This window comes from Ezakiella massiliensis, assembly GCF_059862345.1.
On sequence record NZ_JCBCEO010000004.1, the window covers coordinates 57,672 to 114,432 of the forward strand.

57 protein-coding genes, 1 tRNA gene, 1 other RNA gene and 1 CRISPR repeat array (2 of these 60 only partly in view) are annotated in these 56,761 nt (G+C 38.0%); of the genes, 14 read left to right on the forward strand and 45 right to left on the reverse strand.

The features are described 5' to 3' along the window. The 3 genes in view from clpX to tig are tightly spaced (each overlapping or abutting the next) and all read right to left on the reverse strand, a layout consistent with a single transcriptional unit that may run on beyond the window. Positions 1-201, reverse strand: partial view of an ATP-dependent Clp protease ATP-binding subunit ClpX gene (gene clpX, locus AC6FXG_RS06220; protein ID WP_500571986.1) — the 5' portion only. Its footprint begins 1,023 nt before the window's first position; only the first 201 of its 1,224 coding nucleotides appear in the window; its start codon is at positions 199-201; its stop codon lies off the left edge, out of view. After that, positions 191-787 (reverse strand): ATP-dependent Clp endopeptidase proteolytic subunit ClpP, encoded by a 597-nt coding sequence (gene clpP / locus AC6FXG_RS06225; protein WP_075574676.1) that lies wholly within the window; start codon positions 785-787, stop codon positions 191-193. The genes clpX and clpP overlap by 11 nt, the downstream gene beginning before the upstream one ends. After that, positions 788-2,335, reverse strand: a complete 1,548-nt coding sequence (tig, locus tag AC6FXG_RS06230) for a trigger factor (RefSeq protein WP_500571987.1) — start codon at positions 2,333-2,335, stop codon at positions 788-790. Between the two features lie 124 nt (positions 2,336-2,459). Here tig and AC6FXG_RS06235 point away from each other — a divergent pair, with 124 nt between their 5' ends. Beyond that, positions 2,460-3,527, forward strand: a complete 1,068-nt coding sequence (locus AC6FXG_RS06235; RefSeq protein ID WP_500571988.1) for a cysteine desulfurase family protein — start codon at positions 2,460-2,462, stop codon at positions 3,525-3,527. Continuing rightward, positions 3,524-4,609 carry a tRNA 2-thiouridine(34) synthase MnmA gene (gene mnmA, locus AC6FXG_RS06240; RefSeq protein WP_500571989.1) on the forward strand — a complete coding sequence of 362 codons (1,086 nt, stop codon included), beginning with the start codon at positions 3,524-3,526 and terminating at the stop codon, positions 4,607-4,609. Before AC6FXG_RS06235 ends, mnmA begins: the two co-directional genes overlap by 4 nt. Before the next feature lie 578 nt (positions 4,610-5,187). On the opposite strand, the gene AC6FXG_RS06245 is transcribed toward mnmA, so the two are convergent. Beyond that, positions 5,188-5,508 (reverse strand): heavy metal-binding domain-containing protein, encoded by a 321-nt coding sequence (locus AC6FXG_RS06245; protein WP_500571990.1) that lies wholly within the window; start codon positions 5,506-5,508, stop codon positions 5,188-5,190. A gap of 149 nt (positions 5,509-5,657) precedes the next feature. On the opposite strand from AC6FXG_RS06245, the gene AC6FXG_RS06250 reads away from it, so the two are divergent. Next, entirely contained in the window at positions 5,658-5,993 is a 336-nt protein-coding gene (locus tag AC6FXG_RS06250; protein WP_075574671.1) for a hypothetical protein, read from the forward strand. A gap of 11 nt (positions 5,994-6,004) precedes the next feature. Then, positions 6,005-7,183: a cation:proton antiporter gene (locus tag AC6FXG_RS06255; protein ID WP_500571991.1), complete on the forward strand. Its 1,179-nt coding sequence runs from the start codon at positions 6,005-6,007 to the stop codon at positions 7,181-7,183. Positions 7,184-7,313: 130 nt separating this feature from the next. Here the strand turns inward: AC6FXG_RS06255 and AC6FXG_RS06260 are convergent, their stop codons facing one another. Both AC6FXG_RS06260 and AC6FXG_RS06265 read right to left on the reverse strand, forming a co-directional pair. Continuing rightward, entirely contained in the window at positions 7,314-7,757 is a 444-nt protein-coding gene (locus AC6FXG_RS06260; RefSeq protein ID WP_500571992.1) for a GNAT family N-acetyltransferase, read from the reverse strand. A 54-nt stretch (positions 7,758-7,811) separates the two neighbouring features. Then, positions 7,812-9,113 carry a DUF2254 domain-containing protein gene (locus tag AC6FXG_RS06265; protein WP_500571993.1) on the reverse strand — a complete coding sequence of 434 codons (1,302 nt, stop codon included), beginning with the start codon at positions 9,111-9,113 and terminating at the stop codon, positions 7,812-7,814. A 178-nt stretch (positions 9,114-9,291) separates the two neighbouring features. On the opposite strand from AC6FXG_RS06265, the gene AC6FXG_RS06270 reads away from it, so the two are divergent. Then, entirely contained in the window at positions 9,292-10,014 is a 723-nt protein-coding gene (locus AC6FXG_RS06270) for a zinc-ribbon domain-containing protein (protein WP_500571994.1), read from the forward strand. A 136-nt stretch (positions 10,015-10,150) separates the two neighbouring features. On the opposite strand, the gene AC6FXG_RS06275 is transcribed toward AC6FXG_RS06270, so the two are convergent. Continuing rightward, entirely contained in the window at positions 10,151-10,354 is a 204-nt protein-coding gene (locus tag AC6FXG_RS06275; protein WP_500571995.1) for a DUF4177 domain-containing protein, read from the reverse strand. A gap of 191 nt (positions 10,355-10,545) precedes the next feature. Here AC6FXG_RS06275 and AC6FXG_RS06280 point away from each other — a divergent pair, with 191 nt between their 5' ends. Continuing rightward, complete coding sequence (locus AC6FXG_RS06280; protein ID WP_500571996.1) at positions 10,546-11,031, forward strand: hypothetical protein; 486 nt, start codon at positions 10,546-10,548, stop codon at positions 11,029-11,031. Positions 11,032-11,135: 104 nt separating this feature from the next. On the opposite strand, the gene AC6FXG_RS06285 is transcribed toward AC6FXG_RS06280, so the two are convergent. From AC6FXG_RS06285 to AC6FXG_RS06315, 7 genes are all read right to left on the reverse strand, one after another. Then, a complete protein-coding gene (locus AC6FXG_RS06285; protein WP_500571997.1) occupies positions 11,136-11,759 on the reverse strand; it encodes a JAB domain-containing protein in 624 nt (207 codons plus the stop codon). Positions 11,760-11,844: 85 nt separating this feature from the next. Next, a CRISPR array of direct repeats spans positions 11,845-13,664; the repeat unit is 36 nt; unit sequence GTTTTAGTCCTATATGAAATTACATAACTCTCAAAC. Positions 13,665-13,704: 40 nt separating this feature from the next. Continuing rightward, positions 13,705-14,373: a type II-A CRISPR-associated protein Csn2 gene (csn2, locus tag AC6FXG_RS06290; RefSeq protein ID WP_500571998.1), complete on the reverse strand. Its 669-nt coding sequence runs from the start codon at positions 14,371-14,373 to the stop codon at positions 13,705-13,707. Continuing rightward, positions 14,370-14,690: a CRISPR-associated endonuclease Cas2 gene (cas2, locus tag AC6FXG_RS06295; protein ID WP_500571999.1), complete on the reverse strand. Its 321-nt coding sequence runs from the start codon at positions 14,688-14,690 to the stop codon at positions 14,370-14,372. Before cas2 ends, csn2 begins: the two co-directional genes overlap by 4 nt. Continuing rightward, on the reverse strand, positions 14,680-15,558 hold the full coding sequence (gene cas1, locus AC6FXG_RS06300; protein WP_500572000.1) for a type II CRISPR-associated endonuclease Cas1: 879 nt from the start codon (positions 15,556-15,558) through the stop codon (positions 14,680-14,682). The genes cas2 and cas1 overlap by 11 nt, the downstream gene beginning before the upstream one ends. After that, the gene (cas9, locus tag AC6FXG_RS06305; protein WP_500572001.1) at positions 15,555-19,682 is read right to left on the reverse strand and encodes a type II CRISPR RNA-guided endonuclease Cas9; all 4,128 of its coding nucleotides are present in this window, start codon (positions 19,680-19,682) and stop codon (positions 15,555-15,557) included. Before cas9 ends, cas1 begins: the two co-directional genes overlap by 4 nt. A gap of 237 nt (positions 19,683-19,919) precedes the next feature. After that, positions 19,920-21,266 carry a DUF4357 domain-containing protein gene (locus tag AC6FXG_RS06310; protein ID WP_500572002.1) on the reverse strand — a complete coding sequence of 449 codons (1,347 nt, stop codon included), beginning with the start codon at positions 21,264-21,266 and terminating at the stop codon, positions 19,920-19,922. Between the two features lie 165 nt (positions 21,267-21,431). Then, positions 21,432-21,704: a type II toxin-antitoxin system RelB/DinJ family antitoxin gene (locus AC6FXG_RS06315; RefSeq protein ID WP_500572003.1), complete on the reverse strand. Its 273-nt coding sequence runs from the start codon at positions 21,702-21,704 to the stop codon at positions 21,432-21,434. Between the two features lie 199 nt (positions 21,705-21,903). Between AC6FXG_RS06315 and AC6FXG_RS06320 the strand changes: the two genes are divergently transcribed. Both AC6FXG_RS06320 and AC6FXG_RS06325 read left to right on the forward strand, forming a co-directional pair. Then, positions 21,904-23,166 carry a PDDEXK-like family protein gene (locus tag AC6FXG_RS06320; RefSeq protein WP_500572004.1) on the forward strand — a complete coding sequence of 421 codons (1,263 nt, stop codon included), beginning with the start codon at positions 21,904-21,906 and terminating at the stop codon, positions 23,164-23,166. Positions 23,167-23,235: 69 nt separating this feature from the next. Beyond that, complete coding sequence (locus AC6FXG_RS06325; protein ID WP_500572005.1) at positions 23,236-23,481, forward strand: 7(1) septoil knot domain-containing protein; 246 nt, start codon at positions 23,236-23,238, stop codon at positions 23,479-23,481. 37 nt (positions 23,482-23,518) lie between these two features. Here the strand turns inward: AC6FXG_RS06325 and AC6FXG_RS06330 are convergent, their stop codons facing one another. The 3 genes from AC6FXG_RS06330 to AC6FXG_RS06340 are packed head-to-tail and all read right to left on the reverse strand — an operon-like array spanning position 23,519 to position 25,592. Then, positions 23,519-24,010 (reverse strand): methyltransferase family protein, encoded by a 492-nt coding sequence (locus AC6FXG_RS06330; RefSeq protein WP_500572006.1) that lies wholly within the window; start codon positions 24,008-24,010, stop codon positions 23,519-23,521. Between the two features lie 14 nt (positions 24,011-24,024). Next, positions 24,025-24,960, reverse strand: a complete 936-nt coding sequence (locus AC6FXG_RS06335) for an alpha/beta hydrolase (RefSeq protein ID WP_500572007.1) — start codon at positions 24,958-24,960, stop codon at positions 24,025-24,027. A gap of 23 nt (positions 24,961-24,983) precedes the next feature. Continuing rightward, positions 24,984-25,592: a class I SAM-dependent methyltransferase gene (locus AC6FXG_RS06340; protein WP_500572008.1), complete on the reverse strand. Its 609-nt coding sequence runs from the start codon at positions 25,590-25,592 to the stop codon at positions 24,984-24,986. Between the two features lie 120 nt (positions 25,593-25,712). Between AC6FXG_RS06340 and AC6FXG_RS06345 the strand changes: the two genes are divergently transcribed. From AC6FXG_RS06345 to AC6FXG_RS06355, 3 genes are read left to right on the forward strand one after another with little or no spacing between them, the layout of a single operon-like run. Beyond that, positions 25,713-26,372: a uracil-DNA glycosylase gene (locus tag AC6FXG_RS06345; protein WP_500572009.1), complete on the forward strand. Its 660-nt coding sequence runs from the start codon at positions 25,713-25,715 to the stop codon at positions 26,370-26,372. A 3-nt stretch (positions 26,373-26,375) separates the two neighbouring features. Then, positions 26,376-27,146, forward strand: coding sequence for an alpha/beta hydrolase family protein (locus AC6FXG_RS06350; protein WP_075574654.1), 771 nt, complete (start codon positions 26,376-26,378; stop codon positions 27,144-27,146). Beyond that, complete coding sequence (locus AC6FXG_RS06355) at positions 27,136-28,044, forward strand: YitT family protein (RefSeq protein WP_500572010.1); 909 nt, start codon at positions 27,136-27,138, stop codon at positions 28,042-28,044. Before AC6FXG_RS06350 ends, AC6FXG_RS06355 begins: the two co-directional genes overlap by 11 nt. Positions 28,045-28,435: 391 nt before the next feature. Here the strand turns inward: AC6FXG_RS06355 and arsS are convergent, their stop codons facing one another. The 11 genes from arsS to AC6FXG_RS06410 form a co-directional block, all read right to left on the reverse strand. After that, positions 28,436-29,395 carry an arsenosugar biosynthesis radical SAM (seleno)protein ArsS gene (arsS, locus tag AC6FXG_RS06360; protein WP_500572011.1) on the reverse strand — a complete coding sequence of 320 codons (960 nt, stop codon included), beginning with the start codon at positions 29,393-29,395 and terminating at the stop codon, positions 28,436-28,438. Then, complete coding sequence (locus tag AC6FXG_RS06365) at positions 29,395-29,733, reverse strand: arsenosugar biosynthesis-associated peroxidase-like protein (protein WP_075574652.1); 339 nt, start codon at positions 29,731-29,733, stop codon at positions 29,395-29,397. The genes arsS and AC6FXG_RS06365 overlap by 1 nt, the downstream gene beginning before the upstream one ends. Before the next feature lie 48 nt (positions 29,734-29,781). Beyond that, positions 29,782-30,219 (reverse strand): C-GCAxxG-C-C family protein, encoded by a 438-nt coding sequence (locus AC6FXG_RS06370; RefSeq protein WP_500572012.1) that lies wholly within the window; start codon positions 30,217-30,219, stop codon positions 29,782-29,784. A gap of 24 nt (positions 30,220-30,243) precedes the next feature. Further along, positions 30,244-31,200 carry a heterodisulfide reductase-related iron-sulfur binding cluster gene (locus AC6FXG_RS06375; protein WP_500572013.1) on the reverse strand — a complete coding sequence of 319 codons (957 nt, stop codon included), beginning with the start codon at positions 31,198-31,200 and terminating at the stop codon, positions 30,244-30,246. Further along, positions 31,187-31,849 (reverse strand): TIGR04283 family arsenosugar biosynthesis glycosyltransferase, encoded by a 663-nt coding sequence (locus tag AC6FXG_RS06380; RefSeq protein ID WP_500572014.1) that lies wholly within the window; start codon positions 31,847-31,849, stop codon positions 31,187-31,189. The genes AC6FXG_RS06375 and AC6FXG_RS06380 overlap by 14 nt, the downstream gene beginning before the upstream one ends. Next, a complete protein-coding gene (locus AC6FXG_RS06385) occupies positions 31,824-32,528 on the reverse strand; it encodes a TVP38/TMEM64 family protein (protein ID WP_500572015.1) in 705 nt (234 codons plus the stop codon). Before AC6FXG_RS06385 ends, AC6FXG_RS06380 begins: the two co-directional genes overlap by 26 nt. Next, on the reverse strand, positions 32,482-33,225 hold the full coding sequence (locus AC6FXG_RS06390; RefSeq protein WP_500572016.1) for a TVP38/TMEM64 family protein: 744 nt from the start codon (positions 33,223-33,225) through the stop codon (positions 32,482-32,484). Before AC6FXG_RS06390 ends, AC6FXG_RS06385 begins: the two co-directional genes overlap by 47 nt. Before the next feature lie 9 nt (positions 33,226-33,234). Then, positions 33,235-34,683 (reverse strand): TIGR04282 family arsenosugar biosynthesis glycosyltransferase, encoded by a 1,449-nt coding sequence (locus tag AC6FXG_RS06395; protein WP_500572017.1) that lies wholly within the window; start codon positions 34,681-34,683, stop codon positions 33,235-33,237. A gap of 85 nt (positions 34,684-34,768) precedes the next feature. Continuing rightward, entirely contained in the window at positions 34,769-35,485 is a 717-nt protein-coding gene (locus AC6FXG_RS06400; protein ID WP_500572018.1) for a rhodanese-like domain-containing protein, read from the reverse strand. 446 nt (positions 35,486-35,931) lie between these two features. After that, an RNA gene (gene ffs / locus AC6FXG_RS06405) (signal recognition particle sRNA large type) lies at positions 35,932-36,201 on the reverse strand. Continuing rightward, a tRNA-Ser gene (locus AC6FXG_RS06410) sits at positions 36,202-36,290 on the reverse strand. It abuts the RNA gene before it with no gap. 217 nt (positions 36,291-36,507) lie between these two features. Between AC6FXG_RS06410 and AC6FXG_RS06415 the strand changes: the two genes are divergently transcribed. After that, positions 36,508-37,992 carry an ATP-binding cassette domain-containing protein gene (locus AC6FXG_RS06415; RefSeq protein WP_500572019.1) on the forward strand — a complete coding sequence of 495 codons (1,485 nt, stop codon included), beginning with the start codon at positions 36,508-36,510 and terminating at the stop codon, positions 37,990-37,992. A 46-nt stretch (positions 37,993-38,038) separates the two neighbouring features. Here AC6FXG_RS06415 and AC6FXG_RS06420 read toward each other — a convergent pair whose 3' ends face one another. From AC6FXG_RS06420 to AC6FXG_RS06500, 17 genes are all read right to left on the reverse strand, one after another. Further along, positions 38,039-39,109 (reverse strand): MBL fold metallo-hydrolase, encoded by a 1,071-nt coding sequence (locus AC6FXG_RS06420; protein WP_500572020.1) that lies wholly within the window; start codon positions 39,107-39,109, stop codon positions 38,039-38,041. A gap of 3 nt (positions 39,110-39,112) precedes the next feature. Next, a complete protein-coding gene (locus tag AC6FXG_RS06425) occupies positions 39,113-40,771 on the reverse strand; it encodes an ABC transporter permease (protein WP_500572021.1) in 1,659 nt (552 codons plus the stop codon). A gap of 15 nt (positions 40,772-40,786) precedes the next feature. Further along, the gene (locus tag AC6FXG_RS06430; RefSeq protein ID WP_500572022.1) at positions 40,787-41,785 is read right to left on the reverse strand and encodes an ABC transporter substrate-binding protein; all 999 of its coding nucleotides are present in this window, start codon (positions 41,783-41,785) and stop codon (positions 40,787-40,789) included. A gap of 10 nt (positions 41,786-41,795) precedes the next feature. Continuing rightward, entirely contained in the window at positions 41,796-42,755 is a 960-nt protein-coding gene (locus AC6FXG_RS06435; RefSeq protein ID WP_500572023.1) for an ABC transporter ATP-binding protein, read from the reverse strand. A gap of 143 nt (positions 42,756-42,898) precedes the next feature. Continuing rightward, a complete protein-coding gene (locus AC6FXG_RS06440; RefSeq protein WP_500572024.1) occupies positions 42,899-43,129 on the reverse strand; it encodes a hypothetical protein in 231 nt (76 codons plus the stop codon). 151 nt (positions 43,130-43,280) lie between these two features. Continuing rightward, a complete protein-coding gene (locus AC6FXG_RS06445) occupies positions 43,281-43,685 on the reverse strand; it encodes a GNAT family N-acetyltransferase (RefSeq protein WP_500572025.1) in 405 nt (134 codons plus the stop codon). Between the two features lie 28 nt (positions 43,686-43,713). Then, the gene (locus AC6FXG_RS06450; RefSeq protein ID WP_500572026.1) at positions 43,714-44,208 is read right to left on the reverse strand and encodes a hypothetical protein; all 495 of its coding nucleotides are present in this window, start codon (positions 44,206-44,208) and stop codon (positions 43,714-43,716) included. Positions 44,209-44,627: 419 nt separating this feature from the next. Further along, positions 44,628-44,855 (reverse strand): helix-turn-helix domain-containing protein, encoded by a 228-nt coding sequence (locus tag AC6FXG_RS06455; RefSeq protein WP_500572027.1) that lies wholly within the window; start codon positions 44,853-44,855, stop codon positions 44,628-44,630. Positions 44,856-45,011: 156 nt separating this feature from the next. Beyond that, positions 45,012-45,278, reverse strand: a complete 267-nt coding sequence (locus AC6FXG_RS06460) for a glycine zipper domain-containing protein (protein ID WP_500572028.1) — start codon at positions 45,276-45,278, stop codon at positions 45,012-45,014. A 29-nt stretch (positions 45,279-45,307) separates the two neighbouring features. Then, complete coding sequence (locus AC6FXG_RS06465) at positions 45,308-46,498, reverse strand: amidohydrolase (protein ID WP_500572029.1); 1,191 nt, start codon at positions 46,496-46,498, stop codon at positions 45,308-45,310. 243 nt (positions 46,499-46,741) lie between these two features. Beyond that, positions 46,742-47,743: a uroporphyrinogen decarboxylase family protein gene (locus AC6FXG_RS06470; protein WP_500572030.1), complete on the reverse strand. Its 1,002-nt coding sequence runs from the start codon at positions 47,741-47,743 to the stop codon at positions 46,742-46,744. Further along, positions 47,733-48,362, reverse strand: a complete 630-nt coding sequence (locus AC6FXG_RS06475) for a cobalamin B12-binding domain-containing protein (RefSeq protein WP_500572031.1) — start codon at positions 48,360-48,362, stop codon at positions 47,733-47,735. The genes AC6FXG_RS06470 and AC6FXG_RS06475 overlap by 11 nt, the downstream gene beginning before the upstream one ends. Further along, positions 48,355-48,951 carry a hypothetical protein gene (locus tag AC6FXG_RS06480; protein ID WP_500572032.1) on the reverse strand — a complete coding sequence of 199 codons (597 nt, stop codon included), beginning with the start codon at positions 48,949-48,951 and terminating at the stop codon, positions 48,355-48,357. The genes AC6FXG_RS06475 and AC6FXG_RS06480 overlap by 8 nt, the downstream gene beginning before the upstream one ends. Before the next feature lie 83 nt (positions 48,952-49,034). Beyond that, positions 49,035-50,069, reverse strand: coding sequence for a rod shape-determining protein (locus AC6FXG_RS06485; RefSeq protein ID WP_075574638.1), 1,035 nt, complete (start codon positions 50,067-50,069; stop codon positions 49,035-49,037). 1 nt (position 50,070) lies between these two features. Then, on the reverse strand, positions 50,071-51,324 hold the full coding sequence (murA, locus tag AC6FXG_RS06490) for a UDP-N-acetylglucosamine 1-carboxyvinyltransferase (RefSeq protein WP_075574637.1): 1,254 nt from the start codon (positions 51,322-51,324) through the stop codon (positions 50,071-50,073). 126 nt (positions 51,325-51,450) lie between these two features. Then, on the reverse strand, positions 51,451-52,875 hold the full coding sequence (locus AC6FXG_RS06495; RefSeq protein ID WP_500572033.1) for an aspartate ammonia-lyase: 1,425 nt from the start codon (positions 52,873-52,875) through the stop codon (positions 51,451-51,453). Between the two features lie 150 nt (positions 52,876-53,025). Continuing rightward, positions 53,026-54,411, reverse strand: coding sequence for an alanine/glycine:cation symporter family protein (locus AC6FXG_RS06500; protein ID WP_500572034.1), 1,386 nt, complete (start codon positions 54,409-54,411; stop codon positions 53,026-53,028). A gap of 383 nt (positions 54,412-54,794) precedes the next feature. Between AC6FXG_RS06500 and AC6FXG_RS06505 the strand changes: the two genes are divergently transcribed. Continuing rightward, positions 54,795-56,114, forward strand: a complete 1,320-nt coding sequence (locus AC6FXG_RS06505; protein ID WP_500572035.1) for a C1 family peptidase — start codon at positions 54,795-54,797, stop codon at positions 56,112-56,114. Positions 56,115-56,123: 9 nt separating this feature from the next. Then, positions 56,124-56,761, forward strand: partial view of a C1 family peptidase gene (locus tag AC6FXG_RS06510; RefSeq protein WP_500572036.1) — the 5' end (the start) only. It continues 697 nt past the right edge of the window; 638 of the gene's 1,335 nt are visible here — the first part of the coding sequence; its start codon is at positions 56,124-56,126; its stop codon lies beyond the right edge, outside the window.

The window sequence follows — 56,761 nt, forward strand, 5'->3', positions numbered from 1 at the left end:
ATCCAACCGCTCTTTGATTTGCTTTGGTGTCAGTAATATTGGATCGTTTTTTATTCCCTTATAGAAATTTCTTTCGCTATTGATCATATCTTGGCAGTATCTGATGCAGTCATCACAAATAGATCCGTCAATGCCATTTATGAAAAAATTTACTTCATCAGGGGTCCTGCCGCAAAATGAGCAGTGTTCTTTATTTGCCACCTTTTACCTCTGGATATAAAACCTTGTCTATAAGTCCGTATTCTTTAGCTTCTTCAGCAGTCATATACTTGTCTCTGTCAGTGTCGCGTTGGATGGTTTCCATATCTTGACCTGTGCATTCAACCAAGATATTGTTAATTCTTTCCCTGGTTTCGAGAATTTTTTCTGCTTGAATTCTGATATCTTCAGCTTGACCTTGGCTGCCACCGAGTGGTTGGTGGATCATCACGTCTGCATTTGGCAGGGCATATCTCTTTCCCTTGGTGCCAGCGGTGAGTAAAAGTGCTCCCATACTTGCAGCCATGCCCATGCAAATTGTGCTTACATCTGGCTTGATATGGCGCATGGTATCCAAAATCGCCATTCCACTTGTAACCTGTCCGCCAGGTGAATTTATATATAATTGAATGTCTTTGCTTGGATCTTCTGCTTCCAAAAACAAGAGCTGAGCAACTACTAGGTCAGCCATTACATCGTTGACCTCACCTGTTACGAATACAATTCTTTCCTTCAAAAGTCTGGAAAAAATATCGTAAGACCTTTCGCCCCTGCCCGTGTTTTCTATAACCATAGGAACTAGAGCCATCTATTTATCGTCTCCTTCTTCTTTAGCTTCAGCTTTTTTGCTTTCCTTTTTAGCTTTAGCTTTTTTATCTTCGTCTTTTTTATCTTCTTTTTTTGCTGGAGCTTTCTTTGCTTTTTTATCTTCAGCTTCTTCTTTGTCTTTTTTAGCTACCTTCTTAGCTGGAGCCTTTTTAGCTTCTTTCTTTTCATCCTTATCTTCGGATTTTTTTGTAGCTTTCTTAGGAGCTTTCTTTTCTTTCTTCTCTTCTTTTTCTTCTTCAACTTTGACCCTGTCAACAATTGTCATCAAGTGTTCAACAACTTTTTTGTTGGTAATTCCTTGGTCCATAAAGGTAATGTCGTGTGACTTGGCCATTTCATAGAACTTATCTGCTTCCATGCCAAAGCCTGAAGCTGCTTCCTTGATAGCTGTTTCACGATCTTCATCTGTAACTTCGTAGCCCAATTTCTTTGCATAAGCAGCCAGAGTCATGTTAGCCCTTGCGCGTCTTTCTGCAACTTCTTTTAATTGGTTGAAGATGTCTTCTTCTTTTTGTCCTGTATATTGGAGGAACATATTGAAGTCAAGACCTTGTTGTTGGAGCCTGTACTTATATTCGTCAAGTTCCTTGTGTTGTTGGTCCTGAATTATAGCTTCTGGCACAACAAAGTCAGCCTTTTCTACCAAGGCGTCTACTGCTGCATTTTCTTCTCTAATTGCAATTGCTTCCTTGAGTTGTTCTTCCAAATTCTTTCTAATATCAGCCTTGAATTCATCAAGTGTGTCGAATTCTGAAATTTCGCTTGCAAAGTCATCGTTTAGTTCAGGTAATTCAAATTCTGAAATGCCCTTTAGCTTGGTCTTAAATGTAGCTTCTTTGCCTGCGAGTTCACTTGCGTGATAGTTTTCAGGGAAAGTAACTACGACGTCAAATTCTTCGTCGATCTTCTTGCCAACGATTTGGTCTTCAAAGCCAGGAATAAATTGGCCACTGCCCAAAACGAGTTCTGTATCTTCGCCTTCGCCACCTGGGAAAGCTTCGTCGCCCAAGAAACCCTTGAAGTCGATTATAACTTGGTCGCCTTTTTTGGCTGCCCTGTCGTCAACGATGATTTCTCTTTGGTTTTTGTTTCTTTCGTCTTCTAGGTAAGCGTCAACAGTTTCGTCTGTAACTTCTTCTTCGATTAGTGGAATTTCAAGCTTTTTGAATTCTTCAAATTCGATTTCAGGCATGACTTCTGTTTCAACTTTCATTACAACAGCCTTGCCGTCTTCTAATTTTTCAATGTCAATGTCTGGATAACCAATTGCATTGATGTCTAATTCTTTAACAACAGATTCATAATTTTCGTTAATTGCCATGTTGATAGCTTCTTCAGCAAAAATTCCCTTGCCATAATAGTTTTCGATCATGTGCTTAGGTGCTTTGCCCTTTCTAAAGCCGTCAACTTTAAAGTGTCCTCTATCTTTTAAGTATGCTTTTTGTTCGTATTGTTTAAATTCATCCCATGGTAGTTGCCATTCAAAAACTACCTTATTATCTTTCTTTTCAATAACTTTTACACTCATAGCTATCTCCTTTCAATATTATAAGTAGTATATCACAAAATATATGAGTTTTTCAACCTATTATAATAGCTACCCAAATCTTACAAGTCTTAACGTTTTTTGCATTTTATGTTATAATTAACCTATGATTTATTTTGATTATGCAGCTACATCTCTCTTTAGAGAAGAAATTTTTGAATATATTTTTAAACACTTGGGCGATTTTGATGGCAACACCGAATCCACCCACGCCTATGGGCGGTCGTCTAGAAAAATTTTAGAGGAGGCTCGTGCAGATATAGCAAGGTCTTTAAATGCGGATCCGACTTATATTTATTTTAACTCTGGTGCCAGCGAAGGCAACAATACGATTTTAAAATCCTTTTATGATAGTGAAATTTTGACCACAAATATCGAGCACTCGTCAATTATAAATAATATTAGCGAAAAAACTTCCCTTGTAAAAGTCGACCAGTCGGGCATCTTTAACTTGGAAGATATTGTTGAAAAAATTTCTGATAATACAAAATTAATTTCAGTCCAATATGTAAACAACGAGTTGGGAACCATCCAGCCAGTCGATGAATTGGGGGCTTGGCTAGCCGAAAACCGCCCTGACATTTGGCTTCACGTGGATGCAGTCCAAGCTTACGGCCATATTGATATTGATGTGGAAAAGATCAAGTGCACTTCCCTGTCAATCTCTGCCCACAAACTGGGAGCCAGCAAAAATTTTGGTATTTTATTTGCCAATAGAGATTTTGCTCCACTCATTAAAGCCGGCGACCAAGAGCAGGGCCTGCGTGGTGGCACGGGCAATACCATAGGGGCTTACTCCTGTGCCAGGGCTTATGAGTATATGGTAAAGGACAGGGCCTATATAAAATCCCTCAAAGAATATTTCTTAAAGAAAATATCAAAATCAAATATAAATTACCAGGTAAATGGAGATTTAAATTCGCAGACAGATCACATTTTAAATATATACTTCAAAGACTTTGAGACGGATTTTTTACTAACTTATTTGGATATGCATGGCATTTGCGTATCATCCGGCTCTGCCTGCAAATCAGGCAGCCACCTGCCATCGCACGTGATTACAAATACCTACAGTGAAGATCGGGCCGAACACTCCATCAGATTTAGCTTCGGCTACAAAAATACCTTTGAAGACATAGACAAACTTATGAAAGTACTGGGTGATATAAAATGAAAAAAGTTATAGTGGGCCTATCGGGAGGCGTTGACTCAGCGGTAGCCGCCCTACTTTTAAAAGAACAAGGCTATGATGTTAGCGGAATATTTATGAAAAACTGGGAGGACGACGACGAAAATTGCACGGCCGAAATCGATTACAAGGACGCCGTAAAAGTTGCAGAAAAAATTGACATCCCATATTATTCTGTAAATTTTGAAAAAGAATACAAGGACAGAGTCTTCTCGTATTTTCTTGACGAATATGCCAAGGGCCGCACTCCAAATCCAGACATCATGTGCAACAAGGAAATAAAATTCAAGGCCTTTTTAGACTACGCCTTAAAGCTCGGCGCAGACTATGTGGCAACCGGCCACTACGCACGGATTGGCAGGGACGAAAAGGGTAACGCCCTCCTTTTACGTGGCGTGGATACAAATAAGGACCAATCGTATTTTTTATCTGCACTTTCAAATGACCAGATCAAAGATGTCCTCTTTCCAGTGGGCGAGCTGACCAAAAAAGAAGTGCGCTCCATTGCCCACGAATACGATTTGCCAAACGCCGACCGCAAGGACTCAACTGGCATTTGCTTTATAGGCGAAAGAAATTTCGACGAATTCTTATCGCAATTTCTAAAAGCAAATCCAGGAAATATCGTAACGACTGAAGGCAAAGTTATGGGACAGCACTCAGGACTTATGTTTCACACCATAGGCCAAAGAAAGGGCCTGGGCATTGGTGGACCTGGCGAGCCATGGTTTGTCTGCGGCAAAAATATTAAGACCAATGAACTTATAATTTGCCAAGGCGAAGATAATCCACTTTTATTTTCCAATCGACTAATCGCATCTGGTTTTTCAAGCCCAGTCAAAGATTTTGATAAGGTCGACCGAGACTGCGTGGCAAAATTTCGTTACCGTCAAAAGGACAACCCCTGCCATGTGCATTTCCTCGATAATGATAAAATCGAAATCACCTACGACCATGTAAAGAGCGTAACCCCCGGCCAACAAGCCGTCCTCTACGACGGAGATGTATGTATAGGCAGCGCCGTCATTGACGAAGTCTACAGGGACGATTTGAGATTACAATTATAAAAAAATAGTAATTTAAAAAAATAAGTGGCCACACGGTCACTTTTTTTGTGCATTGTTTTGTTATATAAAGGAAAAATTCGGTCCACATTCTCCTCAGACTCTTGTCCTCAATCGTTCTTCCCTTCGGTCCAACGATTGAACAAGAGGTTGCGTGAGTCACTGCATACCAATCGACGGCGTCCTCGCGGACTTGTCTCTTGGGCAGGGCTGAAAGTGGACCCTACACGCTTCGCTGAATTTTTCCTTATTGGAGAAAGAAGTTTGCAGTCACTTAATTTATTGCACGATTTGTGAGGGAATTTCGATGAGGGCCGTAAAATTCACCAATCGAACATCGTTACACTCGTTCTCTTGGGAATTTCTGACACGAGACCTGCTAGCCAATCGACAGCGTCCTTGCGGACTTGTCTCTTGGGCTAGGGCTTCGAAGTGAAATAAATTTTTTAGGACGCAGGTGTACTCAAGTGTACATCGAGGACTAAAATTTTTTTCACGAGAATATCGCAAAATTAACCACAAATCTCACGCGAAATTTTACATAAAAAAAGGCGAGCCGTCGCTCGCCTCATCTTTAAATATTATCTTAATCTTACTGCGGTTCCGGAAACTGTGACCATGAGCATAGACCCGTTTGCACCCAAGACTTCGTAGTCCATCTTGCAACCGATAACTGCATCGGCTCCCATATTTTTTGCCCTAACTTTTAATTCAGTTATAGCTTCTTCTCTTGCCTTTAAAAGTTCATCTTCATAACCTGCAGACCTGCCGCCAAAAAAATCTCTTAAGCCCGCGCCGATATCTCTTATAAAATCAACACCGCTAACAACCTCTCCAAAAACAATGTCCAAGTATTCGGCAACTTCCCTGCCTTCAATATTATTTGTAGTTGTAATAATCATAATTTTCACCTCTTGATACATATATACCACAATTTTTTATTTTTAAATATTTTACAAAAATATAATCTGGCCAAAACAAATTCCCCTGGCCAAAAAACTTGCAAAAATCAAACAATAGGAGTATATTATTATCCAGGAGGAAATGAACAGTGAAAGCATTATTTATAGTTATTAATCACGAAGAACACTTTAACGAACTTTTAAAAGAATTTGCCTCGGCAGGCGTAACTGGAGGAACCATCCTTGAAAGCGAAGGACTTGCAGCCTCTCAAGCTGAACAAGCACCTGAGCTTGGCATGAATTATTTTAGGCTCTTTTTAAACCAAGGCAGGCCATACAACAAGACCATCTTTTTGATTGCAGAAGGACAACATCTTGAAGACGCCAAGAACTGTGTTAGAAAAGTTGTTGGAAACCTAGGCAAGGAAAATGTCGGCATCATGTTTACCGTGGATGTAGACTCCTTTGAAGGCTTGACTAAGTAGGTGGCAAATAGATGGAACCAATACTTTATTTATCAATCCTGCTCTTGTCAGGATTAATTGTCGCCCGTCTTTTGGGCAAATTAAAATTCCCAGATGTAACTGGTTACTTAATCGCAGGCATACTCATAGGTCCATCTGTTATCGGACTCATTCCTGCAGATGGCGTCAAACAAATGGAAATCGTCAGCCAAGTCGCCCTTAGCTTCATTGCCTTTTCAGTCGGCAGCGAAATGAATCTAAAACAAATCAAAAAAATCGGATCAAAAATTATCTTGGTCACTTTTTGTGAAGCCTTGGGCGGCATGCTGGTTGTAACTCTAGCCATGCTCTTGATCTTTAAAACTGATGTTGCCTTTGCCATTACCCTCGGTAGTATCGCTTCTGCAACAGCGCCTGCAGCTACACTTATGGTCATCAGACAATACCAAGCCAAAGGCGATTTGGTAGATGTTTTGATCCCGGTTGTAGCCCTTGACGACGCAGTTTGCATCATGGCCTTTGGCGTTGCATCATCAATCGCAACAGCTATGCTATCAGGTGGCGCCCTTAGCATGAATACCATGCTCTTAAAACCACTAATGGAAATTGCCCTTGCAATTATAATCGGCCTTGCAGGTGGTATCGTCTATATACTCCTCAGCAAAAAAGTTAGAAACAATGAAGAAAATCTAACCTTTACTCTCGCCATGATATTTGGTATTACAGCAGCGGCCTTTGCCCTAAATCTATCATCACTTTTGACACTTATGACCATGGGCATCATAATTTCAAACTTTGGCAGGGTCAACAGAAAATATCTGGAACTTATAAACACAGTTACCCCACCAATCTTTGTTGCCTTTTTCGTTTTGAGCGGCGCCGATCTTAATCTCGCCGACCTCAAGACAGTTGGCGTACTCGGAATCGCCTATGTAATTGCAAGACTTATCGGTAAGATTTCAGGTGCATATTTTTCCACAAAGGCCACAGGCTTCCCAGGCCACGTATCCAAATACCTTGGTCTCACCCTTGCTCCACAAGCAGGTGTTGCAATCGGTCTTAGCCTGATCGCCTCACAAATAATTCCAGACCCACACGGTGCACAAATCCGCACAGTAGTTTTGGGTGCAACAATTATTTACGAGCTCACAGGACCCCTCGTTGCAAAATACGCCCTCAAAAAATCCGGCTGCATTGCAAGCGACAAATAAAATTCATTTTGTAAGTCAATTTGCAAAAGTACTTGCAATATCAAACGCAAAAAGAATTTCAAAAATATTTGCAAATATAAAATACAAAAGCAAAAGCGTGAGAAAAAAATCTCACGCTTATTTTTTGCCGTCAATTTAATTTATAAATATAATCTTCCTCGCCAATTTTTTCAAAGCCCACAAGGGTAAAAACCCTCTGGCTCTGCTTGTTAAAAGGATAAATAGAGGCCCGCACCTCACCCATGTCCTTGGCCTTGGCAAGGTCCAAAATATTTTTAATAACCCGCCTGCCTATACCCTGGTTCTGGTTTTCTTTTGAGATTACAATTGCAATCTCCCCGTCATCTTTTAGCGACACATCACCCACAAGCACCGACTTGTATTCGATATAATAGACCTCACCGTGGCTGGACAAATAATCATACATTTTATTTAATCGGTCAAGGTCATAGACAAAATCAATGTCGTCCACCTGCTTGCAGACGTCCTTGTCCTGGTACCATCTTATTGCCACGTCATTATTTTTATAATATGGAATCAGCCTTATATCCTCATCCACAATCCGTATTTCCATAGGCCCTCCTCAAAAATAAAAGGCTTCACAAAACTGAAGCCTTCAAAATATAAATTAATCCAAATTATCAGTCAGCTGGTAAAAATTTTCCTTCAAAGATTTCAAGTGATTTTTATCCATATCGCTTGCCATTGAGTCCATAAAAATCTCATAGGCTTCATCGTAAAACTTCTTGACCTCTTGGGCTGAATTTTGACTTGAATGCATAAAGATCAGATTGAGGCCATTTAAAATATTCCTAGCAACGCTGGGGTCCTCCTTGCCGTAATGAATTAGCTGGTAAAAATTAAAGTAAAGCTCATCGTGAACGGTGAATTCCTTGTAGATAATCTTTGACGAATCGTCCACCATCTTGACCTTGTAATTGGACTTGTGGGAAAAAAGAACCGACAAAAGCATAGAAATTTTTCTAATACATATAATAGCAGTATTGGGATCGTTGATCCCAGGACTAATAGCCCTCAGAGCAATTTCAACCAGGTTTTTGACCTCGTGCCTGTAATCGTCGGTGTCATTTGGCGACTCACTATAGATAAAGCAAGATGAAATCTTCTCTGCAAGATCGTCCGCCTTGTCATACTCGGCCTCTCTGATATCAATATTTAAATTGGCCACATTCATACCGCGGACCAGATAATCTCCCACCTTGTAGTTGATTATCAGCGATAGCTGGCCTTCCTTTAAAATCTTGGCAAGCTTGTCATCATCAATTGCATACAAGTAGCCAGAGTCCTTGGCGTAAATTCTCGTAATGTCCTGGTCATATTCCTCCAGAGAAAAATCTGTTGAAACAGTCTCATCCAAAGACGCATCATCCTTAACGCACTTCAAAGCCCGGTCATAAATATCTTCTATAACATCCCTGGCCTTGATCGATTTTAAAACCGTCTTTACAAACAAAATAAAATAAATCATCGACGCCATGGCGTACAAAATCCCAATGCTGCCTGATATAACCTTGACCTTGTCCGGCACATTTTGAATCATCAAAAGAGAAAAAATCGAATAGAAAAATCCTCCAATGAATATTCCAAAGAGGCTGAGCACATAGGGCTTGTCGATAAACTTTTGCATGGCCCTGGGCGTAAATGAATTGGCGTACTGATTTAAAATACTCAAGATCGTCGTCAAAGTAAAGGTCGTAACCGTCAAAAATACACCAGCCAAAGTCGTTAGAAATGTCGTCGACACATCCTTGGATAGCATTAGCTGGTCGGGCACAAACTCCCTAAACTCAAAACCCCGGTAGTCGATAAAATACGACACAATCAAAAGTAAAAACGATATAAAAGTAAAAATAGTAATATTTAGCATATTCCTATTCTTTGCAATCTTCATCTTAATCTTTGTAAGCATAACAAATCCCTCTTTAAAATATTTTCTATAAAACAATTATACCGCAAAAAATAAAATTTGGCAAAACAAAGACAAGTAAAAAATATCCAATTATTGTTAATATCTTTTGCATTATTTACATTGATTTTATACATAAATATGCTATAATTGTATTAACATATTAAATAGGAGGTATCTTATGTATTGTAAAAATTGTGGAAACCAATTACAGGAAGGACAAAATTTCTGCGTAAAATGTGGCTGTCGTGTAGAAAGCCAAGCATATAATCAAAGCTACAACCAAAGCTATAATCAAGGATATAATCAAACAACATACCAAAGACAAAGAGGGCAAGGCAACTTTTTAAAAGCAAGAAATTATGCTTTTGCTTATAGGGTGTTCTCCGTCCTATTAATTATTGCCAGCCTATATTTCATACAGCTTGGCAGGATGAGCTTTAACATAAACAAACAAGCTGAATCCATTCGTCAAATAAAAGGAGCCGCTTCTATATTAGCTCCTGAATTAAATCTAATTGATGATGAACTTATAGAAAGTGCAGCCGGCCTAATCGATAAATCCCTAGGCATAGGTGCCCAAGAAATTGCAGACATATTGATAGATTCCAAAGAATATAGATATGCAGGATTTCTTGCCTATCTCTTTTCTGCCCTATTAATTTCCCTATCAATCTACTCAATATCTAGCCTGGGCAATCCAAAAAATATGAAAAAAGTCCTCACCTTAAACGCCTTTTTATTTATTATCGCAGGCGTAGCCACCTTACTAGGTATAGGAAGCAGACCAATTTGGGGAATAATGGGCTATATACTAATTTCCGTCGCAGTAGCCACTATCCTATCATTTTTCTTGAACAGAGGAATTAATAAGGAATTGACTTATAATAATTATTATTATTAAACTACAAAAGAAAAAAGCTGTTAGAAAAAATCTAACAGCTTTTTTTGTTTGCCATTGTTTTTCCAAAGCTTTGCAAACTCCAATAAAAAGCCCCTCGCAATGAGTGGTTAAAATTAAGATTATATTTTTAAGTAAATTATTTTTCGACTTTAAAAATAATTGTGTAATGAACTAATGAACCCACGCCAGACTTTTCATTTCCAACTGGGAGAACTTGCACCAATTCCCAACCTTCTTCAGCTTTCTTTGCAACAATTTCCTTGCATTCTTCAAAAGTGTCTGTCTTGCCTGCTTTGAGTCCACCCTTTACTGGGACATCCACAAATTCATATCTTGCCATAATAACCTCCTAAGTCAAAATCAAATTGTTTTACCTAACATATTAATTATACTCCTATGAAATTCTTTTTCAAGCTAAAGCCATAATTTTTTTACAAACTCGCAACCGTCTTTAACTTTTATATTAGTCGCCAAGCTTATTTGAAAAATTAAAGGCAGATGCTATAATATCTTTAAGGAGAGATAGAGATTATGAAAAATTTGAAGAAAAAGTTAAGTGAAAATGCAAATCTCGTAAGGTCACTGACCTTTATATTTTTAAACCACTACACCTTTTATTACCTAGACTACTTGTTTGAATTAACCTTTAATCCCTATAACAGAGAGATAACAAAGCATTATGATGGCTATGAAGGCATAGTAGAATATGTTTTTTTGGTCCAATTCCTCCTCTACCTACCAGGTATCTTGGATATGTTTCTCTCAATGTTCTTATACCACAGGACTTTTATAAGCAGAGATGCTTACATCTTGCAAGCCTTTACAATATATATGGGCCAATATATTTTCTCTCCCCTTCGACTAATGGCACAAGCTCCTATCAGCGACCCCATAATAGTGGGGCCATTTGCCCTCTACATCTTAGAATTCTCCCTCATCGCCTATTTTAAAAATGCAAATATCTATATAAGAAAAGACTCCTATCTCCTAGACTACATAAGCAGTCATTTCAGATAGAAGGATAAAACTACACAAACGCAATCTCGCACAAACAATATCACAAACGCAAATTAAAAGAGCCGGCTCACACACCGACTCTTATTTTTATGGTCTTATTAATCTTAAAATGTTATATCCTGAGTTTCTTTTAATATATCCTGTATATTCAGGTGGCCATTGTAGAGCATAGAATAGTGTTTATTTCTTCCAATTATCAAGTGGTCTGCAATTTCTACTCCTAAGAATAACCCTAACTTTGCCAGCCTCCTAGTCACAAGGACATCATCCTTAGACGGAGTAAGGTCGCCAGTTGGATGATTGTGGACAAGTATAATATTTTTCCCGCCAATTTTTATAGCCTTCCTAAAAACATCTTTGGGAGCGCAAGTTGTGCCAGTCGTTCCACCCTTGGAAATAACATCATCACCAATAAAATGATAGCCGCTATCCAAGATTAAAACCATAAAAAACTCCTCCTGCTTGTGAGAAAGCTTTGCATTTACATACTTGATCATGCTCTCCTCATCATTAATAGTAATCAAATCCTCTTTGGCCTGCCTAGTATAAAGATCTTCAGAAAATTCTACAACGGCTCTGATTTTATCAGCAGTCGCTTCATCTATCCCTTCAATCTCCATCAACTCTTCTTTTTCTTTGCGGTAAAGCTCAGTGTAATCGCCCTTAAACTCACTCGCGATTAAAGCCGCCGCTTCTTCACCAATAATTGTCGCTAAAAACTCTTGCATATAATAACTCCTTTTGCTGTGTAAATATGTAATGTGAAATACATAGCTATCAAACTGTATTAAACGCTTCTTCTTGCTTTCCTTTATTTTAGTCCTGTATGAAATTACATAACTCTCAAACTCTATCACTTGCCCACACGTCGGACAAACCGTTTTAGTCCTATATGAAATTACATAACTCTCAAACAGAGTCAAAGACGAAAGCTCAGGTTTAAGTGTTTTAGTCCTATATGAAATTACATAACTCTCAAACCCGCTACCTTGCCAATAAGGAACACTTTCAGTTTTAGTCCTATATGAAATTACATAACTCTCAAACTTCGCCCCAACCTACCACTTCAACTTCGAAGTTTTAGTCCTATATGAAATTACATAACTCTCAAACAAATACAAGAGGCTCCTATTGATGCCCCGGGTTTTAGTCCTATATGAAATTACATAACTCTCAAACGATTTCTTGCCATAGCGCTGTCATGATTCCGTTTTAGTCCTATATGAAATTACATAACTCTCAAACGATCAGGTTGAACATCTTCACCAATACCTCGTTTTAGTCCTATATGAAATTACATAACTCTCAAACGATCAGGTTGAACATCTTCACCAATACCTCGTTTTAGTCCTATATGAAATTACATAACTCTCAAACCGACTCCTTTTAAGCCTGAAGTCCCAACAAGTTTTAGTCCTATATGAAATTACATAACTCTCAAACAGGCTCTTTATTTTGTTTTTTGTCCTTAATGTTTTAGTCCTATATGAAATTACATAACTCTCAAACAGAGAGGTTTACCTAGTTAAGTTTGGCAATGTTTTAGTCCTATATGAAATTACATAACTCTCAAACTCGTAGAAGCTTGAAGATTTTGCGAGCGTTAGTTTTAGTCCTATATGAAATTACATAACTCTCAAACATCCATAGATCATGGTAAACCCTATAGTCAGTTTTAGTCCTATATGAAATTACATAACTCTCAAACTATAGACACAGTAACAGAAGATATAAAAAGGTTTTAGTCCTATATGAAATTACATAACTCTCAAACTATCCAAAAAGAAAACCCCCAACACTGCGTGTTTTAGTCCTATATGAAATTACATAACTCTCAAACAAAGCGTAATTGTTTGCCCTGAATGTAACTGTTTTAGTCCTATATGAAATTACATAACTCTCAAACACTGTGCCTGTACCATTTGCTCTACGCATAGTTTTAGTCCTATATGAAATTACATAACTCTCAAACAGCATCTGCATATTGGTTTTATTAAACTCAGTTTTAGTCCTATATGAAATTACATAACTCTCAAACAGCACCCCGCCTTGGTATTAATCTTTATCTGTTTTAGTCCTATATGAAATTACATAACTCTCAAACAGATACGGCATCCCAAAGGGCATTGAATACGTTTTAGTCCTATATGAAATTACATAACTCTCAAACTTATCTTTGACCTTCTTTTCCCTTTCGTAGGTTTTAGTCCTATATGAAATTACATAACTCTCAAACACGATATGGCTTATGTTTATGGCAATATGCGTTTTAGTCCTATATGAAATTACATAACTCTCAAACATACTATGGGTTGTCCATTGTATTTCGTTAGTTTTAGTCCTATATGAAATTACATAACTCTCAAACGATTTACTTTTATAAAAAAGCCTTGCATTAGTTTTAGTCCTATATGAAATTACATAACTCTCAAACTTACTTTTTCTCTCGTGTTCGTCTGCTTCAGTTTTAGTCCTATATGAAATTACATAACTCTCAAACGTGCTGGCGGTCGTTTAGCTAGCATATATAGTTTTAGTCCTATATGAAATTACATAACTCTCAAACTGTTGTACGTCTGCTTCCTCCTCTCTCTTTAGTTTTAGTCCTATATGAAATTACATAACTCTCAAACCTCAAATTCTTGGGTTTAGAGTTAATAGCCATGACGTAAGCTATATTTCACATAGGTCTTGATCAATTATTCTTAAATGTTCACAAGCTTTGACTTCTCTTGTGATTTTATTTTGGAGGGCTAAAAGCTTAATTTCATTGTAGCATAGGAAATTGCTTAATTCAAGTAAGTCTTCTTCGGTCAAAAAGCTATCTAGGTTTACTATTATAAATAATTTTTTATTCAATAATTCTGAGCTTACCTTTATATATTCGGTTAATCTGTCTAAAATTGACGTTTTCTCATAATCAAACTCTACCAAGAGTGCTTTAAAGAAATTTTGGTAGTTTATTTCATCTGATTTTAGAGAAAATCTAGACCTGTATGCTAATTCATCTACAATATTTGCAATAGTGCTTTCCATTTCTATCTTTTTTATATACATGTCCTCTGAACATAAGTCTTCTTCGAGTTCTGTGTAAAGTTTTTTTAATATAGTAGCTGCATTGGCCTCTATATTAAATAGGTCGAATATTATGTCGGTGGTTTTAGAGACATCTAATTTCTTGTAGTTGTCTATTAGTTCAATCTCTTCACTTTCTTTATTGCTAACTTCTATTAATGTTCTAATAAAGTTTGCAAAATTTCTTGTGTCTTCTATAACAAGAGTATTTAGAGTTTTTGATTTTATTTCAAAAGAGTTTTCAAATTGTTCACTTACAAGGTTCATAGTATGATTAACCTCCTATCGTCTGTAATGTATTCATCTGATACTTCTCCGACCAGTATTTCCATTCTTGAAAATTGTTTTTCAGTTATTATAAACATTTGTACTAGGCCTTTATCTGGCTTATTATCTCTGACTTTATTGGCTATCAATTGTGCCATGCTTTGGTTGAGGGCAATTTTTGTGTAAACTGATTCTTGCATCATCATAAAACCATTCTTAATTAAAAATTTTCTAAACTCCCTATAGTTTCTCATATCTGCTGCATTTAGTGTAGGGAGATCAAACATTACTATTAATCTCATATATCTATAACTCATACTTGGGGAACCTTAATAGTGATAGGTCTCTATTGTTTAGGGCATCAAAAACAGACCTAACGTATATGTCTATTGCTTGATTTACTCGTGTTTTTTTATTGTCTATTGCTATCTCCTTATTTAATAGATTAATTAACTCAAACTTTTGGTCTTGATCGAAGGTCTTTTTAACGCTGTTATAAACATGGTCATCAACAATACCCCTCCATGGCTCTATTAGATCGCTTGATAGGTTAAATTGGTTAAACATATTATCGTGAAATATGCCAATTTGTGTTATGTATCCATTTGATACAACTTGTCTATTTATAGATGATAATAAGATTGAGTAGCCATAATTTAGGGCAGCATTTAAATTAGAATCATCACTCCTTGAAAAATCTTTTCCAAAGAGGGCATTAAAATAAACCTTTGCAGCGTGTCCTTCTCTATTTGTGCTGTCGTAAAATTCAACTTCATCTATATATTTTTCTAACATAGTGTATTCATTTTTCCCACAGAATTTAAGTAATTTCATTTGATTTTTTATTTTTTGCTTAACTATTAGCTGCCATACATCACCTTTTATATAATCATCCCAATTTATTTGTGAGCGAATTTTCTCACTGGTATTGTAGGATGAATAAAATGGAGATACCTCTGCTGTGGGATTCCGCTTTTCATCGCAGAATATTAATTTGATTTTGTTTTTGACAATCTCATTTAATAGTGCAAATGTAATAGAGGCCTCGGTCGTATTTACAACAATATGAGATATGTCTTTTAAGTAAATTTTGCGAACCTTGTTGCCATCTTGCCTTACGACAAGATGGCTTAGTTTTAATTCAAGTTTCGCACGATTGTCTATGACCACAACTCTCCAGGTCATAATTTTAACAAGTCTACTTCGTTTTCAAAGAGGCCTGTGATTGATTGGTTTATGAGTTTAATTTCTTGGTAATTTAATCTTTTCGATAAAAGTGTCTTCCCAGAGGCTTTAATCGGCTTATTAGTCTTTTTGTTAACATTTCCAATTAAGCTTAAATCAACACCATTATTAATACTTTGGAAAAGTAGTAGTATTTCATTTAAGACAAACACTTTATCCTCTGTGGAGAGATTTATAAAAATATCTCTGCCATTTTCTACAATCTCGGATAAGTTTTTTATTCTATTAGAAAATATAGAATACTTTAATTTATAAAGTAAATTATCATAAAGATCTAACAGGTCTTGATCTTTAATGTTATCTAATAAAGATATTTTAGCATCCTTATCTTTCGATTTTCTAGTTAAGAATTTATCAATTTTTCTTATTGTCTTTTGATTAGGCTTATTTAAAATCAACTGTAAAGCAGGAGCTATGAGATAATAATCATTCGTCTTACCCGTTATATTGTAGTAAAATCCATCCAACTTAATCAAAGAGTTTATTTTTATTCTATCAATTAATATTTTCGGATTTTTCAAACCAAGATTTTCTTTTAGATAATTATCAAGCGCTTCTCTATCTCCATGTTTAACTTTATTGTGGATGATAATTGGAATGGTCTCTAAAGTTTTTTCTCTGGAGTTTTTGCCATCTGCTTCTACCAGAATAAAGTAGGCTGAGCTTGCCTTATTGTAGCCGCCATACTTGTCTATATCTGATTTTTTAGAATTTTCTTTTTGTGGGATTTGTCCCTTGCCTTTTCTCATTAGGTTTTGATCAAAGAGGCCGCCAGTCCCTATATAATTCATCCTTGTAAATCTGTAGTTGGTACCCTCTAGCTCTTTTCTGACCCTCTTGATGGTAGCATTTTTTACAGTGCCTTCATCATTGTCTGCTATCCAAGCTGTATAGCCCCTACGCTTTACGTCATATTTAAACATGTTTTCTAGGTTGTAGCTTCTGGCTTTTTCTTGTTTTTTAACAAAGTTCATAGGATCTTTGGTGAATTTTGTATTGTAAACACTGCCAACAACGATATTTATATAGGCGTCATGCATGTGATGGAGGTCATTTACTGTCCGGCATTTTACAATGTCAAATTCCTGCCTAAATCTGCTAGCATTTTCCGCCTTGGAGTAAACTATTTCTGAATTTTTGCAAATAGTTTTTAAAAGATTTGCAGTTTCTTTGGTTGCCTGTCTGGTTTCAACTATTTGCCTAGATATAAATTGGACTAGTTCATCATCAGTAAATGTTGTACGACGGCTTAATCTTGTGTATTTCTTTTGACCTATTAGTCCCTTGTCAAAGAGAATTTTCCAATAAGCATAGCAATTTTTATTTAGAACCTCATCAGGTATTGGATATGAATTGCCCTTTTTGCTATTTAAATCTTTCTTGACCAATACTCTGTTTTCAATTGAGTCATCATAAATTTTTGACTTTGGATAAATGTGGTCTTGGTCGTAGATGTTTTTAGATGAAAGCTCTGAAATATCAATTGGCTCAAGACTGTACATACACCTGCCAAGTTGGGTGTAGTATAAATAGAGGTTATCCCATCTAAATCTAGATTCTTCTTCTTTTTCGATTTCACTTAGCAGATAATTATACCTATCTTCTCCAAGTTCTGCTATAAAGGCTTTTTTACCATCCTTGTAAAATTTTAAAAGCTGATTTTTCCTAGATTCTTTTCTAGCCTTGACCTCTTCTTTGCTCCTGGCCATTTCAATAAAAATTTTTTGTGGGTCATTTCCCATTATGTTTTTAATTTCGTCAACTATTCTTAGACTTTGCCACAGCATTCTCTTAACTGAAGGTGATAAATAAAGCTCATCAACCATATCATAAGAAAATTTTCTATCGTCAACTGGATTTAGCTTTTGAATTTCCTCTGTAAAGGTGAAGCTGGCACTCATTAATTCCATTAAATTTAAATTGTACTCACGCATAAAATGGATTATAGTTCCACTTTCGCCGGTGTTTTTATTGGCACCCTCTAGACCTGCGAGCAGTTTTTTACTTAACCTGCCCCAGTCTTTGTAATTTAGGCCAGCCATCTTTTTAATTTCTGAATCTGTGAAATACTTACCATATCCAGCCTTTATTTTCTTTTGCAAGTAAGACTTGTCATCTCCATAGAGTACGATTAGCTTGATAATTTCTTCAATTTTTTCCCTATAGTCGTCATTATCAACCTTATCCCCAACTATGGCCTTAAAATCGTTATAAGAGTTTAACCCCTGTTTGAAATCTCCATCTGTGCCGGACAATAGGACTTCTCCGTTTATATTAAACTCTTTCTTGAGAAGATTAGCGACAGCCTTTAATGTTACTTTTTTCCTGGTCTTAAAGAGTTGGTCGAAGATTTTCTTCTTCATTTCTTCACTAATAGGCAGGTCATTTATTTTTAAATTATTGAGTTCATTTAAAACTATATACTCATTGTAGATAAGCGAGGCCTTTGGCAGAACTTTTTCATCTTTTAAATATGTGCACCTACCAATTAGGCTATCTATAAACTCTTCCCTTGAAGAATCCAGATCAACTACATCTTTAAAATTCCATGGCGTGATTTTGCTGTCCTTTTGCTTTTTAATCCAAGCATACTTTGACTCAGGATTTAATGGGCCAACATAATATGGAATCCTAAATTCCATAATTGAAGCAATCTTGTCACAAACGCTTCCATATTCATCGGATGCGTTTAAAAATTCATGGTGTTTGGATTGGTTTTCAAGAATCTTATTTAGCTCCATAAGTTTTAATTGATAAGGAATAACTCCGTTATCGGAAGATTTTATCTTAGGCATAAAATTTTTAAATTCCATGTCCTTTAGCATCTCATCTACTATTTCAAGGTCGTCCTTGCTTGCATTATTTTTTATAATTTTATCTTTGATAGTTTCTAGATGTTTTTTAATAAACTTATAAAAAGCTTCTTGGTTAGTAAATTTATCCGCCTTAACTCTCTTGTTATTAGAGATGCTTGACTTGGTGTAGGAAACATAGTTATCACTTACTTTTTCACTTCTAAAGATTTCGTAGTAAGCTGATTTATTATATTCCCTAATAAGGCGCTTAAATTCCTTGAGATCATAACCATGCTTGCTATATCTTTTTACAAAGGCCTGAGAAATGTATTTATTGCCATCTTTTGATTTATCGGCTTCTTTTAAAAGATTTTCAAGTATAGATGAATCATAAATTTCTTTTAAAATATTTACAAGGGCAATTTTATCCCCCAGGGCTAACTCGTAGTCGCTGTATTTATCATCGAAACTCGTAGTTGAAAAATCCACTGATTTGATTGCGGAATCATCAAAGTCTTCAGGATTTTCAAATAAATCCACCAGCTTTTGAGAGCTGCCAATCATAATAGCAGATGCAGCTTTTAGAAATTTTGTATCTCCAATAACAGTTTTAAGTTCTTTCTTTTTTGCTGTCTTGTTTAACTTAGGATCTGTAAGTATATTTATCAAATTTTCATTATCAAATTCAAGATCAATGCCATATTCGTCATTTAAGTGGACCTTTAATTCATTTAAAGAATTTTCAAAGGAGCTCTTTGTATCAAATTTTTGTCCCTCAAAAATAAAATGGCCACGATTTTTAAGCAAGTAATGGCAAGCTAAATAAAGCAGTCTAATATCCTTTTTACTATCATCTTCAATCAAGTCCATAAGGAGATGATGGATAGTCGGATATTTTTTATGGAAATCCTTGTCTTTAAAATCCTTATCGTTGAATAAAGTATATTTAGACTTTAACTTATCGTCCTTGTCTTCCATATAAAGATCGCTATTATCTAGGCGCAAAAAGAAATTCGGATCAACCTTGGCAATTTCTTCTGCAAAAAAATCTTGCAAGAGACTTAAGCGTTCTTTTTTGCGGTCAAGCCTTCGCCTGGCCCCTCTTTGCCCCCGCCTTTCTTCAGCAGTTTCGGCATCTTCAAAAAGACGAACACCCCACATCTTCTTGGAGTTGAATTTTAGAACATTGTAAGCCTCGTCTGTTACTGCCCAACCAACAGATGATGTGCCGATATCAAGCCCTATGTAATAATCTTTTACTTTTGTCATAAATTACCTCCTAAAACACTTGACAAATAAATTTCCCCATGCTATAATATGTGTGAAATTACATGACGAGTTCAAATAAAAATTTATTCAAACCGCCTATTTATAGGCCGCAGATGTTCTGCACTATGCTTGCGATAGCAAGCTTTTTTTATTGCCTAAAATTATTCTTACATAAAATAACATATAATCGCACAAAAATTATTGATGTAAATTATTTATTAACACTTGTTTTATATCTTATTCTTGTAAATAAAAGTAGACGTACTCTTCAAGATTAAAGGCCTTATACATTTCCATAACAAACTTTCTAATATCTTTTGCAGAAAGGTTTGTTTCTATATAAATACCAGGTCCAACAAATCTAGGTGTGCGCAAATCACTCTTTCTTCTTGAAAATTTACTCTCAAATTTATCCATAAATATTAGAATCTGAAAGTCTTTCTTTTTAATCTCATATAAAACTCTAGCTGCTTTTACCAAGAGTTCATTCCAGTTATTTACATCATAGCTCATATTATCAACTACTAATTTTCTTGGTTTTGTATAAGCTAAAACTATATCATCACTTATGGAATATCTAGTTTTCCTATTGTTTTTTATTTTTTGCTCAGCTTGTTCGATGTTTTCTTTAACTTTTTGTTCTTCTTGATGTGTAGGCTTTTGAATTTGTATTGGCTTTTCATAGGGTTTTCTTATAGTTTTAACAGAGTTTAAGTCATCTGGATATTTAACTCCTATTTGGTTGCCATTATTATCTATCCATGATTCTCTCCAACCGCTAGACCTGCCCAAAATTACTTGTGTAGCTAGGTTTATTGAATCATAGTCATAATCTTTAATGAATTTTCTTTGCTCGCTTTTCTTTTCAATATGACCTTTTTTTCTCTCTTTAACGGCCTGAGAGCTTATATTCTTATAATTTCTTTGAGCGGTCATACTTCCTTCAAGGACTCTAAACTTGCCTTCTACAACCTTTGCACAAGCTTCAATTTGCATGCCTTGCTTATTGTTTCTGATACTTAAAAAATACATATCTTCATCATAGACTATCGGAAATTTTTGATCAAAGATATTGTATCCCAAGCATTTCATAATTTTTATAGAATTGCTAATAAATTTATTTGGATCCGTTTTTTGTGTCTTCTTCAAACTATCGGCAAAGCCACTGCTTTGAGAAAATTTTTTATACTCATTAGAAGAAGATATCTTGACTTCTAGCTGGCTCTTCATAAAATTAAACTCTGACTCGGTAATATTGTCATTTTCCTTTTGGATTAAAATAGCAGATTCGATTTTTATCTTGTTTCTATCGAGGACTCCACCACTATAAATTAATAATTTGTTTTTATCTTCATAATGTTTTGCATGACCAATATGAAAATATTTTTCTCCAGATTTTTTGTCAACAAAAAACAATATGTACAGGGCTCTCATAGCTAAGTTTGCATCATCAGATGTTATATTTATGAAATTCTCTTTAGCCTTATAAACAAGACCGCTCCAGTTATATTCAGTGCATTTTAATACTCCATCTGGATCTCCTTGAAGCATATTAATTTTTATACTTTGACTTACGTTTGTCATAGACTCCTCCAAAATATTAATATTTGTTTAAAACCGCTTTACTATATTATATCATATTTCTAATAATATTTCATGAATTTTAAATAAAAAAGCACCTATAGTTAGTAAGTACCTTTTTAATTTTATGTAAGCTTAAAGTTTTTAAAACGATTAGTAAACCTTATCTTATACTTCAAGTGCTTTCCTCAAATCTTCTATATTATCATAGGATTTTGCATTAGGATCTTTAGCTAGAGCTCTGCCTTCTTCTATGGCTTTTATGGTTTCTGCGTTTGGAACATTTAATTTTACATCAAAAGGAAGGCCGCTTTCTCTAATGCTTGCTCTTAAAAACATATTGATCGCAGTTGTCATATTTAAGCCTAATTCGGAATATATTTTTTCTGCTGCTTCTTTAATTTCTTTATCTGTTCTTATATTTAAATTTGTTGTTGCCATTTAATCATCTCCTTTAATTTAATTATAACACAAATTCGGGCATAGTCAATACATTGTCATTACAAAAAATATGTTAATAAAAATTATATTTATATAATAAATTGACTTTTCCTAAATTAAAGTCTATAATTATACAAATATGATTTAATTAATTAAATCATAACTGAAATCCAGTTCTAAATATTTTAAAGAGGTTTTTATGGAAAAATTTTTTTACGAGCTTAAATTAATCTACAACAAGTACAAGCTTTTGGATAGTATGAAGTCGGATTTTAATGTTTTTTCCCAGCTTTTAAATCCCTATGACGAGGTTAATCTCCACTCCAAGCTTATTTATTCGATTTTGAACGATTGCAAGTTTAAAAAAGAATTTATGTTTAACTTTTTAAAGACCACAGGCGTTATATCAGCTGAGGATATAGGTCCTAATGATCTTAAAATTATATATGTTGAGAGGGAGAAGGCTTTTCCCGATGGACGAATGGACTTGTTTTTTTCTTGCAATGTCAAGGATAAAAATGTCAAGGATAAAAAGTATGCAATCATCATTGAAAATAAAATCTTTGCTGGCGATCAATACGAACAGATAGACAGGTATATAAAATTCGCTGACGAGTACCAAGCCGATGTCAAAAAAGTTTTTTATCTGACTCTTATGGGCCATGCTCCATCTGAAGATAGTGCAAGTAATTTAGACCAGGTGAATTTGATTTCCTATAACAATGAAATTTTAACTTGGATTGAAAATTGTATTAAAATTTCTGCCAGAGAGCCCGCCCTTAGGGAAGTGCTTATTCAGTATGCAGACTTATTAGAAAAAATAACTGGAAAGGATGTAGATTATACTATGGATGTTATGAACTTTTTATTGGAATCCCCTGAAAATTTTAATATGGCAAACAGCATACAGCCAGCTATCATCGATGCCAAGACAGATCTACAGATGAGGTTTTGGAAAAAACTTGAAGAGTCTCTAGACGAGATGTTTAGAAATTTCTCTGGCCTCAATTATAGAAAAACCGCTCGCGACGAAGACCTTGGACCAGTTAATCCTTGGTATTCGGAAACAATTATAAAAAATTTCTATTACAGAGCTAAAAAAACATCTTATTATGGAATTATCTACAGCTTGGGCCAATTTAAAGATATTGGGGAGCTATTTTTAAAATTTGAATATGATAGAAACTGGTATTTATATTATGGGTTAAGACTTGGAATCAAAAATATAAACACAGAGTCCAAATCATATGAATTACTTAAAAACAAACTCATAAGTAAAGATTATAAATTTTCAGATTGGTGGTTTGGGTGGAAAAGTGTAAAGGCAAATGAAAAGGACATTAATTTCACTGATATGGATCCTGACCTTGTCAATATTCTAATGGATTACGATAGACTTGATGATCTAATTAAAAAGATTACAAAAGAAGTCGAGGACTTTATCCATATAATTGTAGATTAATCTTGTCTTATAATTAGTTTATATAAGCAAGCTAAGATTAAATTTTTTTATTCTGAAAGGAGAGCTGTTATGAGCAAGCTAAACAAATCCTATTTTCAAACTCTCAAGGGCAAAAATGTTGCCTTCAAAGAGGTAAGGTCTGGCGAAGACATTTCTGTTCAAATCGTTGAGCACTTCCCTGACTACAAGGTCCAGGTCTTAAAGAGCAGGTCCTTTATAAAGGATACGATTAAGGTGAAATTCGTTGAACATTTCCCAGATGTAAAAATCCAAGTGGTCGACCATTTTCCTGACTTTTCAATCTACATGGAATAATTTTCCCAAGCAAAAAGCGGTGGCTATCCACCGCTTTTTATTTTCTCCTTTTCCACGGGATGATCCTATTTACATTTTTGCAGTATTCGATGTATTCTTGGCCGAATTTTTCGCGCAGCCATTTTTCTTCTGTGTTTTTCATGAGTATGGTTAGGAAGGCCCAGTATATTAGAGGTAATATTAAGAGCAGATAGTTGTGGGCCATTAGTAGCACGCCCGTGAATAAAAATATAAAGGCTGAGTAGACTGGGTTTCTGACGATTGCGTAGACTCCGTCTGTGATTAGTTTGTTTTCTTTTACTTTTGCATTTATTTTTTGTATTAGGACTGCCCTTATCCATAAATTTAGTCCGAACAAAATCGAAAGCCCTCCAAGTATTTTAAAATAGATTATTCCTTGGTCAACTTGGCCAGCTTTTAAGTATCCATAATGGGATAGGATTAGGGCAATTATTGTCAATATCAAACAGGTGATTACATATATTGGTCCAACTCCAAAGGTCGGCATTTTATTTGTTTGCGTTTTCATTTGCTGCCCTCGATTTATTTTAACAATTCAATGATTTGGTCCTGCGCTTGTCTGCCTTCTCTAAAAAATCTTAAAAGCGGGTAGCAGTGGCACATTCCCTTGCCTACAATGATTTCGTATGGGGCCTGGTATTTTTCCATGGCTTTTTTAAATTCGTCAGCAAAGGCATAGAGGCATTCGTTTTCGCCGTAATAAAAATATGTTTTCGGAAAGTCGGTAAAATCTCCCACTCTTCCGTCAAGCATATATTCGGGTATGTCTTCATCACCTTTTGTAATTTCCCTTGCAGTTATAAAATAGGTTGGATCAATTATTATGTCTTTGTGATTAAGTGCATTTAATTTTTCCCAAATCTCTTTATTTTCATCAAGACTTACATCGGGTATGCCGCCGGGTGAAACCGAGATTATTTTGCCAGACATCTTAATGGGTTGCCCCAAGGCGTTGTTGTGCAAAAATATTCCAAGGGCCAAGCAGGCTCCCGACGAAAATCCCAACACGCTTATATTTTCTGGATTGTAAGTTTGTGTCATCAGTCTATAGGTCTCAAATGAGACTTGGTATGTCTTATCCACCTTTATATCTTCCGAGCAAAGGGGATAAAACAAAAACCATACGTCTTTATTTGTTTTTTCCATTATTCTTTCCGCCAAAGAAAAATCTAACTTATCAGGTCCAGTGATCATACCTCCGCCGAAAAAATAAAGGACTGCGCCAGAGGCAGGGCTTTGGTTTTTTTGATAAGAGACCAATCTGTAGCCCATGACATCTCTATCGAAGAGATAATAATTTTTTCTCTCTGCCCTTTTTCTTGCCTTCTTTAAATCAAAAACCTTTTTTGTGTTTTCTCCCCTTGCGTACTCAAGCATCTCGTCTTTGTCTTTTAAAAACATTTTTTTAACTCCAAGGAGTCTCACTATTGACGATGCAATTTTATAAGTTAAGCTCATTTTATTTACCTCATTTAAAAAATTTATTTTTTCCCAATAAATGCTAGTTGTTTTTTCCCATCTAAATGATAGGCACAACAAAAACCGATATTCGTAAGCATTTTTGTCAAATCGTCTGGCGTGTATACTTGCATTTCTATCTTATGCGCTAATATTCTAACATCTCTTCTATCCATAGATGAGACTTCATTACAGATTAAAAACTGTCCACCATTTTTCAAAAGGCGATAAATTTCTTTAAAGCATTCCTCTATGTCATCCCAAAAATAAATAGTTTCAAAAGCTGTGATGATATCTATGGATTCATTTTCAAAAGGAAGGCTCCTTACATCTCCCACTGAAATTTGACATCTGCCGGACTCAATCGCTTCTTTATTTATCTCCCTTGCCATTTTTACACTCGTCTCTGAGTGGTCAATCCCATATACTTTATTAGCTTTAGTTAAAAAGTATTCAATGTTACGTCCACCGCCACACCCCAAATCCAGGACTGTATATTCTTTTTTTATTTCTAAGTAAGACCTACCCCAACTTGCTAATTTTTCATGCCCTTTATTCATGCTCTTTAACATGAATCTGCCGCCAAAATTGTCTTTTGGCTTTCTAAAATTTTCTAAAAATTTCTTAAACATTTAGGCCTCCTATTGATAATTATTATCATCTATATTATAGCACAATTTTTATTTTTTGTTTACATTTTATTTTATTTTTTTCTCCTTGATAAGGGGCGGGGCTTGTGGTATTATTGGTTTATGGAATTATTTACCAATGATTGGGGGGAGGTTTTATCTCCCATTATTAATAGCGATTATTTTGTGGACTTGATGGAGAAGTTGGCCGACGAGCGGAAGTCATACGATATTTTTCCTGGGGAGGAGGATGTTTTTCGGGCCTTTAATCTGACTGCTTACAAGGAGACACGCGTGGTTATTGTGGGTCAAGATCCTTATCACACGCCGGGGGTTGCAGATGGTTTAGCTTTTTCAACTAGGGCCGACAAGTTGCCGCCTTCCTTAAGAAATATTTTTAAGGAGTTAGAGGATGATTTGGGAATCAAAAACTCGTCTGGTGATTTGTCATCCTGGGCCCAGCAGGGAGTTTTACTTTTGAACAGGACTTTTTCTGTTCGCTCTGGTCAGCCTTTGAGCCATGATTTTTTAAATTGGAAGGTCTTTACTGATTTTGTTCTAGAGAAGTTAAACGACCATCCTTCCCCACTGGTTTTTGTTTTATGGGGCAAGGAGGCCCAGGCTTTGGAGAAAAATATCGACGATCGTCACGCTATTATAAAATCTGCCCATCCGTCTCCGCTTTCAGCCTATCGCGGTTTTTTGGGATCGGGTGTTTTTTCTAAAATAAATGAGGCTTTGATAAATTTTGGCTACCAGCCGATTGATTTTAAAACGAGGTGAATTATGAGTTTTAATGGTTATTTGGAAATGGACATCAACATTAATGGAATTGATGTTACAGAGATTACTCCCATGAGCTACAAACCTCTTGGGGCAATTATTTATTACCACGGCTACACTTCCTCAAGGGCACGGTCCATGTTTAGGTGCCAGATTTTGGCAAGCATGGGCTACGATGTTTTTGTGGTCGAACAGTTGGGCCACGGGTCCAGGAAGAGCGAGTTTAATATTAATGCTGTGTCAGATGCGGAGGCTTTGCCAAAGGTTTTGATAAATACAATTACCGAGAGCCCCAGCATTGTAAATTATGTGGCTGAAAAGAAGGGATACAATCCAAACGATATTATTTTCGCCGGCCACTCTATGGGGGCCATGGCGGCTGCAGGTGCCTTTGTGAAAAATCCTGTGGGCAAACTCATTTGCTACAACGGCGTCCTCGATTATCTGGCTTTTGCGGATTGGATTGCAAGAGAAGAAAATATTAGCGAAGACGTCTACAAACCAATAAAAAATGAGCTTCGCTATTACAGTCCGGCGGAAAATTTATCTCGCCTGGAAAATCGTCCTATCATCTTGGTAGACGGTGCACTCGACGAAATCGTGCCGCCCAAGTTTAATATTGAAACGGCCTCAGCATTAAAGCCTTTTTATAAAAAGAAAAGTCTCTTTAAACACATTGTCCTAGACGATGCCAAGCACCAAATGACGGTCAAGGCCATGGAATTTACAGAGATGTTTTTAGAGTCAGATGGAGTTAAAGATTATGGAAAATAAGGTAAAAATTTACTGCCCAAATCCAAAAATGCTGGAGCTTTTTGGGTCTAGGTACGAGATTAAATCCAAGCTCATGGCCATTATCATCGGCAACTTGATTTTTGCCTTTGGGGTCAACGCTTTTTATACGCCCCATATGTTTTTGAGCGGGGGCATCGGCGGTATTTCAATTATGATTCAGTACCTGACCGATATTTCCGCAGGTATTACTGTTTTCATTTTGAACCTGCCACTCTTTTTGTTCGGTTTGAGGACTCTTAGCAAAAAGTTTTTGGTCTACACTTTTATAAGCACCATCGTCCAATCATTTACCATGATTATCTTTAGAGGCGTGTCCCAATATATATCCTTTACCGATCCGCTTTTGTCTGCGATCGTGGGGGGCGTGGTAAACGGGACTGCCATGGGGATTTTATTTAAAAACGGCTGCTGCCAAGGCGGTTTTGACATAGTGGCTGCCGTTATGAAAAAGAAATACAATATGCAAATCGGCTCTGCCCTATTATTGTTGAACGCCGTCGTAATTGGCACAGGCGCTTATCTATTTGGCATTCAGCCAGCAGCCTACACCATTATTGCCATGTACGTTTCCTACACAATGCTCGACAAAATTCAAACGGGCAAGGGAGATCTCAAGGCCGTCAATGTTATAACGGCTAAGCCAGAGAAAATAGCCAACGCCATCAACCAACAAATGAGTCGGGGCGTTACATTTTTGAAGGCCGAGGGCGGTTGGTCCAAGCAGGACACCAAGGTCATCTACCTGGTTATCTCTAATCGTGAGATCACAATCCTCAAGGACATTGTAAATAAAATTGACGAAGGTGCCTTTATCGGCATCAGCGAACTCACAGAAGTCCGCGGCCGTGGTTTTAGGATGGACAGCCTAGATGCTTAAATAAAAAATTAACTTGCACAAGCGTGCAAGTTTTTTATTGGAATTATTGTGGGTTTTTGATTTTTATTTTAGACAAATTTTATTTGCAAAATTTCTGTAGTGTCCGATTGCAGCCACGCCCAAGAGGTCAATAAAAAACGAGGCGGAAATTGTAGAGGTTACCTTTATGGTAACCACCGCCTCGTGTAAAAATTGACCAATTGGCATACGCTCCCTCACGCAAGCTCTTGTTCACGAAAACAAAATTTTAGGTAGCGTCCGATTTATTTCGGACAAAAAATTTTGTTTGATTGGGTCAACAATCTGAGGAGAATTTCGGGCAAAAAAATTTGCTAAAAAGAATTTAAGCAAGCAAAAAGCACCCGATTTCCAGGTGCTTATGTGTACATATTTATTCCAAGGCGCCGCCGCAGGAGCTGCCGGATCCGGCTGTGCATCCGTAGCAGTGGTTGGCTGTGGCAATTTTTCTCTTGCCCAGGCCCATTTCAAGTGCTTGGTCAACAGTCTTTGGCTCATCAACCATGCCAAGTTTAATGGCCAGGTTGAAGTCACAGTCATAAAGAGTTCCGTCGTCGTTCACGCTTATCATATCCCTGCACATGACGTCGTCAATTGTTGCCGGGTTAAAGGCTGCCAAGAGTTTGTCCATGTAGCGTTCAAGATTGCCAGAGCGTTCTAGCCAATTGTAAAATCTGCCGGATGGATTGTTGGTGATGGTAAAGAGTTGGTTGAATTTAATGCCATACTCATCCAGCTTGGCCCTGTAAATATCTTCAAGTTCCACTTGGTCACCAGGCAAAATTGCCCCGTTTGGATTGTAGACCAAGTCCAAAATCAAATCGTCTTCAACTCCGTAGCCCATCTTGGTTAATTTTTGTAGGACTTCGATTGATTCATCGTAAACGCCGATTCCGCGTTGGCGGTCGGTCTTGTCCTTTTCATAGAAAGGAAGTGATGCGACGATTTCAACCTTGTGGTCTTTCATAAATTCTAAGTAACCTTCGTATTCTGGTTCAAGGTGGATGGTCAGGTTGGTCCTGGTCATAATTTTCTTAGCGTATGGAGCCAGGTTTTCGATTAAATATTTATATTGCTTTGACATTTCTGGAGCCCCGCCAGTGATGTCTAGGATTTGAAATCCTTCTTTTTTAAATAATTCAATGACCTTGTCCGCAGTTTCCCTGGTCATGTCTTCTGTACGTGAAGGACTTGACTCAACGTGGCAGTGCTTACAGGTCAGGTTGCAAGTCTTGGTAATATTTACTTGCATGGTTGCAAGCTTGTCCTTGGACCAGAGGATGCCGTCTTCTAAATGGCTTTCAAAATCTGGAATGTTTAATTTCTTTTCCATTAGAATTCCAACTCGTCAATTAATTTTTTCATTTGTGTGCCATGAGCTAGGACTGCACCGCCTGTGATAGCAGTTGCAACATGGACAGCTTCCATAAGTTCTTTGTTGTCGCAGCCTGATTGGAGGCTGGCTTCTGTGTAAGCTTCAATGCAGTATGGGCAGTGGACAGCGTGGGCCACAGCAAGGGCAATCAGATTTTTTTCACGTGTTGTAAGAGCGCCTTCTGCAAAAACGTCCCCATAGTAGGCCATAAATTTATTCCAAAGTTCTTTGTCTAATTCTCCCAGTTCTCCCTTGCCGAAAGCTTGTAGGTCTTTTCTTTCATAGTATTCACTCATAGTATACCTCCATAATTTTTGTTTTTATTATTAAATCCCTTGCGAATTTTATCCGCAAATTTCTTCTACCAGTTCAATGGCTGTAAAAATTGCATTAGGACAAACCCTTGCAATAGTCCCATCTTCAAAGGCCTTTGATAAATTGTCTCCTTCGTTGACATTTGTGGCTAGTAAGTCCTTGCACATATTTGAACCCATTTTTTCTTTAAAGCCGGTCACAAATTTGTGGGCAGCTTTGATGAGTTCGACCTTGCCCTCATCGTCCATGGCTCCTTTCATAAGGCCGATTACCATGAGTCCGCCGCTTAATCCCCCGCAGGTTTCTCCTGTGTAGTGGCCAAGCTCAAATGGTTGGGCAATTTTTTTGGCTGTCTCCATGTCCAAATCAATTGCTTTTTTATTTGCAAAGTGCATAAGTACAACTTGCGAGCAATTGTAGCCCTCGCCCATCCAGGCAAGGATTTGCTCTCTTTCATTATCTTTCATATGTTTCTCCTTATTGTTTTTTTATTACATCTTGTGATTTCTAAATTTTATTTTTAAAACATTTTTCCCGTAAGATTGGCTGGGCCTTTCGTCAACTCCAAGAATCTCCGACAAAAATACCTTTACATTTTTAATCCCGCTGGCTTCAAAAACTCCGGCGCAAGTTGAGCAGTAGTTATAAATATTGTCTGCGTCAATGTCCTTGATGGCTTCGTGCCAGTCGGTCTTGATTTGACCTTCGGTCTTGGATGCGCCGCCGCCCATGCCGCAGCAATTTATTTTTTTGTAAGTCCTTGTCTTGACATTTGGAGCAAATTTTTTAATGTGTTCAAAGATAGGTGAATCAAAACGCTCAGAGCAAGGAAAAAATACATGAGCCTCTTCCTCTATGGTTCTGCCCTCTCCGATTTCCAATAAATATTCGTATGGGTCGATAATCTCTATATCATCATAGCGGTCTTTCAAGAAATGATAGCAGTTGGGGCAGCAGCAGATGAGTCGCTTGACGCCCTTGTCCCTAAAGACCTTGTCTATATATTTCATCTTTGGGTCGCCACCCATTTCTGCTACTGGCTTCTTGCAGCAGTCCACAGAAAAATCCACTCCATGCTCAGCACAGATTTCAATCATGCGTTCAGAAGTCTTGGGCAAAAATCCTGGATAGTTGCAGCCCAAAAACAAAAGAGTTTCCGATGGCTTTTTACTATTGTTTCTCAGCTTATAATTATTTTTCATAAATTCCACAGAGCCCAGGCCCTTTGGATTATTTTGCCTGAGTTCGAGGGCGATTTGCCTACCCGATAAATCTTTGGGGCAAACTTCCTTGCACCTGTCGCACATAAAACATGAATAGCGGAGGTCTTCGCGGTCGCAAAAGTCCAGCAGATTCATAGAATATTTCTCTAAAAATTTACAGTTTTTTGTGCAAGCCCCACACTTGATACAGTCTTGTCTAGTTCTTTCGATTTCACTTACCGTCATAGCTTTCGTACTCCTTATGTATATCAAATATATCCCTGCCGTGCCTGTACTTCCATTGCAATCTTTGCATCTTGAGATAAGTCCTAAAGGCTCCCTTTTCAAAGCGTCTGGCCGATGTAATTATAGGCAGGTCAATGAGTTCAATCTTCTTGCCCATTTTATTAATATCAACAGACAATTGATAGTCTTCCATCAGCGGAATTTCCTTGTAACCGCCCATGGATTTAAAGAGGTCCCTCCTGATAAAAATTCCCTGGTCACCAAAGGCAAGTTTTTGTAGTCTCAGCCTAAAGGCAGTTGTGAAAAATGAATTTAATCTGAGGGCAAAAGTATCCTTGTCAAATTTTAGCCTAAAGCATCCAATCTCGTAGCCAGAATTTTCGATAGCGAGAACTGACTTGGGATGCAAAATCGAATCCACGTGGACAAACCACAGGTATTCGGTCTTGGCATACTTGGCCGCAGCATTCATCTGAAAGGCCCGGTACTTGGCCTCTTGAATTTTTGGATAAGTAATGAGCTCATAGGTTTTATCCGTGCTAAAGCCATCGGAGAAGATGACATCAAAGTCACCCTCCAATTTCCTTAGCTGGTTTTCAATTTTTGCAATATTCCCATCCTCATTATAAGTCGGAAGAATTATCGTCACTTTTTTTGACAACTAAATCACCAAAATACTTTCTTGTAAAAAATATTGGCACAATAACTATTAGAGCAAGGAGGACTGCAGCAATTATAAATGAAGCAGAACCCGGTTCCAACATCTTATCGCCAAAGTTTAAAAATATTAACGTGCCCGGGATTATCCCAATAACCGATGAGAGCATGTGAACCCAGAACTTGACATTTGTAATTCCCGCCAGATAATTTGAAAGACTAAAGGATACAATGGGCATGATCCTCATTACAGTTAGAACTACAAAGAGGGATTTTTGATCTTCGGTTAAAAGTTTTTCCCTGAGTTTGCCGCTGACTCTGTTTAAAATAATTTTTTCTACAAAGTCCTTGGCTACATACCTGGATAAAAAATAAACCACAATTACATTTAACATGGCTCCAAGCATGGTGAGGAGGCTGCCCTTACCAATCCCGTACATTACTCCGCCTGCAAAGGCGATGACGGGGACTGGAAACATAAATATGGGCAGGACCACCCAGCAAAGCACGTAAATTACCTCGCCCCAAACCCCGTAGCTTTGAACAAAGTCGCGGATGTGCTCAAACTTTGCATACCTGGCCAAGTAAATTGACCCGGCTACGATGGTTAGGGCGATTAATATTTTAATTATTTCCTGAATCTTTTGTTTTTTCGTCTTTGTATTTTTCATTGTACATCTTCTTAGCCATTGCTACAATAGCTGAACCGCCAAATAAGATTAAGAGACCGATAAACATCTTTTGTGCACCGCCAGTTAGTTGGCCACCTGCGTATGAGTAAATAACTGTAGCTGGTAATTGGCCAATACCTGTTGCCCAGAAAAATTCCCAGAAGCCCATAGATGTAAGTCCTGCAACGTATGATACTGGGTCAAATGGAACAAATGGTAAAAGTCTGGCAATGATAATGGTGTTAGTCCCATATCTTTCAAAGAATTGTTCAATCTTTGCTATACCTGATTTTGCATTTAATTTCTCAACAACGTCACGGCCTAAAATGCGAGCAATGTAGAAGCAAATACCTGCTGCAACCATAGATGAGGTCCATGAAAGTATGGCGCCTCTCCACCAGCCCCAGATAACTGCGTTTGATAGGGTTATAACAAAGGCTGGGACAGGTGCGATAATTGCTTGCAGGATCATCAATAAAAATGAAACTGCAACTGCATATCCGCCGAAACCTCTAATGTATTCAACCACTTTATGAATGTCAGTTGTAAATACTGTTGAAACTGCTGTATTAATCTTTGTATTTACAGATGGTACAAAGAAATAAACCAAGAGGCAGATACCAATAACGGCTAAGAGAATTATCCGTCTGGTATTGGCCTTTTTTTGTTCTTGTGGAGTTAATTCATGTTTACTCATAATTCACCTCTAATAAAATCTTTCCTTTAACATTTTTAAGAAATCTAAGCTTAAAAATTTATTTATCTTCTTCTCTGTATCTTCATTTTTTATAGCCCGGTCGCTGGAGTACTCCCGCTTAGCCATGGAGCACCAGGTGACCCCCCTTAGGGTGTTAAAGGTCATAAACTGTTTTAATAATTTTCTATTTACGGATCTATATTTTTCGTATTCAAGTAAAAAGTTTTCGATTTCTGCGTCCGACAAAATTTTATCGGTCTTCCAATTGGTCGTAGTCGGTACCAAAAAGTGGGCCAAGTCCTGTTCGCAGTCGCCAATAATGGGCTTCTCCCAATCTATAATATAAGAATTATTATTGATAATAAAATTGCGATTATTTAACTCTGTGTTAATTATAGACGGTCTTTTCATTTGAGCATCCAGGTCATAAGATCCTGCGATTGCCATTAGTTCATCGATAATTTTTTCGGCTTCCCTGTCCCTGCCCTCCCAAGATTTGTAGTGGGAGTACATGGACAAAAATTCCTCGTACATCATCTTGAAGGGCCTATCTGCCCTGATTAGTTTTGAATGGCTGGCATCCATATTGTGGACGGTTGACAAAAGTCTAGCTGCAGTCGCCATGTCCTTGTCATAATCCAGTGGCCGACCTTGTAAATACTCCATGGTCAAAAAACCGTAAGGAATATATTCGCCAGATTTTTTACATTCGTAGGCCCTGGGCGTTACTCCCGAGGGCTCCAGCTCTTTTAAAGCCTGGTACTCATAGGCGATTTGGTCTTCCCCCAGTCCCATTTGGCTGGCAAAGTTAATGCGAAAAACTCTATCGCCGACCTTGTAGTTGACATTGTATTCGCCCCTGCCAATCAGGTCAATATCAAAAATTCCCGTCTCTGCTCTGACAAGGTCGTCAAACTCATCTATGTCCAAGATTTCTTTTAAGACTTTTACTCGGTAGCCTTTTTCTTCGGCCAAATCAATCGTATCTTTTAAAACATGGGGCGTCGAATATTCTATGCCAGTAAAAATATCGCATTCCCTATTCATTCCTACCAGTCCGTAGCCGCCGTCAGCTACAGGAGCAATGACTATATCATAATCATCAAGCGCCTCATAGGCAGACTTAATCAAGGAATCATCTATACCCACTAGGTCCGACCCAATTAAAATCACCTTGTCATTTAACTTGAGCTCATGGTAAATGGCCTCTTTCATCCGCCTACCCAAGCTGCCTTTGACCTGGGGATTATGGTGGATCTGTGTCAAATCAGCTCCCAAAAAATCCAATTTTTCATAAACTCCGGCATAATAAATCGTACAGGGAAAGTGGTTTATTGATACAAAAGTATCTTTTATTAGCTTTCGGCAAATTACCAAAACTTTTTCGTCATCTATAAATTCCCTTAAACGTGACTTGCAAAAGCCAAGCTCCGGTGCCTTTGTGAAAAATATAATCATATGCTCTTCCTTTAAAAAACAAGGGAGATTCGCCTACAGTTAATCTTGAATTGTAGAAAATCTCCCTTTCATATTTTTATTTAAATTATTTTACTAATTCGTATTCGTATTCCTTAGTTCCGTCGATAGCGTTTGAAACGTCATATCCTTCTTCAGCAAGCTTGTGAGCTCCGCCAAATGATCTGTTTCCTGAGTAGCAGTAGGTTAGAACTGGCTTATCCTTTGGAATTTGATCTAGGATATTTAAAACGTCATCAGCTGTTGTGTTGATAGCGCCTGCAATGTGGCCTTCGTTGAAGTCTTTTTCTTCTCTGAAGTCAAGAATTGTAACATCACCTTTGATTAGTTCAGCAAATTCTGGTCCAAGAACTGATTTAGCCTTAGTCATTGTTGTGTATGCGAAATCCTTAACGCCTTCAGCATTTAAAACCTTTGTAAAGCCATTGTCTTGAAGAATTTTTTGAGCTTCGCCACTCTTTTTGCCTGTGTTGCAAACTGTGATAACATTCTTATCTTTGAAAGATTCAATTTCTGAAAGTCTGCTTTCAAGTGTATCAAGTGGAATATTGATAGCGTGTTTTACGTGTCCTTCGTTATATTGTTCAGGACCTCTAACGTCGATTACAAGGTAGTTTTCTTTTTCCTTGTTGTCTTCTTCAATCTTGTCTAGGTCTGCACCTGAGATTGTACCATCAGCGCTTGCTGTTGAATCAGTCTTTGCTGGTGCATCATTTGATTTACATCCAGCAAAAGCTAATAATAAAGCAAGGATGCAAACTAAAAAAATATTTTGTTTTTTCATAATTTCCTCCTAAATTAAATTATCATGTGGAAAATATCCACACTGCTTATTGTAGCATTTATTGAGGAAAAAATCCAATAAAGTTCATCTATAAGAAAAGCCGACCTATAGATAAAATTTATAATGCAAAGTGCTAAATTTTTCCCAAAGTGAAAGGCCTTTCATATATATTTGCAAATTGCAGTTTTATAAAAATAATCCCCTGCCCTTGAATCTTTAAAAACCCGGAATAGCTCAAATAAAAATTGCAAGTGCAAAGAGAAAATAAATTGAAATTAAGAATTTTTTTTGAAAATAAAAGGCCTTTGATATTCTTAAGAAAATTGCATTTTTGAAAAACAATTCTCTGCCCTTTGAAGATTGAAGGCCTGAAGATTTTAAATTAAAATTGAAAATTCAATATAAAAAAATCCAATAAAAAAAGAGCTTTCGCTCTTAAATATGTAAGGTGCGGACTTAGAATCGAACATTTGCAACCGTGCCCACCATGGCACTTGGCTCCTCACGGATGGCTATATGTCACACGAAAGAAACGCGTATCGCTGCTTCGTTCCCGACCTGACGAGGTTCGGCGCACTTATCGTTGCATATAGGTCCAATGTATCAACACCAAGATGCCACAATAGCATCCGACCACAAAAAGCCCTCAAAAAAGTCAGACTCTGCTACAGCGGATTGCAGATTACAAGGAACCGCTAGCCCCCCGTCTTGCACCATGGCGGAGAGAGAGGGATTCGAACCCTCGATACGTTTTGCGTATACTCGCTTTCCAGGCGGGCGCCTTCAACCGCTCGGCCATCTCTCCATGAGCTTTTATTATAAATGATTTTTAATAATTTGTCAAATAGAATTTATATTTGTAAAAGGTCTTTTGCAGTGTTATAATGAAATTATCATTTATAGAAAGGAAGTGTCAAGATGACAATTATGGCTTAAGAGCCTTCAAATGAGGGCACAGATCAAAAACACATGCGGAATTTGTGTCCAACAAATCCGCCTTATAAAAATAATAAGGAGGAAATATGTTACAAGTAAATAATTTATCTATAAGAAACCTTAGGGATTTAAAAGTCTTGGTCAAAGACTTGTCCTTTGTAGTAAACTCTGGCGACAAGATTGCCATTATCGGTGAAGAAGGAGCCGGCAAGTCTTCAATTTTAAAATGCATTTTAAAGGACCCAGCCATCCAAGACTATTTAGAAGTGGAAGGATCAATTAAAAATTCCTTTGCCACTGGATATCTGCCACAAAATCTGGACGCCTATTATGATTTATCCGTAAGAGATTATCTGGGCGAAATCAACCACTCGATTATATATGGAATATTGGATGACCTTGACCTCGATTATGATTTTATAAGTCGCGATACTCAGATTCAAAAGCTATCTGGCGGAGAGAAAATCAAACTGGCTTTGGTGAAAATTTTAATGTCTGAACCTGATTTGTTACTCTTAGACGAGCCTTCCAATGACTTGGATCTGGCAACCGTCTATTGGCTGGAAGATTTTATAAGGCATTCGGACCTGGCGATTTTATTTATCTCCCACGACACGGAACTTTTAAAGGCTACAGCTGAAGGCATTATACATCTGGGAAAAATTTCAACCTTCGTGCCAATACCATATGAAGAATTTATCGACAGGAGAAATCGCAAGTACGCATCAGACCTTATGATCGCCAACAAACAGAGAGCCGATTACAAAAAGCGGATGGAAAGGCTCCAGCAAATCTACCAAAGAGTTGACCACGAGCAAAAGGTTATCAGCCGGGCCGACCCAGCTGGCGGCAGGTTACTGGCCAAGAAAATGCACGCAGTCAAGTCTACGCGGAGGCGTTTTGAAAGGGAGGCAGAAAATTTTTTAGAAATTCCAGAAGCTGAGGATAGGATTTTAATTAAGTTTTCCAATTACCAGCCCCTTCCAGCAGCCAAGCCCATAATAAATCTGGCCAACTACGAATTAAAAATCAATGAAAATGTTTTGGCAAAAAATATCAATTTAGATTTTTACGGGCAAGACAAGATTGGCATAGTTGGTAAAAACGGGGTTGGCAAGACTACCCTCTTTAGAAAGCTGACCGAAGAATTAAAAAATCGGACTGATATAAAGCTTGGCGTCATGCCCCAAGACTACAGGGAAGTTTTGGATTACGACCAGACTGCCTACGACTTTTTGTCAGTAGACGGTACCAAGGACGAGCGAACGAAGATTATGACCTACCTATCCAGCGTTAAATTTTCCAAGGAAGAAATCAATCGCAAGATGGGCGAACTAAGTCCGGGGCAGAGGGCGAAAATTATTTTGACCAAACTGGATTTTGACGGCGCCAATGTCTTGCTCTTAGACGAGCCCACGCGAAATTTTTCGCCACTGTCAATCGACGAACTCAACTCCGTCTTCGCAGACTTCAAAGGAGCAATATTTGCAATCTCCCACGACAGGTCCTTCCTGACCCAAGCCTGCGACAAAATCTATGAGCTAAATCCCAACGGCCTTAAAGAAATATAATATAAAAATAGCGAGAGTTAATCAAAAACTCTCGCTTTTTGTGTGCCTAGGAAATGTTAAAATATTTTTCCTCTGTCTTTAATTCATCCGAATGATAAGGGATGGATTTTTTAAAGGAATTTTTATCCAGCAAATACAAATACTCCTTGTAATTTTGGTGGATTGGATATATAAGAGCCTCCAATTTGCCCTTGTCCAGCAGGTTTTTAGCATAAGTCTTGTCCTCTATAAAACCAGTGGCTATTATTTTGCCGCCCATAGCTAAAATTTGGTCTGCGGTCTTAGCAGCCGCATTCGACTTTAGCTGGGGATCAGAAATAAAAACTATGCCCTTATTCTCTCCCTTATATAAATATATTTCCTTTTTTATCTTAGCCTTTTTATAGAAAAAACCGCCCTTCTTAAAATCTTCTACAGCCATCACCATATTCTCATCGCCATAGTAGTTTATATCTTCGATTTCTTCGCTCAAGATTTTAAAAAGCTCTATGCCCCTCCCGTATTTGGGAACTGGAAAGGCAATTATCTTGTGCACATCTAAGAGGTCTTTGGTTTTTTCAATGATTTCTTTGCAGGCTTCCATAAAATTTTTGTCGACTCTGCCGTAAGCCACGTCTATAACTGCCAAGTCAGCAGCCATACCGCGTAATAAGTCGCACTCATAGATTGGAGAGTGCTCGCTGTAGTCTCCTGAGAAAACTAGAGTCTTGTCCTCGGTCGAAAATTTATACCAAACAGACCCGGCTGTGTGGCCAGCTCTCCCCCAATTTATTTTTAGGCCCTTGTAAGTCCCGACTTGGTTCGGGCAAATTTCTTCCAAAGGAATTTTATTTTTTAATGGAAAATTTATTTGCTCTAAGGTTTTTGTGGTCGCAATAATTTCCCCATCAAAGCCATTTTCATAAAGCCAGGGAATAGCACCCGTGTGATCATTGTGTGAGTGGGTTAAAAAAACTGCCTCTAAATTATTTATTTGCTCTGGTATTAAATGTGGATACGTATTCTTCTTATCATCGGCCATCAAGCCACAGTCCACTAAAAATGAAAGCCCATCGCAACTTACATAAAAGCAATTCCGGCCGTGCTCGCCAACTCCGCCTCCAATATAAACTTTCATTTATTATTTCCCCTTCTTTTCGGTCAGGCTCTTAAAAAGTATAAGAGCTCCGACGGTTATTATTACGCACAATACTGCCATGCTCATGCCCAGAGGCACACTCCCCTGCTCGAACTCTCTGTTGATATAAGTCGAAACGACAAGCGTGTTTGGCGGCGCAATCAAACTGGCAGTAACTAGCTCACGAAAAGCTATAATAAAAGTCATCATCCAAGCCGAGAATATTCCCTTTGAAATCATTGGCAGGGTGATTTTTTTAAAGACATAAGCCGGGCTGGCCCCAAAAGTTCTGCCCGCTTCCAAGAGGCTTTCGTTTATCTGCGAATAAGACGAGGTGACATAGGAAACTGTAAAGGGCAAATACAAAATTACATAGGCTAGTATCATGATGCCTATGGTGTTGTAAAGGGGAATGACCTTGTAAATCGAATTCCAAAAAAGCATTATGCCAAGAACTATAACAATACTTGGGAGCATTTCCGGTAAAAGGCTAATGGCCTCCAAGGCTTTTTTTAAAAATCCCTTAGCCTTTCTAACTCCAATGACCGTAAGCGTTCCTATAACAGAACAAATGCTTGCTGACGAAATGGCCAAGATAAGGGAGTTTTTGATGGCCCTCAGAGCCTTTGGTGTGGTCAAGAGCTCCTTGTAATGGTCAAAGGTAAAATTCCCTGCCGCTAGTCCGTAGCCTCTTAATTTTATCAGCGAGCTGGTAATTATAGAAAAGTATGGCAGGCCAATTGAAATTAGTATGACCAAGATTATCCAGGCCCAGGCAATGACTTTGCCAAAGGGTTTTAATTCTGTCCTCACAGACCTTGACCCCTTGCCACTCACCAGCTTGTAGCTTTTATTTTCAGTTATATAATTTTGCACCAGCCACATGGCCATACAAATAAAAATCAGGACTGCCGAAAGACTTGCAGAGCTTGCAAAATCCACGGGCGCTGTGGTCGAATACTTGTGGATGTCGGTTGTAAATACATAATATCCAATCCTCCTGCCCAGAGTGTAGGGCGTTCCGTATTCGGACAGGGTTTTTACAAAAACCAAAAGTGCACCTATGGCATAGTTGCCCGTTAAAAGTGGGGCGGAAATTTTATTTAATCTCTTGACTTTTCCCGCACCAAAAACTGCCGCACTCTCCTCCAGGCTGGCAGGAATATTTATAATTGCATTTTTTAAAATGGTGAGCAGAAATGGAAACACATTTAAGCTCATTACAAGAACTAGACCCATAAAACTAAAGAAGCCTTCTGACAAGGCTCCTGTGTTTGGGAATAGCTGTTGAAACAAACCATTTTTTTGCATGAAAAGAATCCATCCCATAGACGCGATATATGGCGGCGTCATAAATGGAATCATAAATACAATATCCAAAAACTTAAATCTAGCAAAGCCAGTCCTCACCAAAATATAGGCGGTGGGCACCGCTATAATAGTTGAGCAAAGGACAACCGCCAGGCCCAATACAAGTGAATTTGTAATGGTCTTTAGGTTTTCAGAGGTCCTGATCGTCTGCCAAGCCTGATAAAAATCCAGCTTGCCGTCTCTTACAACCGCCTTTTGAAAGATAGAAAAAAGCGGGCAGAGGATCAAAAATATCAAAAGGATCAGCAAAGCTATGAGCATCCAATTGTTTTTTAAAGTATTTTGCCTCATAAGCTATTATTAAAATTATTTACAAAGCTCTTTTAATTCAGCTGCTGTGTCACTTGCAACCTTCATCATTTCATCCCAATCTGCATTAATTGTTGGGATGTCTTTTAAATTGCTGCGTGTATCATATTCAATGTCCTTGATACCAGGTAAGAGATATGCGTCTGCAACCATTTTTTGTGCTTCTTCGCTGAATAAGAAATCTACAAAGGCCTTTGCGTTGTCCTTGTTTGGAGCAGTTTTTAAAATCATAGCAGGGCGTGGGTTGATAACTGTACCTGACTTTGGATAATAAACTCCAAGAGGTTCGCCCTTATCTATTGATTTATAAGCATTATAGTCAACGCCTGCAATTAAAATTGCCTTTTCACCAGTTGTAACCGCTTCCAAAGCTGCCTTGTTGGCACCAGGAATTACAAGACCATTATCTGCCCAAGCTTTCATAATGTCTTTGCCATCGCCAAGACCAGTTACAAAACCAGCCAAAAAGTCTTTGCAAGCGCCTGATTTTTCTGGATCAGGAATAGCAATCATATCCTTGTACTTCGGATCGGCCAATTCGCTCCAGTCTGCGTTTAGCTCTGGCAACAGAGTTTTGTTGTAGATAACAGCAACAGCTGATGCGCTTGAACCAAATAGTGTGTTGTCAGCATCGATAAAGCCTTCATTGATTTTATCAGCTACCTTTGGTTTGTAAGATTCCAACTTGCCATCAGCTTTTAAAGTCAAACCATCTGACCAAGATGCAAGTACAACTACATCGGCAACGGGATTTGCTTGTTCTGCTTCTAAGCGAGCAAGGATTTCACCAGTTGTACCTTGGAATTGCTCAACTTCAACTCCAGTTTTTTCCTTAAAAGCTTCTGCTAATTTGTCAGCAAGACCTGCTGGACTTGGCATGTAAACGGTAACTTTGCCTGAAAGCTTGCCATCCTCCTTGGATGATTCTCCCTTGCAAGCTACCATTGAAAATGCAAGTGCGACTACTAATAATAATGTAATAAAACGTTTTTTCATATTCTTCCTCCTAATTTGCTAATGAAATAATCTTTGACGGATCAATATAAATAGTCAAAGTTTGACCCGGCAGGTATTTTTTGTTGGTCTTATAAGTCCAAGCTCTGCCATTGTGGTTTAAAGTGAGCTCATAATTGTCTCCCAGGTATTGGACATTTTCAACTGGAAGCTCATAGCTTAAAGCACCTTCGCTTAAATCCATATCAGCGTCCTTTGGCCTAAAGAGTTTGTTATCGTCAATCCAATTGGACTTGCCCACAAATTTTGCCACAAATTCTGACTTAGGTTGGTGGTATATATCCTCTGGGCTAGCATACTGGTCAACATGTCCTCCATTTAAAACCGCAATTTTATCGCTCATACTCATAGCCTCGGTTTGATCGTGAGTAACAAAAACTGATGTGATACCAAGCGATGACGTGAGCTCTTTTAATTCATTTCTCATCTCTTCCCTTAAAAGAGCATCCAAAGCTGAAAGCGGTTCATCAAATAGAATGCAAGCAGGTTTGATTGCAATCGCTCTTGCAAATGCAACACGCTGCTGCTGACCACCAGAAAGTTGATGGGGATACCTATCTTCAAAACCCTCCAGCTTAACCGTCTTTAAAGCAGCAAAAACCCTGTCTTCAATATCCTTTGTGTCCTTGTGGGCTTTTAAACCAAATGCCACATTTTCAAACACAGTCATATGGGGCCAAAGGGCAAAATCTTGAAAGACAAAGGCAAGGTTGCGTTTTTCAGGCGGTAAATTCACCTTATCTTTTTTGGAAAATACACAAGTCTTGTCAATCCAAATCTCTCCATCATCTGGAGTTTCCAAGCCGGCTATCATTCTAAGAAGAGTCGTCTTACCACAACCCGAAGGTCCCAAAAGAGTAGTAAAACTCCCCTTGTCAATCTTCAAAGTCGTTGGATAAATCACCTGTTTATTGCCAAAACTCTTGGTAATATCAATTAAATTAATTTCCATAAAACTCCCCTTTCATATAGGAGCAATTATAGTCCAGCTATGTTAAATAAATGTTAAGTCCTTGTTATTTTTCCGAAAAATACTTGCCGCTAAAAATTCTTCCATCATAAAAACCACCTATTCAAGGTGGTTGTGTCATGCATTTAGTTATTCTTAAGATCTTCAATGTTCTTGTTCATCCTGTTTAAGAGTTTGATAATGACAAAATTTTGCTCGATTAAATCTTGGGCAAAGGAAAACTTTTTCATTTTAAAAATTTGTATAAGCTCCTCCACATCCTCATCATCAAGCCCTGCCAACTCATAGCGATTGATGAACTTCTCTAAGTCTCCTTGCTGTTCTACTTGGGTTTTCTTATCTGCAAATACTGCCATAATCTACCTCCTCTATTGATTTACTTTGATTATAGCTTGCAAATATATAAGCCAGGTTAAGGGTGGGTTAAGTCTGTGCAATTTTTTCTACAAAAAATTCACCTACTCTTTGTAGGTGAAAAATGTACCTACATATTATAAGAAATAAGATTTATTTTAGCCTCATAAATCCACAGCATTCCACTTCCGAATACTCAGTAAAACCTACTGATTTGTAGAATGCAAGGGTCTTTTCTGTATTATCAGTTGCCAGCTCAATTTGTCTAACATTGGGATATAAGTCAAGCATGGCTTTAATGAGTGCACTGCCAACTCCTTGTCCTTGTCGTTCGGGGAAGATCAAAATATCCTGGATAAAAACAATAGTATATCCATCCCCAACTGCACGAATTATTCCTAATAATTCATCAGCCTCGTATGCCGCCAAGATTTTCAAAGACCTCTTATAACCCTCTTCTAAGGCACCCATATCATCTGTATATGCAGTCCATCCGACTGCCTTGTAAAGTTTCTCTATCTCATCAAATTTGAATTCTGTATATTCTTTTATCTGCATTTATTAACCCTCTTCAATAAATTTCTAGTTAAACCAAAACGGTCAGTAAATATGCCAAAATTAGGCTCACGAAAAAGAAGATTATAATTTTTGCAATCTGACTTTTCCCATTAAAACCAAAATTATCATAACCCTTAGCACCAACCGTCTCTGGGTAAACTTTAGTCGGCAATTTTAACTTGGTAAGCATGAGATAATCAAAAAAGATAATATCAAAAAGCTTATATCCTTCAAATAGTATTAAAAATCTAACAAAGGCTTGCTGAAAATTTAAACTAAATTTTACTGTATCAACAATTGCCCAGCCTAGAACGGCTGCAATGGCTAGCAATCCAAGTATCATGATAAGTCCGCCGATTATATTGACCCAAATCGGTTTATCTGGCAACTTACTCATCATAACTTTGATATCATCAGGTGCGCCGAAATGCTTCGAGCCAAATTTCGGTATAATAAGTATAAAATTCATCATCATAATTGATGCTGTTAAGCAGATGATTGTTAACATACCAAGTGTTTTCATCAATTTAGTTTACCTCCTCTCTTGAAGTATAAACCATTTCGTAAATGGGAGCAATTTTTCTTAGTTGTGTCAACTAAATTCGTATAAATTTTCTTGCTAGTATTAGTGCTATACTTTTTTACAATTTATATAGTTGTTTAAAATCTATAATCACAGATGTCTTCTTGTCAATGTAATTATACACATACAGGTCATGTATTAAGAAGTTTTGTAAATTCTCAAATAAATTACTCACAAAACTTTGGATTCCAATCTAAAAGATATTTACAAAATCATTGACAAGATATAAAAACACCCTATATAAAGATTACAATTCTAAAATTGTAAGTAAGCTATCACAAATTATACATTATTTCAATAAAATTTTAGAAACCTTTATTAAGATTTTCTTTGATCCCTTGTAAATCAAGTGTAAAGAACTATAAGAATTTAAATCTCTTTCCAAATTCATCTTCAAAACTAATAATATCATTAGGAGTGCAAGATAGAGCCTTACATATTCTTTCTAAATTTTTAAATGTAATTGGTTTATCTTTGCCCATTTGTGCCATAACATTTGTTGTTAGTCCTGCCATGGCTATTACATCTGTTTTCTTTAGTCCTTTTTTTGCTAACTGTATCCATAATGGTTTATAGTTAAGTGCCATAATATCCCTCTTTTTCTCTTCATTAGATTTACTTAATTATAGCATAAATATTGATTTCATTCAATCTTACATTGATTTAGTGATTTGTTTTAGAGTGTTTGTTGTGTTATTCCGTCTTTATTTTGCCATAAATTGCTTAATTCCTAATAAAAATTTTTATGCTTTTGATTTGGTGTTCATGCCTACTATCATGCCGAGGAGCATGCCTATTGACATTCCGATTGGCAGATAGTCATCTCCAATGGCTGCTCCCACTGCTGTCCCTAAGCACATGCCAATGGCCATGCCCTCTGCCATATGGTTTTCTCCTTTTTGTTTTTCTTCATTATCCTTACTTGCCGATTTTTTCCTAAACTTATATATAATGTAAACAACAAGCACAGATACTATTACTACAGGTAAGATTGCTTTTAATATTTCCATTTATATCTCCTTTTTTCTATTTAAAAACATTAATTAATTTCTACCTCTTCCAGCATTTCTTTGACCACAATCTTTAAAGACTCAAAATAAAATTCTAAGTTCCTGTCGTCGAAGTCGAATTTGTCCGAGTGGTGGGGGCCGGCGAGTTTGGCGCCCAAGAGCAAGTGCAGGGCCTTGGACCCATTTGATTTAGCGTAATTTAAATACCTGGTTACATCTTCGCTGGCGCCAAAGTCTGGGAGCTTGGTCGTCTTTATATTTTTTTCTTCTAAGGCATTTGAAATCTTATCAACCAAATCAAAATCTTCTTCATGGTAGCTTTCGGACCTACCCTTAAAAATTATTTCATAGGACCCGTCTCTGGCCTGGCTGATGCCTGCGGCTATTTTTTCAATATTTGCAAGCATTTCATCGACCAGATAGCTTTCAACTGCACGCACATCAATGCCTAGTCTGCAAGTTTTCATTACAATATTATCGGCCTGGCCTCCGTGGACCTGGCCAATATTTAAAACCTTGCGGCCGCGGCTGTCGTTTATAAGTTCTGCCGCCATCTGTGCAAAGGCTGCTGCCATTGTAAAAGCAGAGGCTCCGTCTTGTGGGCTGTTGCAGGCGTGGGCTGGTCGGCCATGGAAAATCAAATCGAGTTTTTGGGCGGCCACAAAATTTGTACTGCCAACCCCGATTGTCCCTTGGGGCTGACCCAGGCCAATATGAAAACCAAGTGCACATGTGGTCTCTGCCATTATAAAATCCAAATCCATCTTAGCCGATCCCAAGACACCTTCCTCTGCTGGCTGGAAGAGAATTTTGGCAGAGATATTGTTGTCAGCAAAATATTCAGCCATGGCAAGTCCCAACGTGATGTGGCCATCGTGGCCGCAGGCGTGCATATTTTTCTCCGCCCTAAAACCCTCCTTGGCCGGCAGGTGGTCGTCGTCTTCTGATTCGCTAACAGGGAGTCCATCTATGTCCACCCGCATGAAAATATAGGGTCCCTTGCCAATCACTGCCATGGCACCAGTCATCCCATTTTGTAAGTCTTTGGATAAAAGGTCTTTATCGTCTGTAAAACCTTGGTCCTTGTATAGATTTCGCCCGTAAAAAATCTTGCAGTCGAATGTTTTTAATATATTTATAATTTCTTTTGTCGTTCTCACTTCTTCAAAGTCAATTTCTGGAAAAGTGTGGAAGAACCTCCGAGTTTGAATTAAATCCATATTATCACCTTGCCTTCATTATAGCAGAAAAGTTTAAAAACTTATAGGCAGAAAATTTTAAAGAAAAATTCTAATGTTTTTTTCAAAATAAAAGTCCTTAAGCTTTTAAATTATTTTAAGATATTTTTTTCAAAATAAAAGGCCTGGTTCTTTTAAAATGTTTTCTCATAAATATTTTAAAAATCTAAGTCGTCTTGTTTTCAAATAAAAATTGCAGGCTAGACCTCTCCAACCTGCATGTAATTAAAATTTTGTCATGTAAGATTTTGTTATTTCAATTGCCCTCTTGATATTTTCATCAGGCGCATCATTTGGTGCATTGCAACCAAAGGCGACCATGTAGTTTGGATATGCCTCCAGGTCTTCGAGGAGTTTATAAGTCACCCTCTCCACATCCTCTACGCGTCCACGGCCAATTATATCGATGGGGTCAATGTTGCCAACGAGGACCATGTCGTCAGGGAAAATTTTTACAGCTGATTTTAGGTCCATAATTTGGTCCAGGCTAATGGCATCTGGGCCCGACTCAATCATAAGGGGCAAAAATTTTCTAGTGTCTCCGCATATGTGGAGCTGTTTCCAACAGTCAACCGATTCATAGACGGATTTTAATCGCGGCAAAACTAGCTCGCGGAAGTTTTCTGGGCTGAGCGTTACTGATGCCGGCTCAGCAATAGACATGTATTTTACACCTGCCTCTACAACTGCCTTGGCATAAATCCGAACGCATTGGCAAGTAAAATCCAAGAGCTCGACCACAAAGTCCTTGTTTTTAATAAGTTCCCTCAAAAGATGGGTTGCACCTGCCAGTTGAACGGCCAGGGTAAAGGGTCCAAATATCGATACATAAAGGGGCTTGTCAATCCCTGTCGCAATTAAATTTTGCGATTTTAAATTGGTCGGCATCCGTCCATCTTTTTTGGGGTCGGGAACTTTCAAGGCCCTAACGTCTTCGACTGTTAAAATCTTGTGCTCAAGTGGGCTTGGAAAATCGTAATCGGGTTTTAAGAGCTTGACGCCCAGGGTCTCGCTAATAATATTTCCATCGCTTAAGGGATAGACAAAGTCGCCAGGAAACTCTTGGTCCAAAATTTTTGCCATTTCAAATTGGACTTCAGGGTTTTCGTAGACCTCGTAAACTTTTTTATTTACAAATTTTAATCCGTTGGTTCCCAGGTCTGTCAAAAAAAATCGCCTGGGCTCCGATGTAATATATTCCATTAGTGTCATATTTTTAAAGTCCATTGGTCAGCCTCCTAACGAGTTCTACAGCCTCGACAGCGTTTTTGGAGTAGCCGTCTGCACCAATTTCATCGGCAAAGCTTTGGCTGATTGGTCCACCTCCAATTATAATGAGTGGAGTCTTGCCCTGATTTAATTTTACAACTTTTTCCATATTGTGCATGGTAGTGGTCATCATTGTAGATAAGCCAATAAAATCTGCCCCAACCTCCTCAGCTTTTTTGACAAAGTCTTCGGCCTTTACATTGAGGCCCAAATCGTAAACATCAAAATTGGCCGCTTGAAACATAATCTTTACGATGTTTTTGCCAATTTCGTGGAGGTCGCCTTCCACAACGCCAATGACAATCTTAGGTCCGTCTTTTTTCATTTCGTGGTTAAACTTTTTTTGCAAGTATTTAACGCCCTTGTTCAAAGTATCAGCGCAAACTATAACCTCTGATACGTAATATTTTTCGTCTTCGAAGAGCTTGGTGACAGCAAGCATGCCGCCAGATAAGCCCTCATTGTAAATCTCTTCATCACTTACGCCATTAGCCAAGGCTTGGTCGATCAAATCTATAATATTGTCCTCGTCCATGTCTACAACGGCGTTTTTGATAGCTTCTAAATATTTATTCATCCATTGCTCCTCTCATATCGCATTTAAAATCGCAGGCGTCACAAGGAGATCCCTCTTTCTCCTCGCCGTCTGCTTCTGCATCTTTTAGCTTGGCCCTGAGGGCAACCGACTTTACGGGATAGAGCTGATGATAATCATTTATCTTTATGTAGCCCGTATCCATCATCTGGTAAATTTCAGCTTGCAAATCAATCCCATAGTCCTTGCCGCCAGGATAAAAATACTTATATGGTGTCTTGTGGTATTTGGCCTTAACTTCTTTTACTATAAAAGATCTGATCACATCCAGGCAGATTACCCCGATCTTATCCACAATCATGGCGTTCATGGCCTGGCCATCTTCAACCAGAAAGTCAATCCGGTCTTCGAATTTTGGTCCAACAGAATAAATCATGTTGATCTCATCGCCACTTATCACATAATTATAAAATACATCCAAAAGTTTAGGGAAATTTTCCAGCTCTTGGTCAATTTTTTTCTGGATAACCTTTGGGGCTGGCCTGTCTGTAAAGCCCAAAAACCTCTCGACAACCCTCTTTTTATTATTAACTTTTTCAATTAATTCAGCTTGGTAAATAAATTCTCTCATAAAATAATAATAACAAAGCTTAGGCTTTTATTCCAATAAAAAAAATCTATAAGGTGAGCTCACCTTATAGATAAATTTTATAACTATTTCTTGTATCTGCCAACTTGGGCTTTTGTTGCATTGGACTTGTCCAAAATTTCCATCCATTCCAAGCTCTTTCCCGTACCAATAGCAACGCATTCAACTGCATTTTCGGCAACGCGAGTTTGGATTCCTGTTCTTTCTTCTACAATATTTGGCAGGCCACGAAGTAGAGCTCCGCCCCCTGTCATAATAATACCTTGGTTGGAAATATCCGCTGCCAATTCTGGTGGTGTCCTTTCAAGGACATAGTGAACTGCTTCTAGGATTTCTTGAACAGGTTCTTTGAGGGCTTCAAGCATATCGTTTGAAGATACAACCACATTCATTGGCAGGCCTGAAACCATATTTCTGCCCTTAATTTCCAAAAATTCTTCCTCTTCAAGTGGATAAGCGCAACCAATCTTTACTTTAAGTTCTTCGGCTGTTCGTTCACCGATCATCATGTTGTGTTTTTTCTTTACAAATCTGGTGATGGCCTCGTCAAAATTATCACCAGCAACTTTTATACTCCTGGAGACAACGATGCCACCCAAGGAAATTACGGCTACATCAGTTGTGCCGCCGCCGATATCTACGACCATGTTGCCTGTTGGAGCGGTGATGTCGAGGCCCGCTCCAATTGCTGCTGCAACTGGTTCTTCAATTAAGTAGGTTTTGACAGCACCTGCTTCATTGGCAGCTTCAATAACAGCTCTCTTTTCAACTTCTGTGCAACCTGATGGCACACAGACAATCAGTCTTGGCTTGAGCAAGGTCCTTCCCAAAGATTTTCCAATAAAATATTTGAGCATGCGCTCGGTTACATTGTAGTCTGAAATTACGCCTTCCTTCAAAGGACGGATTGCTACAATGTTGCCTGGGGTCCTGCCCAGCATCTTTCTGGCTTCTTCGCCAACTGCTAAAAATTTATTTGTATATTGGTCAATTGCAACAACCGATGGTTCTTGCAAGACTATGCCTTTTCCCTTTACATAGACCAAGACACTGGCTGTGCCCAAGTCTATACCCACATCATTTCTAAGAAAAAACGCCATCTTATCCCTCTCTCCTTATATCTGCGCCAATGCCTTTAAACTTTTCTACCAAGTGTTCGTAGCCCCTATCAATATGATAAATATCGGAAATTTCTGTCTCGCCATCAACGGTAAGGCCCGCTATAATAAGTGCGGCCCCACATCTAAGGTCAGTGGCCTTTACCTTGGCTGGGCGGAGCTTCTTTACACCTTGGACGATGGCATTCTTGCCATCAATGCGAATATTTGCTCCCATGCGGTTTAGCTCGTCAACATGCATAAACCTATTTTCAAAAACTGTTTCTATAATAACACTCGTGCCTTCTGATATTGTGGCCAGAGCCATAAACTGGGCCTGCATGTCTGTTGGCATACCAGGATATGGCAAAGTCTTTATATCAAAGGCAGATATTTTTTTATCTGCTATAACATTTATGGAATCTCCATTTTCATGGATGATAACTCCAGCTTCTCTGAGCTTTGCAATTACAGGACGCATGTGGCTGGTAATTACATTTTCTACAACGATATTGCCACCTGCAGCTGCTGCCGCAATCATAAAGGTTCCCGCTTCAATCCTGTCTGGAATAATTTGGTGTCTGCAACCATGGAGTTTGTCAACACCCTTAATCTTTACAATGGATGTTCCTGCCCCTCTTACATCAGCCCCCATTTTATTTAAAAAGTTTGCCAAGTCTACAATTTCAGGTTCGCAAGCAGCGTTATCTATAATGGTTTCGCCTTCTGCTAAAGTAGCCGCCATCATTATATTTTGTGTGGCGCCAACGCTTGGGAAGTCCAGATAAACTTCAGTCCCAACCAGCTTTTCGCATTCGGCTGTAACCATGCCGTGTTCGGTTACCACATCTGCTCCCAGGGCTTTGAAGCCCTTCAAATGAAGATCGATTGGTCTGGTTCCGATTGCACAACCACCTGGAAGTGCATTTGCGGTGTGACCCATCCTTGAAAGAAGAGGTCCCATGACACAAAAACTCGCCCTCATCTTGCTCATAAGCTCAGGGCCAGTAGTTGTATTTGTAATATTTCTTGCATCAAATTTATAGGTATGCTCATCAAGCCTGTCTATAACTAGACCCAGGCCTCTAAGCACCTCTGATAAAATCTCAACGTCTTTTAAGTTTGGCATGTCCTCTAAGATGACTTCGCCATCACATAAAATTGTGGCACACATGATAGGAAGGGCCGCGTTTTTTGCTCCGCTCACCCTAACTTGACCACTCAAAGGGCCTGTGCCCCTAACAATATACTTCTCCAAAATCTTCACCTTTCTACTAGTTAATTTTACCATAGAAGAAATAAAAATACAACAAGGCGAGATATCTTGGTTAAAGAATAAAATCACAAAAAAATTGCCCCCAGAGGAGGCAATTAAATTTATAAATTAATTTTTCTTTTCATCCAGCAAGTGCTTGCCAGCAATGCCTGGTTTTGTAAGTTCCATAGCGTCTAAAATTTCATCTAGATTTTCATTTGTCATAATCTTATCCCTTAAGATAATTTCACGAACTGGAACGCCTGTCTTTAGTGATTCCTTGGCGATAGCTGCAGATGGTTTGTAGCCGATGTGTGGTACAAGGGCTGTGATCATACCGACTGATCTGCCAAGAAGTTCTTCGATACGGTCTTCGTTAGCTGTAATTCCGTCTACGCAATTTACTCTTAGAGTATTCATAGCACCTGTGAGGGCTTCGATTGATTCGTAGAGAGATTTAAACAGAACTGGTTCAAAGGCATTTAATTCAAATTGACCAGCCTCTACACACATGGAAACGGTTGTGTCATTACCTGCAACCAAATATGCAGCTTGGCTAACAACTTCTGGGATAACAGGATTTACCTTGCCTGGCATAATGGATGAACCATTTTGCTTTGGTGGTAAATTAATTTCTCCAATACCTGTGCGTGGTCCCGAGCTCATGAGTCTTAAATCATTTGAAATCTTTGATAGACTTAGACCCAAAGTTTTAAGAGCACTTGATAAGGCTGAGAGCACGTCTAAGTTTTGTGTACCGTCAACCAAATCTTCAGCTTGGTGAAGTTCGTAGCCTGTGATCTTTGATAGGTTTGGAACAATTCTTTCTAGGTAATCTGTGTCAACATTAATTCCTGTGCCGATTGCAGAAGCGCCCATATTTACAGTTTTAATTGCTTCGATAGCATCTGAAATTCTAACGACATCGCGTTTTAAGGCATCCCTGTAGGCTGCAAATTCTTGGCCCAATCTAATTGGAACTGCGTCTTGAAGTTGGGTCCTGCCCATCTTTACAATGTGATCAAATTCTTTGGCCTTGTGGTCAAAACTTTCAATTAAAAGTCCAAGTTCATTGATCATGCTATCAGCAAGGGCAATTGCTCCTAGCTTACCAGCTGTTGGGTAAACGTCATTGGTTGATTGGCCCATATTTACATGGTCGTTTGGATGTACGAACTCATATTTGCCTGGCTCATTGCCAAATTCACGTTCAGCAAGGTTTGCAATGACTTCATTTGCATTCATATTGGCAGTTGTACCTGCACCTCCTTGAACAGGGTCGCAAATAAACTCATCATCAAATTTTCCTTCTATAACTTGGTCAGAAGCCTTTACAATTGCATCCTTAACCTTTTCTTCCATAACGCCTGCTTCAAAGTTTGAGATAGCACAAGCCTTTTTTACTTGGCCAAGAGCCTTGATCATTGCAGGGTGCAAAGATGAATGTGTAATTCTAAAGTTTTCATAACCTCTTAATGTTTGAACGCCGTACAGAGCATCAGCTGGAACTTGCTTTTCGCCAACTGAGTCAGATTCTAAACGAAATTTTTCCATGGATACCTCCTAAAATATTATAAACTAACTATAGCACAAGTCAGGTATAAATTCAAATGCTAATTAGAAAACCCTTTAGCAAAGAAAAATTTAAAACATATAAAAACGAGCCATCAAAAGACGGCTCGTTTTTTAGAAAATTATGAAAAATTATTTCTTATCTAACAAATCAAATTCTTTTTTGGATTTAACAACTACATTTGAAAGTAACAAAACTGCAATTACGTTTGGCAGAACCATCAGGGCGTTAAAGAAGTCCGATAGATCCCAAACTGTAGCCACTGGGATTAGGGTCCCTACAAATACTGCAAGACCAACCAAAATCCTAAATGGGGTCAGGGCTTTTTTGCCGAACAGATACATAATGTTGGATTCGCCAAAGTAATACCAGCCAATAATGGTTGTAAAGGCGAAGAATAAAAGCGAAACTGCCAAGAATATTTCTCCTGCCCTTCCATAGGCCAAAGTAAAACCGAGTTGTGTAACTGCTGCCCCGTGGATAGATCCATCGGCTGCTGCAGCCATGTGAGCTTCTGGTAGCAAGATTATAAGAGCTGTCATGGTGCAAATAATAAGTGTATCTACAACAACTCCAGCTATCGCTACTAAACCTTGGTTGCCTGGATGAGGTACGTCTGCAACTGCGTGAGCGTGTGGGGTTGAACCCATGCCTGCCTCATTGGAAAATAATCCACGAGCAATACCCAGTCTCATGGCCTGCTTCATTGTGGAACCGATTATACCACCAGCCACAGCCTGAACACCAAAGGCTCCGTCAAAAATTTGTTTAAAAGTATTGCCAAGATTTGCTCTAAACTTAAAGATAATTGCAAAACCTGCAATGATAAATATCAGGGCCATAATAGGTACGACAGTTTCTGCAACTTTTGAAATTCTTTCTATACCACCTGCCACAATCAAAAGTACAAGTACTCCAAGTACGGCACCCACCACGACAGGTGGAATGTTAAAGGCGGTTTCCAGTGAAGTTGAAATCGAATTTGACTGAACCATATTACCTGCTAGTGGCAGGGCCAAGATAATAAATACTGAGAACAAGGCTGCTAAGACCTTACCAAGCTTTTTATTTTTGATTCCCTTGGACATATAATATGAAGGTCCACCGTATATGCTCCCATCTTTTTCTTCTCTGTAGATTTGAGCGAGTACTGCTTCTGCAAAAATCGTACCCATGCCGAGTATCCCCGACATCCACATCCAAAATACTGCTCCTGGTCCGCCTGCCATAATCGCTGTAGCAACACCGGCTACATTTCCGGTTCCAACCTGGGCGGCGATTGCAGTTGCAAGTGCTGCAAAGGATGAAACTTCACCTGCTTCATCAGGTTTTTTCTTGCCAGCTTTCTTGGTAAAAAGTCCACCAAAAGCTTCTTTCATTGCTCTTCCAAATTTTACTATCTGTGGAAAGCCGAGTCTAATTGTAAAATATAGACCTGTTCCCAGCAGGGCGTAGACTAAAATATTGTCCCATAGAAAATTTGAAATAGTCTTTACAATATTAAAAAGATTATTCATTGTCTCCTCTCCTTTTTTAAAAATCTCCTTCTATATCTTTATCATAACACAGTGCAAAACAAAAAACAATAAGATTTACAAAATAATTACAAAAAAGTGATGAATATTTTTTATAACATCTATTAAGGTTGTTAATCTTTTGTATTTTATAAGCTTTGTTTCTTGTATTTTTTATAAATTAAAATTTATATTTATATTTGCCGCTTATGCTTTCTTGTTTAAAAAAGTTATTTTTATTCTTTGCCGAATGTAACTTTAGATTTAAAATAAATTTTATTGTAGCTTTTGTATTTCGAATGTCGAAACACTTGTATTATGAAATTCATAGTGCTATAATTAACTTGTTGATGAAATTTATCAATTATATTAACAAGGAGGACCTTATGGAAAAAGAAATTACCAAGAGCAGGCTCAAGAAGTTTCAAGAATCTTATGATGAAAACTTTAGCCTGGCTGCACAAAACATGGTAGCTACTGTTGGAATAATGGATGCTTCCGTGGACAGCCAATTGCTCCAAAAAAATCCGAATGTATTCTCAAAAGAGCTTAAGATCGGTAAAATGACAAACCAAAGACAATCCGGTCGCTGCTGGATGTATGCAGGTTTAAATACAATTAGAGTTGAAATGATGAAGAAGTGGAAACTTGCTGACATTCAGTTTTCACACAAGTACTTGTATTTTTATGACAAGCTTGAAAGGGCCAACCAATTTTTAGAAGACGTCATCAGTCTCAAAGACAAAGATTTAGACGACAGGCTAAATCGTGCAGTCCTACAATGGGCAGCAGATGATGGAGCTTGGTGGACTACATTTTCAAGGCTGATTAACAAGTACGGGATTGTACCTGAATACGCTTATCCTGATACAAAAAATGTTGAATGCACCAACTTTATTATAAATAACCTCGATAAGCGTCTAAGAATTGCTGCCAAAGACATTAGAAACGCCTACAAGGATGGCAAAGAAGAAAAAATCGAAGCGATTAAAGATGAGGCTCTAAAAGATGTTTACAAGATTACAGCAATTTCCCTTGGCCTACCACCAAAGAGATTTGATTTGATTTTAAAAAACAAGGACGGAGAATTAATTGAACGCAGGAATATTTCTCCAAAGGAATTTTTCAACGAATTCGTAGCTCAAGACATCAACAAATACGTTGAACTTGGCAACTATCCTGGCAAAAATAAAGAAGAAAACGTTCTTTACGAACGCGACTACATCCAACAAAGAATTGGTGGCAGCCTACAATATGTAAACGTTTCTATAGAAAGAATGAAGGAAATCATAATTGCCATGATCGATGCTGACGAACCAGTTTGGTTTGCCTGCGACGTTGGAAAAGACTCCCTCATCTCACGCGATGGACTTGGCACAGGCCACATGGTCTACAATTTATTAAATAGAGATGCCCTTTTTGGTATAGACACCGAATGCACCAAGGTCGAAAGACTTGAGACCATAGAATCATATGGCACTCACGCCATGGTAATCGTCGGCTACGACAAATCAGCTGATGGTCTTAAGTTTAAAGTTGAAAACTCATGGGGCACAAAGGCTGGCATAGGCGGCTATTTGATTATGGATGAAGCATGGTTTGACAATTTCGCCTATGAGATCATTCCTAAGAAAGAATTTTTAAAGGAAGAAGAACTAAAGGCCTTTACAAAAGACCCAGTCAAACTGATGCCTTGGGAATCGTAGGAGGTTTATATGAAACAATTAAGCATAGATAAAATAAATGAATATGAAGCGGAGTTTTTAAAAGACAAGTCCAATCTTGTCCGCATGAACGCCGGCTCATACAATCCACTAAACAAAGTCGTAGTGGACATAAACAGACTAAAAGACGAGCCCTTTAACTTTAACAATGACATCAAAAATGGAGAAATCACCAACCAAAAGGCTAGCGGCCGCTGCTGGATGTTTGCTTCCATGAATGTCATGAGAAATATCGTTATGAAGAAGTTAAATCTAGAAAATTTTGAATTTTCTCAATCCTACACCTTATTCTGCGACAAACTCGAAAGGGCCAACTACTATTTGGAAGTCATGATTGAAAAAGCCAAGGACCCAATCGATGATAGAGAGCTCCAATACCTCATGGGCGAAGTCCTAGGCGACGGCGGCCAATGGGATATGTTTGTAAACCTGGTTAAAAAGTACGGACTCGTTCCAAAATACGCTTATCCAGAAAGCACAAGCTCATCCAATACAAGAGAGCTCAACAAATACCTGGTAAAGGTCCTTCACAAGTACACAGTTGATATAAGAAAAGCTGTGGGCGAAGGCAAGTCCAAAAAAGAAGTCTCTGCCATCAAAGAAGAAGCTCTCCAAGGCGTTTACAATGT

Excerpts from the sequence above, each read along its gene's own strand:
- AC6FXG_RS06245 (WP_500571990.1), bottom strand. The coding sequence starts at position 5,508 with ATGATTATTACAACTACAAATAATATTGAAGGCAGGGAAGTTGCCGAA.
- AC6FXG_RS06285 (WP_500571997.1), bottom strand. The coding sequence starts at position 11,759 with ATGCAAGAGTTTTTAGCGACAATTATTGGTGAAGAAGCGGCGGCTTTA.
- AC6FXG_RS06260 (WP_500571992.1), bottom strand. The coding sequence starts at position 7,757 with ATGGAAATACGGATTGTGGATGAGGATATAAGGCTGATTCCATATTAT.
- AC6FXG_RS06470 (WP_500572030.1), bottom strand. The coding sequence starts at position 47,743 with ATGGACTTTAAAAATATGACACTAATGGAATATATTACATCGGAGCCC.
- AC6FXG_RS06340 (WP_500572008.1), bottom strand. The coding sequence starts at position 25,592 with ATGTTTAAGAAATTTTTAGAAAATTTTAGAAAGCCAAAAGACAATTTT.
- AC6FXG_RS06420 (WP_500572020.1), bottom strand. The coding sequence starts at position 39,109 with ATGAAAGTTTATATTGGAGGCGGAGTTGGCGAGCACGGCCGGAATTGC.
- AC6FXG_RS06465 (WP_500572029.1), bottom strand. The coding sequence starts at position 46,498 with ATGGATTTAATTCAAACTCGGAGGTTCTTCCACACTTTTCCAGAAATT.
- AC6FXG_RS06430 (WP_500572022.1), bottom strand. The coding sequence starts at position 41,785 with ATGAAAAAACGTTTTATTACATTATTATTAGTAGTCGCACTTGCATTT.
- cas9 (WP_500572001.1), bottom strand. The coding sequence starts at position 19,682 with ATGACAAAAGTAAAAGATTATTACATAGGGCTTGATATCGGCACATCA.
- AC6FXG_RS06365 (WP_075574652.1), bottom strand. The coding sequence starts at position 29,733 with ATGAGTGAATACTATGAAAGAAAAGACCTACAAGCTTTCGGCAAGGGA.
- AC6FXG_RS06385 (WP_500572015.1), bottom strand. The coding sequence starts at position 32,528 with ATGAAAAATACAAAGACGAAAAAACAAAAGATTCAGGAAATAATTAAA.
- AC6FXG_RS06460 (WP_500572028.1), bottom strand. The coding sequence starts at position 45,278 with ATGGAAATATTAAAAGCAATCTTACCTGTAGTAATAGTATCTGTGCTT.
- AC6FXG_RS06455 (WP_500572027.1), bottom strand. The coding sequence starts at position 44,855 with ATGGCACTTAACTATAAACCATTATGGATACAGTTAGCAAAAAAAGGA.
- tig (WP_500571987.1), bottom strand. The coding sequence starts at position 2,335 with ATGAGTGTAAAAGTTATTGAAAAGAAAGATAATAAGGTAGTTTTTGAA.
- mnmA (WP_500571989.1), top strand. The coding sequence starts at position 3,524 with ATGAAAAAAGTTATAGTGGGCCTATCGGGAGGCGTTGACTCAGCGGTA.
- AC6FXG_RS06415 (WP_500572019.1), top strand. The coding sequence starts at position 36,508 with ATGTTACAAGTAAATAATTTATCTATAAGAAACCTTAGGGATTTAAAA.
- AC6FXG_RS06475 (WP_500572031.1), bottom strand. The coding sequence starts at position 48,362 with ATGAATAAATATTTAGAAGCTATCAAAAACGCCGTTGTAGACATGGAC.
- AC6FXG_RS06325 (WP_500572005.1), top strand. The coding sequence starts at position 23,236 with ATGAGCAAGCTAAACAAATCCTATTTTCAAACTCTCAAGGGCAAAAAT.
- AC6FXG_RS06450 (WP_500572026.1), bottom strand. The coding sequence starts at position 44,208 with ATGAAAACACTTGGTATGTTAACAATCATCTGCTTAACAGCATCAATT.
- AC6FXG_RS06390 (WP_500572016.1), bottom strand. The coding sequence starts at position 33,225 with ATGAGTAAACATGAATTAACTCCACAAGAACAAAAAAAGGCCAATACC.
- AC6FXG_RS06315 (WP_500572003.1), bottom strand. The coding sequence starts at position 21,704 with ATGGCAACAACAAATTTAAATATAAGAACAGATAAAGAAATTAAAGAA.
- AC6FXG_RS06375 (WP_500572013.1), bottom strand. The coding sequence starts at position 31,200 with ATGACGGTAAGTGAAATCGAAAGAACTAGACAAGACTGTATCAAGTGT.
- AC6FXG_RS06435 (WP_500572023.1), bottom strand. The coding sequence starts at position 42,755 with ATGGAAATTAATTTAATTGATATTACCAAGAGTTTTGGCAATAAACAG.
- AC6FXG_RS06235 (WP_500571988.1), top strand. The coding sequence starts at position 2,460 with ATGATTTATTTTGATTATGCAGCTACATCTCTCTTTAGAGAAGAAATT.
- arsS (WP_500572011.1), bottom strand. The coding sequence starts at position 29,395 with ATGGAAAAGAAATTAAACATTCCAGATTTTGAAAGCCATTTAGAAGAC.
- AC6FXG_RS06355 (WP_500572010.1), top strand. The coding sequence starts at position 27,136 with ATGGAAAATAAGGTAAAAATTTACTGCCCAAATCCAAAAATGCTGGAG.
- AC6FXG_RS06500 (WP_500572034.1), bottom strand. The coding sequence starts at position 54,411 with ATGAATAATCTTTTTAATATTGTAAAGACTATTTCAAATTTTCTATGG.
- AC6FXG_RS06400 (WP_500572018.1), bottom strand. The coding sequence starts at position 35,485 with ATGAAAAAACAAAATATTTTTTTAGTTTGCATCCTTGCTTTATTATTA.
- AC6FXG_RS06335 (WP_500572007.1), bottom strand. The coding sequence starts at position 24,960 with ATGAGCTTAACTTATAAAATTGCATCGTCAATAGTGAGACTCCTTGGA.
- AC6FXG_RS06505 (WP_500572035.1), top strand. The coding sequence starts at position 54,795 with ATGGAAAAAGAAATTACCAAGAGCAGGCTCAAGAAGTTTCAAGAATCT.
- cas2 (WP_500571999.1), bottom strand. The coding sequence starts at position 14,690 with ATGAGTTATAGATATATGAGATTAATAGTAATGTTTGATCTCCCTACA.
- csn2 (WP_500571998.1), bottom strand. The coding sequence starts at position 14,373 with ATGAACCTTGTAAGTGAACAATTTGAAAACTCTTTTGAAATAAAATCA.
- AC6FXG_RS06320 (WP_500572004.1), top strand. The coding sequence starts at position 21,904 with ATGGAAAAATTTTTTTACGAGCTTAAATTAATCTACAACAAGTACAAG.
- AC6FXG_RS06330 (WP_500572006.1), bottom strand. The coding sequence starts at position 24,010 with ATGAAAACGCAAACAAATAAAATGCCGACCTTTGGAGTTGGACCAATA.
- AC6FXG_RS06485 (WP_075574638.1), bottom strand. The coding sequence starts at position 50,069 with ATGGCGTTTTTTCTTAGAAATGATGTGGGTATAGACTTGGGCACAGCC.
- AC6FXG_RS06350 (WP_075574654.1), top strand. The coding sequence starts at position 26,376 with ATGAGTTTTAATGGTTATTTGGAAATGGACATCAACATTAATGGAATT.
- AC6FXG_RS06425 (WP_500572021.1), bottom strand. The coding sequence starts at position 40,771 with ATGAGGCAAAATACTTTAAAAAACAATTGGATGCTCATAGCTTTGCTG.
- clpP (WP_075574676.1), bottom strand. The coding sequence starts at position 787 with ATGGCTCTAGTTCCTATGGTTATAGAAAACACGGGCAGGGGCGAAAGG.
- AC6FXG_RS06270 (WP_500571994.1), top strand. The coding sequence starts at position 9,292 with ATGTATTGTAAAAATTGTGGAAACCAATTACAGGAAGGACAAAATTTC.
- AC6FXG_RS06275 (WP_500571995.1), bottom strand. The coding sequence starts at position 10,354 with ATGGCAAGATATGAATTTGTGGATGTCCCAGTAAAGGGTGGACTCAAA.
- AC6FXG_RS06440 (WP_500572024.1), bottom strand. The coding sequence starts at position 43,129 with ATGGCAGTATTTGCAGATAAGAAAACCCAAGTAGAACAGCAAGGAGAC.
- AC6FXG_RS06480 (WP_500572032.1), bottom strand. The coding sequence starts at position 48,951 with ATGAGAGAATTTATTTACCAAGCTGAATTAATTGAAAAAGTTAATAAT.
- AC6FXG_RS06445 (WP_500572025.1), bottom strand. The coding sequence starts at position 43,685 with ATGCAGATAAAAGAATATACAGAATTCAAATTTGATGAGATAGAGAAA.
- cas1 (WP_500572000.1), bottom strand. The coding sequence starts at position 15,558 with ATGACCTGGAGAGTTGTGGTCATAGACAATCGTGCGAAACTTGAATTA.
- AC6FXG_RS06255 (WP_500571991.1), top strand. The coding sequence starts at position 6,005 with ATGGAACCAATACTTTATTTATCAATCCTGCTCTTGTCAGGATTAATT.
- AC6FXG_RS06280 (WP_500571996.1), top strand. The coding sequence starts at position 10,546 with ATGAAAAATTTGAAGAAAAAGTTAAGTGAAAATGCAAATCTCGTAAGG.
- AC6FXG_RS06495 (WP_500572033.1), bottom strand. The coding sequence starts at position 52,875 with ATGGAAAAATTTCGTTTAGAATCTGACTCAGTTGGCGAAAAGCAAGTT.
- AC6FXG_RS06395 (WP_500572017.1), bottom strand. The coding sequence starts at position 34,683 with ATGATTATATTTTTCACAAAGGCACCGGAGCTTGGCTTTTGCAAGTCA.
- AC6FXG_RS06345 (WP_500572009.1), top strand. The coding sequence starts at position 25,713 with ATGGAATTATTTACCAATGATTGGGGGGAGGTTTTATCTCCCATTATT.
- AC6FXG_RS06310 (WP_500572002.1), bottom strand. The coding sequence starts at position 21,266 with ATGACAAACGTAAGTCAAAGTATAAAAATTAATATGCTTCAAGGAGAT.
- AC6FXG_RS06370 (WP_500572012.1), bottom strand. The coding sequence starts at position 30,219 with ATGAAAGATAATGAAAGAGAGCAAATCCTTGCCTGGATGGGCGAGGGC.
- AC6FXG_RS06265 (WP_500571993.1), bottom strand. The coding sequence starts at position 9,113 with ATGCTTACAAAGATTAAGATGAAGATTGCAAAGAATAGGAATATGCTA.